The sequence below is a fragment of the Streptosporangium sp. OZ121 genome, from assembly GCF_051918885.1.
Lineage (GTDB): Bacteria > Actinomycetota > Actinomycetes > Streptosporangiales > Streptosporangiaceae > Streptosporangium.
This window is the reverse complement of the sequence record NZ_JBPXMC010000012.1, coordinates 172,368-221,404: the sequence shown is the minus strand read 5'-3', so window position 1 is coordinate 221,404 and position 49,037 is coordinate 172,368. Positions and strand designations below refer to the sequence as shown.

The 49,037-nt window shown below is 69.5% G+C and carries 51 protein-coding genes, 3 tRNA genes and 2 pseudogenes (1 of these 56 only partly in view); 26 read left to right on the top strand and 30 right to left on the bottom strand.

From position 1 onward, the window contains the following. Positions 1-155: 155 nt before the first annotated feature. From ACTOQ1_RS22845 to ACTOQ1_RS22830, 4 genes are all read right to left on the bottom strand, one after another. A complete protein-coding gene (locus ACTOQ1_RS22845; RefSeq protein WP_350967358.1) occupies positions 156-353 on the bottom strand; it encodes a hypothetical protein in 198 nt (65 codons plus the stop codon). 2 nt (positions 354-355) lie between these two features. Continuing rightward, entirely contained in the window at positions 356-1,198 is an 843-nt protein-coding gene (locus ACTOQ1_RS22840) for a hypothetical protein (protein ID WP_440070047.1), read from the bottom strand. Positions 1,199-1,204: 6 nt separating this feature from the next. Then, positions 1,205-1,912: a hypothetical protein gene (locus ACTOQ1_RS22835; RefSeq protein ID WP_440070046.1), complete on the bottom strand. Its 708-nt coding sequence runs from the start codon at positions 1,910-1,912 to the stop codon at positions 1,205-1,207. A 179-nt stretch (positions 1,913-2,091) separates the two neighbouring features. After that, positions 2,092-2,553: a hypothetical protein gene (locus ACTOQ1_RS22830; RefSeq protein WP_440070045.1), complete on the bottom strand. Its 462-nt coding sequence runs from the start codon at positions 2,551-2,553 to the stop codon at positions 2,092-2,094. A gap of 110 nt (positions 2,554-2,663) precedes the next feature. Here ACTOQ1_RS22830 and ACTOQ1_RS22825 point away from each other — a divergent pair. Beyond that, positions 2,664-2,740 (top strand) — tRNA-Pro (locus ACTOQ1_RS22825). A 4-nt stretch (positions 2,741-2,744) separates the two neighbouring features. Here the strand turns inward: ACTOQ1_RS22825 and ACTOQ1_RS22820 are convergent. The 6 genes and pseudogenes from ACTOQ1_RS22820 to ACTOQ1_RS22795 all read right to left on the bottom strand — a co-directional run bounded on the left by ACTOQ1_RS22820 (position 2,745) and on the right by ACTOQ1_RS22795 (position 7,799). Further along, complete coding sequence (locus tag ACTOQ1_RS22820; protein ID WP_440070044.1) at positions 2,745-3,041, bottom strand: hypothetical protein; 297 nt, start codon at positions 3,039-3,041, stop codon at positions 2,745-2,747. Further along, positions 3,038-4,175, bottom strand: a pseudogene (locus ACTOQ1_RS22815) (IS3 family transposase). Before ACTOQ1_RS22815 ends, ACTOQ1_RS22820 begins: the two are co-directional and overlap by 4 nt. Before the next feature lie 293 nt (positions 4,176-4,468). Beyond that, positions 4,469-5,713, bottom strand: a complete 1,245-nt coding sequence (locus ACTOQ1_RS22810; RefSeq protein WP_440070043.1) for a mannosyltransferase family protein — start codon at positions 5,711-5,713, stop codon at positions 4,469-4,471. Continuing rightward, positions 5,710-6,507 (bottom strand): multicopper oxidase domain-containing protein, encoded by a 798-nt coding sequence (locus tag ACTOQ1_RS22805; RefSeq protein ID WP_440070042.1) that lies wholly within the window; start codon positions 6,505-6,507, stop codon positions 5,710-5,712. The genes ACTOQ1_RS22810 and ACTOQ1_RS22805 overlap by 4 nt, the downstream gene beginning before the upstream one ends. Positions 6,508-6,536: 29 nt before the next feature. Further along, positions 6,537-7,208 (bottom strand): multicopper oxidase domain-containing protein, encoded by a 672-nt coding sequence (locus ACTOQ1_RS22800; RefSeq protein WP_440070041.1) that lies wholly within the window; start codon positions 7,206-7,208, stop codon positions 6,537-6,539. 201 nt (positions 7,209-7,409) lie between these two features. Further along, positions 7,410-7,799: a hypothetical protein gene (locus tag ACTOQ1_RS22795; protein WP_440070040.1), complete on the bottom strand. Its 390-nt coding sequence runs from the start codon at positions 7,797-7,799 to the stop codon at positions 7,410-7,412. On the opposite strand from ACTOQ1_RS22795, the gene ACTOQ1_RS22790 reads away from it, so the two are divergent. Next, positions 7,786-7,947, top strand: a complete 162-nt coding sequence (locus ACTOQ1_RS22790) for a hypothetical protein (RefSeq protein WP_440070039.1) — start codon at positions 7,786-7,788, stop codon at positions 7,945-7,947. The genes ACTOQ1_RS22795 and ACTOQ1_RS22790 overlap by 14 nt on opposite strands. Positions 7,948-7,955: 8 nt before the next feature. On the opposite strand, the gene ACTOQ1_RS22785 is transcribed toward ACTOQ1_RS22790, so the two are convergent. Next, positions 7,956-8,741, bottom strand: a complete 786-nt coding sequence (locus ACTOQ1_RS22785) for a hypothetical protein (RefSeq protein WP_440070038.1) — start codon at positions 8,739-8,741, stop codon at positions 7,956-7,958. A 438-nt stretch (positions 8,742-9,179) separates the two neighbouring features. Here ACTOQ1_RS22785 and ACTOQ1_RS22780 point away from each other — a divergent pair, with 438 nt between their 5' ends. The 4 genes and pseudogenes from ACTOQ1_RS22780 to ACTOQ1_RS22765 all read left to right on the top strand — a co-directional run. After that, positions 9,180-9,851 carry a hypothetical protein gene (locus tag ACTOQ1_RS22780; RefSeq protein ID WP_440070037.1) on the top strand — a complete coding sequence of 224 codons (672 nt, stop codon included), beginning with the start codon at positions 9,180-9,182 and terminating at the stop codon, positions 9,849-9,851. Between the two features lie 323 nt (positions 9,852-10,174). Then, complete coding sequence (locus ACTOQ1_RS22775) at positions 10,175-10,471, top strand: hypothetical protein (protein WP_440070036.1); 297 nt, start codon at positions 10,175-10,177, stop codon at positions 10,469-10,471. Positions 10,472-10,691: 220 nt separating this feature from the next. Continuing rightward, the gene (locus tag ACTOQ1_RS22770; protein ID WP_440070035.1) at positions 10,692-11,057 is read left to right on the top strand and encodes a tyrosine-type recombinase/integrase; all 366 of its coding nucleotides are present in this window, start codon (positions 10,692-10,694) and stop codon (positions 11,055-11,057) included. Beyond that, positions 11,056-11,163: pseudogene (locus tag ACTOQ1_RS22765) on the top strand (IS5-like element ISFal3A family transposase); the annotation flags it as partial. The gene ACTOQ1_RS22770 and the pseudogene ACTOQ1_RS22765, both read left to right, overlap by 2 nt. Before the next feature lie 79 nt (positions 11,164-11,242). Here the strand turns inward: ACTOQ1_RS22765 and ACTOQ1_RS22760 are convergent. Beyond that, on the bottom strand, positions 11,243-11,827 hold the full coding sequence (locus tag ACTOQ1_RS22760; protein WP_440070034.1) for a hypothetical protein: 585 nt from the start codon (positions 11,825-11,827) through the stop codon (positions 11,243-11,245). 395 nt (positions 11,828-12,222) lie between these two features. Between ACTOQ1_RS22760 and ACTOQ1_RS22755 the strand changes: the two genes are divergently transcribed. Beyond that, positions 12,223-12,444 carry a hypothetical protein gene (locus tag ACTOQ1_RS22755; protein ID WP_440070033.1) on the top strand — a complete coding sequence of 74 codons (222 nt, stop codon included), beginning with the start codon at positions 12,223-12,225 and terminating at the stop codon, positions 12,442-12,444. A 69-nt stretch (positions 12,445-12,513) separates the two neighbouring features. Here ACTOQ1_RS22755 and ACTOQ1_RS22750 read toward each other — a convergent pair whose 3' ends face one another. Further along, positions 12,514-13,107, bottom strand: coding sequence for an ATP-binding protein (locus ACTOQ1_RS22750; RefSeq protein ID WP_440070032.1), 594 nt, complete (start codon positions 13,105-13,107; stop codon positions 12,514-12,516). On the opposite strand from ACTOQ1_RS22750, the gene ACTOQ1_RS22745 reads away from it, so the two are divergent. From ACTOQ1_RS22745 to ACTOQ1_RS22715, 7 genes are all read left to right on the top strand, one after another. Next, positions 13,088-13,432: an ATP-binding cassette domain-containing protein gene (locus ACTOQ1_RS22745; RefSeq protein ID WP_440070031.1), complete on the top strand. Its 345-nt coding sequence runs from the start codon at positions 13,088-13,090 to the stop codon at positions 13,430-13,432. The two genes, ACTOQ1_RS22750 and ACTOQ1_RS22745, sit on opposite strands and share 20 nt — an antisense overlap. A 14-nt stretch (positions 13,433-13,446) precedes the next feature. After that, complete coding sequence (locus tag ACTOQ1_RS22740; protein WP_440070030.1) at positions 13,447-15,195, top strand: alpha/beta hydrolase; 1,749 nt, start codon at positions 13,447-13,449, stop codon at positions 15,193-15,195. A gap of 139 nt (positions 15,196-15,334) precedes the next feature. Beyond that, the gene (locus ACTOQ1_RS22735; RefSeq protein WP_440070029.1) at positions 15,335-16,060 is read left to right on the top strand and encodes a flavodoxin family protein; all 726 of its coding nucleotides are present in this window, start codon (positions 15,335-15,337) and stop codon (positions 16,058-16,060) included. Positions 16,061-16,108: 48 nt separating this feature from the next. Further along, positions 16,109-17,050 (top strand): DUF5996 family protein, encoded by a 942-nt coding sequence (locus tag ACTOQ1_RS22730; RefSeq protein WP_440070028.1) that lies wholly within the window; start codon positions 16,109-16,111, stop codon positions 17,048-17,050. Positions 17,051-17,175: 125 nt separating this feature from the next. Then, the gene (locus ACTOQ1_RS22725; RefSeq protein ID WP_440070027.1) at positions 17,176-17,625 is read left to right on the top strand and encodes a GNAT family N-acetyltransferase; all 450 of its coding nucleotides are present in this window, start codon (positions 17,176-17,178) and stop codon (positions 17,623-17,625) included. A 62-nt stretch (positions 17,626-17,687) separates the two neighbouring features. Further along, positions 17,688-17,999, top strand: coding sequence for a MoaF-related domain-containing protein (locus ACTOQ1_RS22720; protein ID WP_440070026.1), 312 nt, complete (start codon positions 17,688-17,690; stop codon positions 17,997-17,999). Positions 18,000-18,001: 2 nt separating this feature from the next. Next, on the top strand, positions 18,002-18,391 hold the full coding sequence (locus ACTOQ1_RS22715; protein WP_440070025.1) for a nuclear transport factor 2 family protein: 390 nt from the start codon (positions 18,002-18,004) through the stop codon (positions 18,389-18,391). A 607-nt stretch (positions 18,392-18,998) separates the two neighbouring features. Here ACTOQ1_RS22715 and ACTOQ1_RS22710 read toward each other — a convergent pair. Further along, positions 18,999-19,427: an SRPBCC family protein gene (locus ACTOQ1_RS22710; RefSeq protein WP_440070024.1), complete on the bottom strand. Its 429-nt coding sequence runs from the start codon at positions 19,425-19,427 to the stop codon at positions 18,999-19,001. Positions 19,428-19,749: 322 nt separating this feature from the next. Next, entirely contained in the window at positions 19,750-22,518 is a 2,769-nt protein-coding gene (locus ACTOQ1_RS22705; RefSeq protein ID WP_440070023.1) for an AAA family ATPase, read from the bottom strand. 478 nt (positions 22,519-22,996) lie between these two features. On the opposite strand from ACTOQ1_RS22705, the gene ACTOQ1_RS22700 reads away from it, so the two are divergent. From ACTOQ1_RS22700 to ACTOQ1_RS22685, 4 genes are all read left to right on the top strand, one after another. Then, positions 22,997-24,553, top strand: a complete 1,557-nt coding sequence (locus ACTOQ1_RS22700; protein ID WP_440070022.1) for an MFS transporter — start codon at positions 22,997-22,999, stop codon at positions 24,551-24,553. Between the two features lie 142 nt (positions 24,554-24,695). Then, positions 24,696-25,229: a TetR/AcrR family transcriptional regulator gene (locus ACTOQ1_RS22695; protein WP_440070021.1), complete on the top strand. Its 534-nt coding sequence runs from the start codon at positions 24,696-24,698 to the stop codon at positions 25,227-25,229. 311 nt (positions 25,230-25,540) lie between these two features. After that, positions 25,541-26,617 (top strand): extracellular catalytic domain type 1 short-chain-length polyhydroxyalkanoate depolymerase, encoded by a 1,077-nt coding sequence (locus ACTOQ1_RS22690; RefSeq protein ID WP_440070020.1) that lies wholly within the window; start codon positions 25,541-25,543, stop codon positions 26,615-26,617. Between the two features lie 84 nt (positions 26,618-26,701). Continuing rightward, positions 26,702-27,220: a hypothetical protein gene (locus tag ACTOQ1_RS22685; RefSeq protein WP_440070019.1), complete on the top strand. Its 519-nt coding sequence runs from the start codon at positions 26,702-26,704 to the stop codon at positions 27,218-27,220. A gap of 581 nt (positions 27,221-27,801) precedes the next feature. Here the strand turns inward: ACTOQ1_RS22685 and ACTOQ1_RS22680 are convergent. The 12 genes from ACTOQ1_RS22680 to ACTOQ1_RS22625 all read right to left on the bottom strand — a co-directional run bounded on the left by ACTOQ1_RS22680 (position 27,802) and on the right by ACTOQ1_RS22625 (position 39,771). After that, complete coding sequence (locus tag ACTOQ1_RS22680) at positions 27,802-28,842, bottom strand: thiopeptide maturation pyridine synthase (RefSeq protein WP_440070018.1); 1,041 nt, start codon at positions 28,840-28,842, stop codon at positions 27,802-27,804. Between the two features lie 5 nt (positions 28,843-28,847). Next, positions 28,848-29,678 carry a lantibiotic dehydratase C-terminal domain-containing protein gene (locus ACTOQ1_RS22675; protein ID WP_440070017.1) on the bottom strand — a complete coding sequence of 277 codons (831 nt, stop codon included), beginning with the start codon at positions 29,676-29,678 and terminating at the stop codon, positions 28,848-28,850. Beyond that, a complete protein-coding gene (locus ACTOQ1_RS22670; RefSeq protein WP_440070016.1) occupies positions 29,675-31,861 on the bottom strand; it encodes a hypothetical protein in 2,187 nt (728 codons plus the stop codon). The genes ACTOQ1_RS22675 and ACTOQ1_RS22670 overlap by 4 nt, the downstream gene beginning before the upstream one ends. Positions 31,862-31,930: 69 nt before the next feature. Then, positions 31,931-32,104, bottom strand: coding sequence for a hypothetical protein (locus tag ACTOQ1_RS22665; RefSeq protein WP_156046007.1), 174 nt, complete (start codon positions 32,102-32,104; stop codon positions 31,931-31,933). A gap of 18 nt (positions 32,105-32,122) precedes the next feature. Further along, positions 32,123-33,451 (bottom strand): hypothetical protein, encoded by a 1,329-nt coding sequence (locus ACTOQ1_RS22660; RefSeq protein WP_440070015.1) that lies wholly within the window; start codon positions 33,449-33,451, stop codon positions 32,123-32,125. An 8-nt stretch (positions 33,452-33,459) separates the two neighbouring features. Continuing rightward, positions 33,460-35,280, bottom strand: a complete 1,821-nt coding sequence (locus tag ACTOQ1_RS22655; protein WP_440070014.1) for a TOMM precursor leader peptide-binding protein — start codon at positions 35,278-35,280, stop codon at positions 33,460-33,462. Further along, positions 35,277-36,812: a hypothetical protein gene (locus ACTOQ1_RS22650; RefSeq protein WP_440070013.1), complete on the bottom strand. Its 1,536-nt coding sequence runs from the start codon at positions 36,810-36,812 to the stop codon at positions 35,277-35,279. Before ACTOQ1_RS22650 ends, ACTOQ1_RS22655 begins: the two co-directional genes overlap by 4 nt. Before the next feature lie 82 nt (positions 36,813-36,894). Continuing rightward, the gene (locus ACTOQ1_RS22645; RefSeq protein WP_440070053.1) at positions 36,895-37,077 is read right to left on the bottom strand and encodes a sulfotransferase; all 183 of its coding nucleotides are present in this window, start codon (positions 37,075-37,077) and stop codon (positions 36,895-36,897) included. Positions 37,078-37,241: 164 nt separating this feature from the next. Next, complete coding sequence (locus ACTOQ1_RS22640; protein ID WP_440070012.1) at positions 37,242-38,027, bottom strand: DUF6461 domain-containing protein; 786 nt, start codon at positions 38,025-38,027, stop codon at positions 37,242-37,244. A 98-nt stretch (positions 38,028-38,125) separates the two neighbouring features. Then, a complete protein-coding gene (locus ACTOQ1_RS22635) occupies positions 38,126-38,347 on the bottom strand; it encodes a hypothetical protein (RefSeq protein WP_440070011.1) in 222 nt (73 codons plus the stop codon). A gap of 238 nt (positions 38,348-38,585) precedes the next feature. Further along, the gene (locus ACTOQ1_RS22630) at positions 38,586-39,158 is read right to left on the bottom strand and encodes a hypothetical protein (protein WP_440070010.1); all 573 of its coding nucleotides are present in this window, start codon (positions 39,156-39,158) and stop codon (positions 38,586-38,588) included. Between the two features lie 208 nt (positions 39,159-39,366). Then, positions 39,367-39,771, bottom strand: coding sequence for a DJ-1/PfpI family protein (locus tag ACTOQ1_RS22625; RefSeq protein WP_440070009.1), 405 nt, complete (start codon positions 39,769-39,771; stop codon positions 39,367-39,369). A gap of 484 nt (positions 39,772-40,255) precedes the next feature. Between ACTOQ1_RS22625 and ACTOQ1_RS22620 the strand changes: the two genes are divergently transcribed. The 5 genes from ACTOQ1_RS22620 (at position 40,256) to ACTOQ1_RS22600 (ending at position 43,722) form a co-directional block, all read left to right on the top strand. Beyond that, positions 40,256-40,675 (top strand): hypothetical protein, encoded by a 420-nt coding sequence (locus tag ACTOQ1_RS22620; protein WP_440070008.1) that lies wholly within the window; start codon positions 40,256-40,258, stop codon positions 40,673-40,675. Positions 40,676-41,048: 373 nt separating this feature from the next. Then, the gene (locus tag ACTOQ1_RS22615) at positions 41,049-41,789 is read left to right on the top strand and encodes a hypothetical protein (protein WP_440070007.1); all 741 of its coding nucleotides are present in this window, start codon (positions 41,049-41,051) and stop codon (positions 41,787-41,789) included. Next, positions 41,696-42,577, top strand: coding sequence for an NACHT domain-containing protein (locus ACTOQ1_RS22610; RefSeq protein ID WP_440070006.1), 882 nt, complete (start codon positions 41,696-41,698; stop codon positions 42,575-42,577). Before ACTOQ1_RS22615 ends, ACTOQ1_RS22610 begins: the two co-directional genes overlap by 94 nt. A gap of 468 nt (positions 42,578-43,045) precedes the next feature. Next, complete coding sequence (locus ACTOQ1_RS22605) at positions 43,046-43,339, top strand: ArsR/SmtB family transcription factor (protein ID WP_440070005.1); 294 nt, start codon at positions 43,046-43,048, stop codon at positions 43,337-43,339. Continuing rightward, positions 43,336-43,722, top strand: a complete 387-nt coding sequence (locus tag ACTOQ1_RS22600; RefSeq protein WP_440070003.1) for a VOC family protein — start codon at positions 43,336-43,338, stop codon at positions 43,720-43,722. The genes ACTOQ1_RS22605 and ACTOQ1_RS22600 overlap by 4 nt, the downstream gene beginning before the upstream one ends. 118 nt (positions 43,723-43,840) lie before the next feature. On the opposite strand, the gene ACTOQ1_RS22595 is transcribed toward ACTOQ1_RS22600, so the two are convergent. Next, positions 43,841-43,914 (bottom strand) — tRNA-Glu (locus ACTOQ1_RS22595). Between the two features lie 2 nt (positions 43,915-43,916). After that, a tRNA-Tyr gene (locus ACTOQ1_RS22590) sits at positions 43,917-43,997 on the bottom strand. A 356-nt stretch (positions 43,998-44,353) separates the two neighbouring features. On the opposite strand from ACTOQ1_RS22590, the gene ACTOQ1_RS22585 reads away from it, so the two are divergent. The 3 genes from ACTOQ1_RS22585 (at position 44,354) to ACTOQ1_RS22575 (ending at position 47,564) form a co-directional block, all read left to right on the top strand. Next, positions 44,354-45,577, top strand: coding sequence for an alpha/beta hydrolase family protein (locus tag ACTOQ1_RS22585; protein WP_440070001.1), 1,224 nt, complete (start codon positions 44,354-44,356; stop codon positions 45,575-45,577). 219 nt (positions 45,578-45,796) lie between these two features. Continuing rightward, positions 45,797-46,885 carry a sensor histidine kinase gene (locus tag ACTOQ1_RS22580; protein WP_440069999.1) on the top strand — a complete coding sequence of 363 codons (1,089 nt, stop codon included), beginning with the start codon at positions 45,797-45,799 and terminating at the stop codon, positions 46,883-46,885. A 61-nt stretch (positions 46,886-46,946) separates the two neighbouring features. Continuing rightward, positions 46,947-47,564 carry a response regulator gene (locus ACTOQ1_RS22575; RefSeq protein ID WP_440069997.1) on the top strand — a complete coding sequence of 206 codons (618 nt, stop codon included), beginning with the start codon at positions 46,947-46,949 and terminating at the stop codon, positions 47,562-47,564. 102 nt (positions 47,565-47,666) lie between these two features. Here ACTOQ1_RS22575 and ACTOQ1_RS22570 read toward each other — a convergent pair whose 3' ends face one another. Further along, positions 47,667-49,037 carry the 3' portion of a PQQ-dependent sugar dehydrogenase gene (locus tag ACTOQ1_RS22570; RefSeq protein ID WP_440069996.1) on the bottom strand. The gene runs 315 nt beyond the window's last position, so the window shows 1,371 of its 1,686 coding nt (coding positions 316-1,686); its start codon lies beyond the right edge, outside the window; it ends in the stop codon at positions 47,667-47,669.

Genomic DNA, 49,037 nt, shown 5'->3' with positions numbered 1-49,037 from the left:
CGCACCCGAACCTCACCCTTCGCAGCCCTCCGCCCCGTTGGATGAGATCCAACGGGGCGGAATTAACCAACAGCGTCCGTGTGGACGGAGCCCTTCCCGTTTCGACGACCATCCCCGAGGCGGAACTCCCCGGTGCGGGGCCGCCTCCGGAAGGCCTAGCGCCTACGGCGCCAGCCGCCCCCGCCACCGGTGGTGGTCCGCGGGCCGGCCGAGCCGATCCCGGCCTGGTGCAGTGCGAGCAGCAGAAGTCCGAGCAGCAGGAAGCCGGTCCCGGTGAGCGGGCCGAGCCTGGTGTTGATCAGGTCAAGCAGGAATCCAAGGCCGAACACGACGGCGGCGGCGATTGCGAGCATGGTTACCTCGTTCCAGCGGAGATGTTCAGGAGCTGTTCCAGAGTCGCCCGGTAGTCGCGCAGAGCGGTCCGGAGGTCTTCGGTGTCGTTCTTCTCGGTGTTCTTCCAGCGCCCCTGGAGCTCGGTTGCCCGGGTCTCCAGCGCGTTCCGCAGGGAACTCGTGACCTCGTCGAGCAGGGAGTCGGCCCGTTCCACCGCGTCACGCGGGTCGTCCACGAAACCGGCCTGGACCTCCTGCCAGCGCCGCCGTACGTCGTCGGCGTCCTGATCGAACAGGGCGCCGGCAGTGGCGGGCGCGGTGGCGGCGGGCGTCTGCCCGGTCTCCGTGGGGGTGAAGCCCGTGTCCTCGTCGAGCACGTCGTCCGGCCGATCCGCGGTGTTCTCGGGGAAACCGGGGGTCACCGGGGAGCCCGTGCCGGGCACCGTGGCGTCGTGCGCGGCGGTGCCGGCCACCGGCGTGCCCGGGGTCGCGGCGGAGGGCTGGGCGTGGGCGAACGGGCTGTCGTTCCTGCCGTCGTCGTTGAGATCACCCGGCACGCCGCGCCGGTCGTCGTCGAGTGGGGCGTCCGAACCGGTGGTGACGCGCCGGTCGTCGCTCGATTCGACGACGAGGACGTCGTCGCGGTCACCGATCAGCGGGTCGCGTGTACCGGTGTCCGGGTCGACGGGCGCGGTGTCCGTGCGGTCGGCGTCACCGCGGCGCGGCTCCTGGAACTCGGGGGTCACGTCCTGACCGTGCCGCGGCGCGTTCAGATCGTCCTCGTCGAACTTGCGGGCCGCCCGGTCGTCGTTCTCGTCCGCCTTGTGGACCAGCTGGTCCTTATCGGGGTTCAATCGGTCGTTCATCTCGGTTCACCGTCCTTGGGTGTCGCGTCGGGAGGCTCGCCCGGCGTCGTCGGTGGTCTCGGGCTCGGGGGAATTAGCCTCCGGGACGTCCCGATCGGTGGAAACCGTGGAACCCGTCCGCCCGGAGTCCCCGTCGACGGCCTCGGCCCGCCGGGAACCCCGGCCGCCGTCGGCCGAGCTGCCGGGGGCATCGAGCAGTTCCTCGAACAGGGCGCGGTAGTGAACCATGGCCTGCCGGAGTTCCTCGGTGGAGGCCTCCTTGTGGGCGGCCCGGGTGCTGATCTCGTGAGCCTGCCGGTAGTGGTCGAGAGTGCGGCCGTGCGCGACCGACAGGTCGGAGAGCCGCTGCTCGAAGTCCTCGGTCGGGTAGCCGCGCTCCGCCATCACGGAGGTGACCAGGTGGTCGGCCTCCGTCACCGCGAAGCCGGGAGCGTCCACGAAACGCTCCTGGACCTCCATCCACTTCTTCGTGTAGATCTCGCGCGTCCCGGCGTCCAGGGCGCGGATGTCGAGGGAGCTGAAGCGCTGCTCGCGAGCGATGAGTTCCTGCTCGGCGTCGCGCCTGTTCTCGCGCTCCTGAACGATACGTTCGTATTCGGGGCCGAAGCGGTCGCGAAGCCGGTGCCGGCGCTGCTGCTGCAGCACGAAATAGCCGACTGCGACGATCGCCACCACCGCGACCACGACGACGGCCACCCAGATCACGGTGGACATGTCTGCCTCCGGTTGTGTAGGCGCTTGTACCCGTGCGCTGCCCTAGGGTCAAGGCTCGAAACCGGTTACCGACATCTGCGGCGTGCCACTACTCGGTCTGGATTTAATGTTTTACCGAGATTTTTCGGGTAGCTACTGATCTTTTGTTGAGCCTTCGATCACGGTCCCCGCGCTCGCGCTCACTCCTTCACGTGATCCTCGACGCCGCCGGAGCCTCCGGCGGCGTCGATCGCCTTCCGGGCCTCGTTCACCATCCTTTCGACCAGCCACTCCCCGGGAGAGGCGGGAACCTCGAGGAACCCCCTGCCGGCCTCGTACGAGATGTCCATGCCGGAGGCGACCAGCCGCCCGGCCCAGCGCAGCGCCGTGTTCAGCTTCTCGGCGGGAATCGCCCGCCCCTGCGCCACGGACGAGAGATTGCGCAGGTTCGTCGCGGGCCCGGACTGGTTGTGCGCCCGGTCCAGCTTCCACGGGATGGCCCGCGAGTGATCGAGCATCGGCTTCGAGAGCCCGGCCGCCCGCTTCGCCTGCAAGATCCCGGACTCGCTCACCCCGAACCGCGCGGCCAGCTCCGCGTTCGACAGCCCCTGCCCGGCCAGTCGCCGCAGCTCCTCCTGGTCGATCAACGCCTTACGCCCCACGTGCCCTCGCCTTTCGCGCGATCGCCTGCCCTCGCGGGCGTCGCCGTGTGCGAAGCCCCCTCGATCTGCGCTAAGGTTATGACGTCCCGCCCGAGAGGGCGCCGGACAACCGGGACGTAGCGCAGCTTGGTAGCGCACTTGACTGGGGGTCAAGGGGTCGCAGGTTCAAATCCTGTCGTCCCGACCAGGTTTTAGCTGGTCGGCAAGGGTGTCACCCGAAAGGGAGGCACCCTTTCTTCGTTCTGGGTGGCTAACTGAGTGACTATGGCTCCCGTCACGTGAAGATCCGGTCCATCGCCTCCGCCCCGCCGAGCAGGACCGGGCGGATCCGCTTCCGGTAGACCGGCCCCCGTCACGGCGGTCCCGCGGTGGCCGACGAGCCGCGCGATGTCCTCCAGGGGTACGCCGGAGTCGGACAGCAGCGAGACGAAGCTGTGCCGCATCTCCCGAGGTGTCCAGTCCTTGGCGGGCAGTCCGGCGTCCTTCACGATCTTCCGGAACGCCCGCCGTACGTTGTGGGAGTCCAGGGGAGGTATTCGGCGGGGCTGAGCTGGCCGTTGGCGGAGTGGCGACGGCGTGGGTTGTAGAACCCCTCGATGTAGGCGAAGATCGCACGCTCGGCCTCTGACCTGGTGTGGAAGGTCCGCCGGTCGATCAATTCGCATTCCAGCGAGGCGAAGAAGCTCTCGGTGATGGCGTTGTCGAAGCAGGTGCCGGTGCGGTCGGTCGAGGGGCGCACGCCGGCCTGCTCACAGCGTTGGCCGAAGGCGAGCGAGGTATATTGACCGCCCTTGTCGCTGTGATGAATGACCCCGGCATCGGGGCGGCGCTGAGCGATCGCCATCGCCAGGGCGTCGGTGACCAGTTCGGTGCGCATGTGCTCGGCCATCGCCCAGCCGACGATCCGCCGGGAGAAGACGTCCAAGACGACCGCGAGGTAGAGGAAGCCCTGCCAGGTCGGCACGTATGTGATGTCGGCAGTCCACAACCGGTTCGGCTCGTCGGCTTCGAACTTCCGCCTCACCAGGTCCGAGGCCGCGGCTGCCTTCCGATCCGTGATCGTCGTGCGACAGCCCGACGCCGAGATACCCCAGTCAATCCGGCCGCGCGCATCAGCCGGGCCACTCGCTTGCGCCCGATGCCGATGCCGTCGATCTGGCGCAGGTCAGCGTGGATACGCGGCGCCCCGTAAATCTCGTCGGAGGCCTGATGGTGAGCGCGGATCTTCTCGGTCAGCTCCGTGTCGCGACGGGCGCGAGCCGACGGACCACGCCCGGCCCAGGCGTAGTAACCCTGGCGCGACACACCCAGCACCCGGGCCAGCAGGGAGACCTTGTGGTGGTCCTTCTCCGCATCGATCAGCCGAAATCTCGTCTCGGCCGATCCATCCCCCGCGCGAAGAAAACCGCGGCCTTACGCAAGATCTCCTTCTCCTCGCGCAGCAGCTTGACCTCGCGGCGCAGCCGGGCCAGCTCGTCTTTTTCGGCACTGGTCAGGCCGTCGGCGCGACGGCCGTCATCCAGATCGGCCTGGCGCACCCAGGTACGGATCGACTGGGCGGAGGGCTCGAACTCCCGAGCCAGTTCCTCCGGCGACCGTCCGGCACGCACCAGCTCCACCATCTGCCGGCGAAACTCCGGCGGATGGTTGTTCGGCACAGCAGACTCCTTCTTCCGGGAACCAGGGTTCCCCAGAGATCAGGTGTCCACCAAACCGGGCCAACTCCAACTCCACCGACGGTTGGGTTCGAGGAGCTCGTCGCCATGATGGTCGAGGTGGACTTCCGGCTGCTGTCCGACGGTGGCGACCCCGAGCAGGACCCCTCCTGGCCCTGACGGCACCCGCCGCCCCGCTCCCGCCCTGACGCCCGCCGGTGGACCGCCGGACGCGGGCGGAGTGCCGGGCGCGGGCGGTGTCAGCCGATCCACGCGCCGGTGGTGAAGTTCCCGGTGTTGATCGCCATGACCGGGATCATTATGGCCATGCTCACCAGCCACACCCAGGGTCTTCGCACCCCCGCGACGCCGATGGCGATCCACAGGGGGAACCAGGTCAGCGACCCCCGGCCGATCGACATGTAGAACGACGACAGGGTGAGGAAGGACAGCACCTGGGGGGCGATGTACGCGAACTCCGGCCACTTGCGCCGTACCGCGAGGCAGCCGGCCAGCACCAGCAGCACCGCGGCCGAGATGATCTCCTCGTAGTAGGACGTGGTGAGCGAGGCGACGTCGTCGGACATGCTCCAGGTGTTGGCGAGCGCCTCCCACGGCCAGACGGCGTGCCGGCCCCAGAACCGGTCCTGCACCGAGTTGTAGGCCAGCCAGTCGCCGGTGCGGGTCCACTGGTAGACGCTGTACAGCACGAGCGGCACACCGGGGAGCGCGAGCCAGGGCAGCAGGCGCCACCCGCCCGGGCGTTTGCGGCCGTTCTCCGCCACCAGGAACATGACGAGCAGCCCGAAGGCCAGGAACAGGCCGGAGATGCGCACCGTGGCGGCCCCGGTGGCGCACAGCGCGGCGTCCTCCCAGCGGCCGTTCCTGGCGAGCAGCCACGCCGAGACGGCCAGGGCGAGGAACAGCGCCTCCGAGTAGCCGGAGTACAGGAACACGGCGAACGGGCTGAGGAACAGCGCCGCCACCGCGTACCGGCCGCTGCCCGCCGCGTACGTCTCGGCGAGCCGCGACAGCGCCACCGCGAGCACCGCGCTGGCCACCAGCGAGATGATCATCGTGGCCAGCCGGCCGTCCTCGACGACCGGCCGCATCACCTTGATCAGTATCGCCATGCCGGGGAAGAACGCCGGCAGCTTCCCGGCGTCCTGCATGCCCGGGGGGCCGTCGTAGCCGAACTGGGCGATGGCGATGAAGTTCTCGGCGTCCCAGCGGGTGAACCGGTTGAGGAACGGGTCGGTGGTCCGGCCAGGGCCGGCCAGGTAGGCGTAGATCAGCACACCGACGTGCGACAGCGCCCAGAGGAGCAGGGCCAGCCGGTCGCCGGGGTCGGTCAGGAACCTGGGCACCCACCGCTGCCCGGCCACCTCACCGGTTGACTCGCCGGTCGTCTCGCTGGAAGTCTCGCCGGGACGTGCGCCGGGTTCCGCGTCGGCCGGTTCCGGCTCCGTGATCTCCACCGGTCCGGCGGGCGCGCGATCAGTCACGCGAGAATCCTTATATAGGCGCAAAATCCGGGCAACCGGTTGCCCGCGGCATGATCCTTCCGTGCCGGCCCGTCCCCGCTCGTCTCCTGCGAAGACCACCTCCGCCCGGTGGCGGGACGCCCCGCCCCGCCGTGAAACTTCCACGCGGTGCCGGCCGCCGTGCCCGCCGTGGAAGGGGATGTCACGCCCTTGTACCGCAGATGCGGGGCCATCCCCTGGTCGGCGTGCGCGAGGTTGTGGCAGTGGTTCATCCACACGCAGGGATTGGCCGCGCGAAACGCCACCTCCCACACCTCGCCGGGCCGCACGTCGAAGGTGTCCAGCCACAGCGGGCTGCCGGACGGGGCCGTCCCGTCGCGCGCCAGCACCAGGACCGTGTGACCGTGCGGGTGCCAGGGAGGGGTGTCCCGCCCCCGGTTCACGACCGTGACGCGTATGAGGTCGCCCTCCCGGACGAGCTGCGCGGGGATGGCGGGGAAGGCGGGGAAGGCGCGGCCGCCGACCGTCTGAGCGTATGCGGGGACGCCCCCCACCAGGGCCGGCCCCTGGTCGAGCACCATGGTGAAGGCCCGGTCGAAGCGGCTCGCCGCGCCGAAGGCCGTGGCGGCCGGGGCGCCGTACCGCAGCGGGTCGAACTCGGGCCACCCCGACCCGTCCTCGGCGGTCGCGGGCGCCGCGCCGCCCTCGGGGACGAGCCGCAGGCCGCCGTCCCGCCGGTCGTCCACCAGCAGGGCGGCGCCACGCGGGGACATCGCGAACACCACGTCGTAGCGCTCGCCCGCGGGCAGCCGCAACGCGGTCCTGCTCAGCTCGCCCGGCGCGTTCAGGTCCCGGCCGTCGATCGCGGCGACCCGGAACGAGGTGCGGCCAGTGTGAGCCGGTGCGGGGCGTCGTCGATGTTGACCAGCCGGAGCCGCACCGCGGCGCCGGGCGCCACCCGCCGGTCGAACCGCCGGTCCCGCGTGCCGAGGGCGGCGGTGCCGCCGAAGGTGTGCACGGGCAGGGCGAGGTCGGTCTCGGGCGCGTTCCCGGGGGACCGCGGGCTCACCACCAGCATCCCGTACAGCCCAATCTTCACGCCGCGATCGGACACCTCGGGGGTGTGGTACCAGTACCTCCCGGTCTGCAGGGCGCGGAACCGGTAGGTGAACTCGTGGCCGGGGAGCATGGCGTCCTGGGTCAGCCCGGGTACGCCGTCGTCGCCCGACGGCACGTCGTAGCCGTGCCAGTGCAGGGTCACGCCGGGGCCGATGTCGGCGTTGCGCAGCCGGACCTCGACCAGGTCGCCCTCGGTGGCGGTGACCGCGGGCCCGGGCACCTGGCCGTCGAACGTCCACGCGGCGACGCGGCGTCCCGATGACAGGGTGACGGCCGCGGTACGCGCGGTCAGCGTGAACCGGCGCACGGCCCCGCCCGCCGCGGGCGTGGCCGGCCCGCGTAACGCGGTCACCGGCCCGACCACGGCGGCGTACCCGGTGCCGAGCAGCGGGACCACGACCGCCGGGCCGAAGGCGGCGCGCCTGCCACCGCCGGGCGGGGGTACCGATCTCCTGGACGGACGGGGTGGTGCCGGGGTCCTGACCGGGCGCTGTGGTGCCGGCGCGGACGGCGCGGGCGAGCCGGGGGCGGACAGGACGCAGGCGGCCAGCGTGCCGAGCAGCAGCAGCGGCAGGGTCAGCTTCTCCTGGACGAACCATCACCCGGAGGAGACCAGGGCGAGGGTCAGCGCCGTCTCCGCGAGCGACGCGGCCACCGCGACGCCCAAGACCGCGAGCGCCGGACCCGCCCGCCGGGCGGCCGCCGCCGCCCCGCGCCGATCCACGCCATCGTGGCGACTGAAGTGGGCGTCGGGGTGGGAGAGAAGCTGCCAGACGATGGTGAGGATGGAGCGGCCGACGGCGACGACGGCTCGTTGCTTGCCGCGTCGCCGGGCGATGCGTCGGTAACGTTCCCCGAGGAAGGTTGGGGTCTTGCTGGCGCCGACGGCGGCTTCGCCCAACACGCGGGCCAGGTAGCGGTTGCCGTGGCCGGCGGAGCCTGAGCCTTTCTTCTTCCCGGCCGACTCCTTGGAGATGACCGAGGTCAAGGCCGACGCCGAACGCTTCGAGACCGTCTACGCCCGCGAGAATCTCACCAGCGTGCCCGAGGGATTCGACCCCGACATCCACGATCCCGAACAGCTCCAGGACAAGCCCGATCCCGAACCGACCGGCCGCATCCTGTTCCTGCTGTGATTTAGCCGTCAAGCTTCAGTTGACGGTTGCCAGAGGCAGATCTCTTCGGGGCGGACGCGCCGCCCACATAGTTCGCACCAGTCGTGTTCCATGGTGGACAGCCCGGTGGCGGCACGTCTGGATGTTGCCAGGATCTCGTTGAGCGGTTCGGGATGCTTGGCGAAGCACCGCAGCACCCACGTGTCATGATCTTCCCACCAGGAGTTGAGCTGCAGATGTACCGCCGTTTCGCCGTCGTACCACCAGAGATCGGCCGGTCCGGTGGCTTCCGGCACGACCGGCGGGAGCTCATCCGACGCGATCACAGGGATCTCGCTCGTATCGACTGTCATCCCAAAGGCACGATGCGGCCACGATCGCGCGACAGCGAGCAGTGCGTGGCTCTCAAGGCGCTGTTCAACTGACCGGTTGATGATCTGGTACCGAATAGGTGGGGACAGCGCCATGGCGACCCGCCCGTCTTCTAGGACATCGACCTCCCACGTCCAATCGCCGTCGATGATCGCGGGGAACGCCCAGCCGTAGAGAGTTTCGCGAGCCTTCGTCTCACCCTCAAGGCCGTGGTTCATGCCGTTCTCTCCAGGCATGCCGTAGAAGAGACCGCCGTATCGCTCTTCGAAGCCGACCATTGCCTTGACCACGCTTGGCGGTATCGGGACCGGGGTTCCGGTTTGGTCAACCGCACAGCCAAGGGTTTTGATCTGCTCCGTCGGGATGGCAGTGAGCCGCTTGCCGTACGTCAGGAGCAGGTTCCGCACTCGTGGCGAGACCGATGGATCGTCGAAGATGTGCACTTCGCCAACCTACGTAATGCATGATCACTCGTGTCGATGCCCAGTCGATGATCGTCGGGTTGGCTGTTGTGACCGACTGTCAGGGCTGACGATCTGTCACGCAGACCATGAGCCCTGACACCCGAGCTGGTCTCGTCGGCGTATGTTCAGGTCGATGATCCGTCCGAGGTCCGTGATCGGGACCGGGACCGGGACACCGAACTCGTACACCACTTCCATGGACGCAACCCGCCCATGACGCGGTCCCGCGCAACTGCGAGCAGGAGATCTGGGCATGAGCCCGCCTCACCGGAGAAGCACCCCAACCTGGCGATACACCTGAACTCGAACCAGACAGCAAACGGGGGATCAAACCCTCATCAAGGGAACAACGGGGGCCGCGCACGCGTACCTTCGTGCTGACCGTTTGACACAAACACGCGCGAAGGAGCCCGTCAGGTGACCAGCACTCTGACCTTGCAAGCACTGCGGCGACTGAGGACCGCCCCTGGCGGGCAGTTCGACTGCCGGATCAGCTTCTCCGACGGACCGGGAACTTCGCGGCCGGTCGCTTACGTGGAACGCGAGGTGCTGCCCAACGGCATATCCGCCTACCTCGCGGCCCGGAAGAGCGGAGCCCGCTCCTTCGTCCTGTGGGCGGACGAGCATCGCCAGGCGCGGGTCGCCACCCTGGTCACCGTCTCCACGGGCAGCGGGCGGGCACAGTTCAAGGTGCTTGGCCCGCACGGCGAACCGCTCGGTATGTTCACGCGCGACAAGGCGTTCAGCCAGGGACTGCGCACACGCTGGACGGTGAGCCGCGCCGGCAGCCCCGACGCGGTGGGATACAAGGGCTGGCTGTTCTGGTGGTGCGTGTGGTGGCTCTGCTCGCCCCTGCTGCCGCTCATCGTCGTGGCCGCCCTGTTCGGCGGCGGCGGCGACTTCCCGCGCGGCCCACGCCGCATCAAGTGGCGCTCCGGCGGACAGGTCCCGCTTGAGTTCAAGTCGTCCGGGGACACGGTACGTCTGTACGCACCGGAGCTGGACTGGCGGCTCGGAGCCGCCCTCGTGGCCCTGATCCCCTCCTTCGACGGCTGGATCGGCGACCCCTGGGACAGCAGGAAGGACTGACGGGCAGGCGGCGCGCCCGTGATGCGGCGGGAGGCGCGGACGGTGGTTTCGGAGCGCGGAGGCCGCGTGAGCAGGATCTCGGCGAAGGGCCGGCCCGGGAATCGTGTGCCGGTGGAGGGTATCCTGCACCACGGAATACTCGCCGCCCCCGTGTGCATGTGCTTCGTCAGGATGTCGGCGATCTCCTCGCCGGGGTGGCGGCTGTCGAGAAGGTCGCGGATGTCCTCCCGCGTGAACACCTTCTCCTCCTTGCTGCCTGGATCGCCACACGCCGAACCTCTACACGCCACGGCGGGGCCCACGCGGGCTGGTACAAATGCGGCATGAGCGAACTCGCCGGCTATCCCCCACAGCCGAACGTGCCGTCGGCCCGGCGTGTCCACAGCCGGAGGTACCGCGTGTGGGCCCGCGCCCTCCTGTGGACGCCGATCGCGCTCACGGTGGCCGGTGTCGTCCTCGGCCTGGGGCTGTTCGCGGCGGCTGACGCCGACCCGGCGTACGGTTCGTCCGCGCTCGGCTATCTCGGAATCTTCGTGTGGGGCGGCCTCGCGGTCCTGTCGCCGGCCCTGCTCGGGTCGTTCATTGCCGGGCTGGTCATGCTGATCCGCGCGCGCGGCTGAGATCGCGGCGGGACGCGGCCCGCCGCGACATGCTCCAGGCCGGCCGCCTGGACGATGTAGTGGCCACGTCGACGGTCACCGTCTCGGCGGAAATACTGAACCGATACTTCACCAGCTCGAAGAGCCCATCGGTGAAGGCGGGCAGGTCATCCTGCCCTGAGGTCCGGCCGTGGCCGGCCGTTGTGACGCAGCCGGAGCCGACGGCGCCGACGACCCGTGCGTGGTTACGAAGGCGCACGTCGAGGTGTTCCAGGCGTGGATGGTGGAAACCCGGTCGGCGTCCACGGCGCTGAACAAGTACAAGTGTCTGCAGCAGTTCTTCCGCTGGTTGCAGGGCGACGAGCAGTTCACCGACCGGAATCCGATGGACCGGGTGCGGCCGCCGAAGACGCCGACCAAGCTGGTGCCGGTGCTGGGGGAGGCGGACACGGCGAAGGTGCTGCAGGCGTGTCGGGGCAAGGGGTTCGTCGGCCTGCGCGACGAGGCGCTGGTCCGGTTGTACGCCAACACCGGCGCCCGCCTGTCCGAGGTCGGCATGCTGTTGGTCACCGACGTGGACATGACACTCCCGAAAGCCTCGAGATAACGGCCGGAAGCGGTTCGTGGTGACCGACACGATGGGGCTGCTGGTGACGGTGTGGGTCCTCGCGGCGTCGTGGCAGGACCGCGATGGTGGTCGGGGTGCGCTGGTCGCGGCGGTGGCGGCGGTGCCGTCGATGCGACCGCCCTCAACCCGCTCGACTATCAGATCCGTCGCGGAGACTACGCGGATCACGTGCCGCTCCCGGGCAGCGCTCGTGAGCGAGCTGCCAACCCGAGTGCCCACTGGGTGCCGCTGGCGCGGGCTCGCGATCCGAGTAGCTCCATCGCCGTGGCGGCGTGCTCGGGCTGGCCTGAGCGAACGGCTGCCTCGATGAGCTCGGGCAGGGCGATACTGCTGAATGTCAACTCGTCATACTCGACCGGCGGCGTTGCGGCGGCAAGCGCTTCGTCGTAGTTGCCCAGACCGTTGTACAGCGTTGCCAGAGCGACCTGGGCCAGGCCGATCGTTGCGTCCTCACCCCGTCCCGTCGCCTCTTTGACCATGGCCTCGTACAGCTCCGAGGTTTCGGTCTGCTGGCCGCGCCAGGAAGCCAGGGTGAGTCTGGCGTTGGGCAGCGGTGGGCCCCCCGTCACCTGCGTGATCGCCTGCTCCTCCGCAGTCAACTCGGTGGCGCGGGCGGTCTCGCCGGTTAGCACAAGCACAGAGGCAAGGGCGTTGAGCGCGGCCGGAAGCGTGGCCAGCGCGCCGGTTTCGCGGGCGAGCCTCACATCGCGGCTGGCAAGGACGTAGATCGCCTCGTCGTCCCACAGCATTGCCGCGATGTGGCAGGCTAACCAGAGCCAGCTGCGGTTGTCGTTGTCGGCGGGGGAGTCGTGGTTGCATAACGACTCCAGGGCCTGCTGCAGGGTAGCAACACTTGCCTCGAAACCCTGTGTGAACCTGGTGGCCGGTCCGTACAGCAGGAGATCGACTGGCCGGGGTGGCGTCGGCGGTGCGGGCGCGGCTTGGGCGGCCTCGGCCGCTTCCTGCAGCCATCGCCCACGGCCGAGGCGGCCGGGCGTGGAAGGATGCCTGCAACGCCGGTCTGGGTCGGTCTGCGGGTCGGTGGCGGCGGCCAGGGCGCCGTGGGCGCGGCGCCGGCCAGCAACTGCCGCGCGTCGGTCTCGCCGAGCCCGTCGAGGCGCAGTTCGGGCAATCCGGAGAACGGGTGAACATCGCTCGCGTTGGCGTCGCGCAGCGCGAACACCAGCGTCATCCGCTCGGCTGCCACCCGACGCGCCACGAACGCCAGCAGCTGCGCGGAAGCTTCGTCCAGCCACTGCGCATCGTCGACGAGGCACAACAGCGGCTTGTCCTCGGCTACCTCGGCCAGCAGGTTGAGGGTGGCCGGCCCGACCAGGAACCGGTCCGGCGCCGCCCCGCCACGTGAACCGAACGCCACGCGCAGGGCAGCCTGCTGCGGCTCGGGCAGCGGATCCGCGTGGTCCAGCAGCGGCCCTCACAGCTGGTGCAGGCCGGCGAAAGCGAACTGCCTTTCAGGCTCCACCCCGACTGAGTACGCCACCCGGAACCCCGACGCGGCCGCGACGTCACGGGTGTACTCCAGGATCGCGGTCTTCCCGATGCCCGCTTCCCCACGCAGCACTACTGCCCCACTGCGTCCGGCCTGTGCCTGGGCGAGCAGGTGTTCGATGGCGACGCGCTCTGCGCGCCGGCCCGGGAGGTCGGTCAGTTTCGCTCCCGCCCAAGGCTGGGATGAGGCCCGACAGGACCGGAGTAGGTAGTTGTCACCGATGGGAATCGCAATTTCTCCTGATCTCGGCCGCCACGGCAAGGCCGTGATCTCCACGCGAAGCGGTTGATGAAACGGATACCGCAGGTCGAGACAAGCCCCGAGCCCGCGGCTGTCATCGCTGGTCAACCGCGTACAGGCCGCCCAAACCGGCTTACTCCACCGACAGCGACCAGCTCGCTTGCGACGCAGTGCGCTGAGGTTGGGAGCTAAGGGGGTTGTACCGACGCGAAGGTGCGGCCAATGACGGAAGTCTTGTGCCGAGACGGAAGGATCCGCGATGCTCGTCAGCCCAGTCATCGAAGTCGCCCAACTGAACGCTGCCTACGGCGAGTTCCACGCCGTCGAGGGGCTCTCGTTTCAGGTCGCGCGCCGGGAGCTCCACTCACTCCTCGCCACCAACGGAGCGGGCAAGACCTCGACTCTCGAGGTCATCGAGGGCCGCCGGACGGCGTCGGCGGGCACGGTGCGCGTCTTCGGCAGAGCCCTACGGATCGGCACGCGCTGCGTCTCAGCGCTGCGTCCCAGGATGGGGATGAGGCCGCAGGAGAGTGGGTTCGCAGCCGACCTCACCGTTGCGGGAGTGTCAGGAAACGGCCGTCAACAGTCGAGGGCAGGGGTATGAAGTTGCGTCGAAGCGTGGCCGTCACCGTCGTCACCGGGATCGCCGCGTCCCTGGCGGCGGCACCGGCGCAGGCCGGTGGTCCGGCGACGCGGGTGGAGTGGGGCGTGTGCCCCGAGGAGGTCGCGGTTGTCTCGCCGACGTTGCAGTGCGCGACGGTGCCGGTGCCGTTGAACTACCGCGATCCAGACGGTGTCAAGATCGACATTGCGGTGTCGCGCATCGCCAGTGCGAAGCCGGCCGAGCGTCGTGGCATCCTCCTGCTCAATCCGGGAGGTCCGGGCGCCTCGGGGCTGACGATGCCGGCGGACCTGGTCGGGTTGGGCCTGCCGAGCAGCGTGTCGGAGCGCTACGACCTGATCGGCATGGACCCTCGTGGGGTCGGGCGTTCGGCGCCGGTGAGCTGCGGCTTCACCGGCGAGCTGGACTATTTCAGCAACGTTCCGCCGTACGCGGTCGACGACGCGGCGGTTATCGAGCGGGCGAGGACCGCGAAGGCGGCTGCCGAATGGTGTGCGGCCAACGACACCGAGGGTCGGCTGCGGCATATCACGACCGCGAACACGGTCCGTGACCTGGACGCGATCCGTGCCGCGCTCGGCGAGGAGAAGGCCAGCTACTTCGGTGCGTCGTACGGGTCGGCCCTGGGTGCCGCGTACGCGTCGATGTTCCCGGACACCACCGACCGCGTCGTGATCGACAGCAACCTCGGCGACACTCGCCTCGACTATGCCGCGATGCGCCGGTTCGGCCTGGGTGTGGAACAGACGTTCCCGGACTTCGCCGCGTGGGCGGCGGCCAGGCACGGCGCCTACGGCCTGGGCCGTACCCCGGCGCAGGTGCGCCGGACCTACTTCCGGCTCGCCGAGCGGCTGGACGAGGCTCCGGTGGGCTTCATCACCGGGGCGGTCTTCCGGTTCACCACCTTCGCGGCGCTCTACGGGAAGGTCAACTATCCGGCACTGGCACAGTACTGGCAGTCGCTGCCCCGCGCCGACGATGCGGCGGTAACCGGGTCGGGCGACCGTGCCGCGACGCCGCCGGAGTTGTTGCCCTGGGATAACTTCTTATCGGCGTACCTCGCCGTGACCTGCAACGACGTCAACTGGTCCGAGGACGTCAACACCTACCGACGCGCGGTCGCCGAGGACCGCAAGAGATACCCGATGTTCGGCGCGGCCAGCGCGAGCATCACCCCCTGTGCGTACTGGGCGCACGAGCCGTCTGAGCCGCCGGTGCGGATCAACGACAAGGGGCCGCGCAATGTGCTGATCGTGCAGAACCTGCGCGACCCGGGCACGCCGCACCGAGGCGGCGAGCTGCTTCGGGAGAAGTTCGCCAAGCGCTCCAGGCTGGTCAGCGTCGACGGCAGCGGGCACGGCGTCTACGTGTACGGCGACAACGCGTGCGCGCTGAACGTGACCACGGCGTACCTGGTTGACGGCACGATGCCGAGGGACACCTTCTGCGGCCCCGCGACCCGGAGGCTCGACGCCGACGCCGCCCAGCGGCGCGCTGACACCCTCGACCGGCTGCGCCGCCGGAACGCCGCCACATTCGGCGGAAACGCGATCAAGGAGTCCGCCCTGCCGGCAACCTTGGGGAAGATGCCGCCTCATGCCCATGCCCTGGCAGCAAGTTCGGGGAAGCCGCTGTCTCGGGTCGCGCGAGTTTCCTCCGGTGGCCGCGGTCATCCCGGCGACGGCCGGGAAACCTCCGGCGGGGTTGTCGTGGGTGGCGTGCCCACCGGAGGTGCCCGGCTGTGACCGCCGGCGAGAGTGTGGAAGCGGTGTCCACGTGCTCGGCGGCCGATCCGGAGATGATGATCTCGAACCCCGGCCCCGGCGACGGTGTCCGGCTCGCGGTCATCGATGTTATTGATCACTTGCGACCAGGAAGGACATCATGACCGCGACGACGATCGAGAAGCCCGACTTCACCGGGCTGCGCGCGCTGTACATCAACTGCACCCTCAACCGTTCCCCCGCCCGGAGCCACACCCAAGGAGTGGTCGATCGGAGTGTGGCGATCATGGAGGCGAACGGGGTCAGCGTGGACCAGATTCGCGCCGTCGACCACGACATCGCCACCGGCGTGCGACCGGACATGACCGAGTACGGGTGGGACACCGACGAATGGCCCGCGTTGCTGACCCGGGTGCTGGCAGCCGACATCCTGGTCATCGCCGGTCCGATCTGGCTCGGCGACAACAGTTCGGTGACCCGTCGGGTGATCGAGCGGCTCTACGGCTACTCCGGTGTACTCAACGAGCAGGGCCAGTACGCCTACTACGGGCGGGTCGGTGGCTGCCTGCTCACCGGCAACGAGGACGGCCTGAAGCACTGCGCGATGAATATCCTCTACAGCCTGCAGCACATCGGCTTCACCGTCCCGCCGCAGGCCGACGCGGGCTGGCTCGGTGAGGTCGGTCCCGGTCCGTCCTACCTCGACGAGGGTTCTGGCGGGCCGGAGAACGACTTCACCAACCGCAATACCGCGTTCATGACCTACAACCTGCTCCACCTCGCGTCGATGATCCGTCGTGCCGGCGGATTCCCGGCCTACGGCAACCAGCGCACTGCCTGGGACGCAGGAGTTCAGCCGGACGCCGCCAACCCCGAGTACCGCTGACCCGACGACCGTCACCCTCTCGTGACAGCGCCAAGGATGTGAGTAGCGATGACGATCCCGGCAACGATGAGCTGGCCGAGCCTGCGGGTCTCGGACTGGACCGCCACCCGCGACACCCTGCACATGTGGACCCAGATCGTGGGCAAGATCCGCATGGCGCACGCCCCGTTGGTCAATCACTGGTGGCAGGTGACCCTGTACGTGAGCCCGCGCGGGTTGACGACGTCCGCCATCCCGTACGGCACGGGAGCCTTCGAGATCGAGTTCGACTTCATCGGCCATCGGCTCGACGTTCGCACCAGCAACGGCGGCGCGCAGAGCCTCCCGCTCCGGCCGATGCCGGTCGCCGAGTTCTACTCGCGGGTCATGGCCATGCTCGACGAGCTCGGGATCGAGGCACCGATCCGGCCGCACCCCAACGAGGTCGACCCGGCGATCCCGTTCGCCGAGGACCACCACCACGCCTCCTACGACGGCGAGGCGGCCGTCCTGTTCTGGCGACAGCTGCTGCAGGCGAACCGGGTGATCGGCGAGTTCCGGTCGCACTTCGTGGGCAAGGTCAGTCCGGTGCACTTCTTCTGGGGCGGGATGGACCTCGCCTGCACCCGCTTCTCCGGCCGGTCGGCCCCGCCGCACCCCGGGGGCGTGCCCAACTGCGGGGACTGGGTCATGGTCGAGGGCTACTCCCGCGAGCTGTCCAGCTGCGGGTTCTGGCCCGGCGGCGGTGAGGAAGGCGCCTTCTACTCGTACGCCTACCCCGAACCCGACGGGTTCGCCGAGCAGCAGGTCAGCCCCGAAGGCGCGTACTTCAGCACCGAGTACCAGCAGTTCCTGCTGCCCTACGAGGCCGCCCGCGCCGCACCGGACCCCGACCGCGCGGTCGCCGAGTTCCTCCGCACCACCTACGAAGCCGCCGCGGACCTCGGGCACTGGGACCGCTCCGCGCTGGAGGACAACCCACGCCGGTGGCACCGCACCCCGGCGGTCTAGCTGAGCCGCAGCTCTCCCCCGAAGTCGATCCTGGCCAACTCGGCAGGAGAGGTGATGCCCAGCGTGGGATAGACGCTGGTCAGGTGGTGGCCGACCGTACGGGGGCTGATCAACCCGTATCGGAGATGAAATCTGATGGAGGACACATGGTAGTGAATGTGAAGGGTGTCCCCGAAGCCAAACAGTACGAAGCTCGGGTCGAGGGAGAGTCCGAGGTTGCGGGTATCGCGCAGTACATCCGCACCACGGAACTCATCGCGTTCGTACACACCGAGGTCTCGCCGGAGTACGAGGGCAGGGGAGTTGGGGCGGCCCTTGCCCGCGCCGGTCTCGACGAGGCCCGCGCCGCGCGCCTGCTGGTCCTGCCCATTCTTCGCGGGGTGGATCGCCCGGCACCCCTAGTACCAGGACCTGGTGTACCAGTCTCGCAGCAGAGTCAGCGACTGAACCGCAAGGTACGGCAGCGATGGAGAGTCGGTATGAGCAGCAGTACGAACTCGTGGACGGCGCGGCGGGGCCTTGCGGTCAGACACCGTTCGGCTGACCCGACACCCGGCCTGTCGATCCCAGAATGAGGCAAGGGGCGAGCAGGTGGTCCGCATAGTGCACCCAGACCGGCTGAAGAAGGAAGGACGTCATGACTGAGCAGGTGATCGGCAGAAGCTACCGGTTCAACCTGGGTGAACTGAAGGTCCGGTTCACCTTCGATTCGCAGACACAGGGCAGCTTCGTCGTCGAGAGCGGCGGTGGGCTTGCGCCCGACGGTCACGCGGAGACCGTGAAGCTCGACCTGAGGAAGATCCGCGACGGCGTCTACTTGAATTCGTGGACGGAGGCCAGCGGTGCCACCGTCACCCACGTCGAGGACTTCGCCAACGCGACGCTGTATTCCAACGTGACTGTCGGCGGCACTCTCTACAACTTTGTCGGGACTATCGAGGAGGCATGACCATGGACGCGAACACGGCGACTGACCAGGCTCAACGCAACACCGAAATCGTACTGACCGCCATGCGAGAACTCTTCGCCGAGAAGGACGTCACGGCGCTCGACCGGTACTGGTCTGAGCCTTACGTCCAGCACAGTCCTCAGATGGCCAACGGTCTGGACACGCTGCGCGCCGTCGTGCCGGGTCTGGAGGGCTTCCCATGGGAGCCGAAGCGGATCGCCGCACAGGGCGACCTCGTGTTCACCCACAGCATCGTCCATGGCTGGGCACCGAACCCAGTCGTCATCGTTGACATCTTCCGGCTCGACAATGGCCGTATCGTCGAACACTGGGATGTTATTCAGGACCTCACCTCCCCCGAGGCGACCGTCACCGGTAACCCGATGATCTGACACCCCGTAGGTGGGAGAGAGGCGGCGTAGGTAAGCCGTGTGCGGTAGAACCGCATGCACGGTTTGACGGGCGGGAGCCGGAAACGGAGCAGATATCGCGCCACGGCCACGGAGAAGAACAACCCCACGGGAAACCGTACGGTCACCAGCGGCTCCATGCCCTACAGCCGATCAACGCCACCGCGCCGGCTCCCGACCCTCCCAACCTGGTGAAGTCGATGTCTTCGCCGCTAGCGGGCTGTTCTGGCGCGGTGTTGGTGCCGACGTCGCCATCGTGACCATCGATGGACCTGGTCGAAGGGGCAGGTAGTGGTGATCAGATGTGCCAGGAGACGGCGGACCTCGCCGAGGGTGAGGGGAATGCGGCCGTCATCGGATCCGCTGCCCCCTTCTCGCCTGCGCGACGGTGACGGCGGAATAGGCGTGGCCGCACCGAAGGAGAGTCGCGTCCGGGTAGCAGGCATCGTATCGGCGGACCTGGTGGCGTTCCGGGTCGACCTCGGTCTGGGCGGTCTGGAAGCACTCCTCGATCAGCCTCGCGGGGCCGATCGAGGTCGGCGAGCCACTGCCTGGAGCCACTCCGGACGCTGGGCCGCGTACACGGCCGTCATGCCTCTGCCCGCGCGGCGAGGGCCGTATTCATTGCCGCGAAGCCTGACTCGGTCGAGCGCAACACGCCGCGCAGCATCATCACGAGCAACCCGGAGAAGCGTTCGGACTGGGCGAACCGGGTCGATTCGGGAGCGAGCGGTTCGATGTCGAAGGAGTGCGCGCCGTCGAAGATGCCCGGGATGAGCAAACGGCCGAGCCACACGAGCCGCCGCTCGGGCTCGACGGCGGTGACGGTGGGAGTGAAGCGGCGCGGCTTAGCCCCGGGAAGAGCGATGGTCACCGCCAGCCGGGATCCCCGGGTCAGGCTGCCGTCAAGCTTCGTGATGAATGGGTGCCATTCCGGGTACGCAGCAGTGTCGGCGAGGATCGCCCACACGCGATCCGCGGGCGCGGCGATGCCGATCGTGTGGCTGGTGGTAGGCATGGTCGTCCTCTCCTGGTCTGGCCCAAGGGCGACTCAGTGACCAAATCGGTTGTGCGACATGGTGTCGCATAGTTCCAGGTCATTTCGGGATGAGGTCGTGCGATCCGAATCGCCGTCGGTCATCGTCGTGTCACCAGGCTCGCACCCGTGGCGACGGTCCGCGTCGGTGGAAGCTACGGAGATCCCGACCGATCGCACCGTCCTGGCAAGTCGTATGAGCCCGGCCGACGCTGTCAAAGCAGCCTAATGCGGCTGGTAGATCGAGCACCGACGCCTGGCTGCCCGGCCTTCCCGGGCTTCTGGCCGTGGTGTGCCCGGCCGGTCAGCGCAGCGGCAGTTCCTTGAGCTGCCTGCGGGAGGTGATGCCGAGCTTACGGAAGATGCTGCGCAGGTGGGCTTCGATCGTGCGCGGGCTCAGGAACAACTGTGCGCCGATCTCCCGGGAGGTTGCCCCGGTGGCGACCAATCGGGCGATGTGCAGCTCGTGGGTGGTGAGGGCGTGGGCCGGCTGGGTGGTGCGTTTGCGCGGGTGCTCACCGGTGGCGCGCAGCTCGCGGGCGGCTCGCTCGGCGAACGCTTCTGCACCCATGTCCGACAGCAGTTGGTGGGCGGTGCGGAGGCTCTTGCGCGCGTCCTGGCGGCGGCCTTCGCGGCGCAGCCACTCGCCGTAGACGAGGTGAGCACGAGCCGTGTCGCCGGCCATCCGGGACTTATCGAGCCGTTCGATCGCCTCGCGGTAGTGCTTCTCGGCATCAGGCCCCGTGCTGGTCAGCGCTCGTGAGCGCGCGGCCAGGCCGAGCGCCCATGAGGTGCCGCACGCATCCGCGCGTGAGCTGAACTGCTCCAGCGCGAGCGCCGCTCGTGCCGGTTCGCCGGCACGGACGGAAGCCTCGATGAGCTCGGGCAGGCCCGTGCTGCTGATCGACAGTTCGGCGGACCTGCACGCTCTCTCCGCCGCTTCCTGCGCGACCGAATAGTTGCCCAACCCGTTGTGAAGTACTGCCACCGCGTACTGGGCCAAGGCGACATCCGTACCCCCGTCGGGGTAGCTGTCCTCCTGGGCAATGATGGTGTTGAGCGCGGTGGTCTCGGCCTGGTCACCACGCCAGGCGTGCAGAATGACGTGAGCGTGGCACAACGGCACGCCCCCGGTCGCCTGTGTGATCACTGTGGCCTCGGCGGCCAGCTCGCTTGCGTGGGCGAGATCGCCCAGCAGGACCGACGTGATGGACAGGAAGTTCAGTGCGGCGGGGAGCGCGGCCAGCGCGCCGACTTCACGAGCGAGCTGGACGTTGCGGCTGGCCAGCACGTAGAGCAGTTCGTCGTCGAGGACCGCCACGGCGTTACGGCCGGCCAGCCACAGCCAACGGTCGCTCTGGCTGGATTGCCCAGATTCCACGTGCGGGCCGTCGCGGAACGCTGCCAGCGCGAGCCGCAGCCCGGGCGCTCCTGCCGAATATCCCCTTGTCAGGGTCGTCGCCAGCCCATCGAGGAGCAGGTCTACCGGTCGCGGCGGCACCTCGGGTGCGGGGGCGGCCAGGGCCGCCTCGGCGGTGCGCACCGCGTCGCCCCCACCGTTGATGATGGCCGCATCCAGCGCATGTAGGTAGGTTTCGCGGGACAGCGCGGCGTCCAACGGGGCGAGTGCCTTGGCGGCATCCATCAGCATGCCCGGCACCTCGGTGCCACGGGTCAGGTGGAACGCGATCTGGGCTCGCAGCAAGTCGAGCCGCGCACGTTGCAGGGGAACCAGCGACCCGACCGGTGCCGCCATGAGCAGTTCCAGCGCGCCTTCTGACGCACCGGCTTCGTGCATGACGTACGCGGCTTTCAGTGCCCGGCCCGCACGGACGGCGGGCTCAGGAGTCAGCTCGGTGGCCCGCTGTAGGAACGCGGCTGCGGCGGCCAGCCCGCCGCGGGCCCGCGCCCGGTCGGCTGATTGTTCAAGTTCGGCAGCAGCGTCCTCGTCGGTGCCCAAGACCGATTGTGCGCGGTGCCAGGCGCGCCGGTCCGGGTCGGTCTGCGGGTCGGTGGCGGCGGCCAGCGCGCCGTGGACGCGGCGGTGGTCGGGTGTCGTGGCGGCCCGGTAGACCGCCGAACGCGCCAACGGATGACAGAACCGCACTCGGAGTTCGATCTCGAGTAGTCCGGTGGCTTCTGCGGGTGCGGCCGCCTCGCGGGCGATGCCCAGCTGCTCGGCGGCGCGCCACAGCAGCGCCACGTCGCCGGTTGGCTCGGCGGCGGCGACCAGCAGTAGCAGCTGGGTCTCGGGGGGCAGGCTGCCGGAGCGGCGCCGGAATTCGTCCTCGACGCGGTGCGGGACACTGAGGGTGTCGGGCAGCTCGAACCCGCCGGCCAGCTGTGTCGGCGGCGCGCTGCGGGGGAGCTCCAGCAGCGCCAGCGGGTTGCCGCGTGCCTCGGCGACGATCCGGTTACGGACCTCGTCGTCCAGCGGGGTGCGGACCGCGGTCGCCAGCAGCGCTTCGGCATCGGTGCCGCCGAGCCCGTCCAGGCGCATTTCCGGCAGTCCGGCGAACACGTCGACGGGGCCATCGCCAGCGTCACGTAGCGCGAAGAGTAGGGCGATCCGTTCGGCCGCGACCCGGCGTGCCACGAACGCCAGGACTTGCGCGGAGACCTCGTCCAGCCATTGGGCGTCGTCGACGAGGCACAGCAGCGGCTGTTCCTCGGCGATCTCGGCCAGCAGGTTGAGGGTGGCCAGCCCGACCAGGAACCGGTCCGGTGCAGGTTCGGCGCGTAAGCCGAACGCTACGCCGAGGGCAGCCTGCTGTGGTTCGGGTAGCGCAGTCGTGTGGTCAAGCAGTGGCGCGCACAGCTGATGCAGACCGGCGAATGCGAACTGGGTCTCGGACTCCGCTCCGACCGAGTGCTCGACCCGGAACCCCAAGGGAGCCGCGGTCTCGCGGGCATGCTCCAGGATCGCGGTCTTTCCGATGCCCGCTTCCCCGCGCACCACGAATGCCCCGCTGCGTCCGGTCTGTGCCTGGGCGAGTAGGTGTTCGACGGCGACGCGCTCTGCGCGCCGGCCCAGAAGGTTCGCCAGTTCGTTCTCACCTGAGTCCGTCGGCACCGCAGAAAGACTTATAGCTTAGGTAATTATCGCCGATGCGAACCACAGCCGCCAGAGCTGGTTCTCAAAGGAACATATAACTTAGGCAATTATCGCCGATGCGGACTGCATTCGCGTGGCGTAAGCGCGTAGGCGCGCCGGTGGTCGATCGCTGATCCGGCTTGTGTCGGGCGGCGATGGTCCAGATCGCGGCACCGTGGCGACCGGCGAAGGACTCAGGGGCTTCCGCCGACGCCAAGGCGCCGTCACTGCTGCGAGCCTGACAACACGACAACGACCGGCGACGAGGGGTGCCGAGGTGATCGGCGTGGGGTAGCCCCAGCGTGGACCCGCGGCCATGTGATGGGACGCGTCAGGCAACCACACCTCAGCTATTCGAACGATCAGACGGTACAACCATATGGACGTGTTGTGCAACCGACCAACTGGACTGTAAGCTGCGGCGGCAGCCCACCCGACCTCCTGATCAGGAACTTTCATGAATGACGCAGCCCCCAAGGCGACCGCCAGGAGCTGGATCGGTCTTGCCGTACTGGTCCTGCCCCTGCTGTTGATTACGATCGATGGCACCGTCCTGATCCTGGGTCTGCCCGCGATCTCCGCTGAGTTGAGCCCCACAGGTGTCGAGCAACTGTGGATGATCGACATCTATTCACTCGTGCTCGCCGGTCTGCTCGTGGCGATGAGCACCGTGGGCGATCGCTTCGGTCGGCGCCGCAACCTGCTCATCGGCGCGGTCGTCTTCGCGACCGCGTCCGTGGCCGGCGCGCTGGCGACATCGCCGTGGATGCTGATCGGCGCCCGTGCGCTTCTGGGCGTGGGCGGTGCGATCATGATGCCCTCGACGCTGTCACTGGTGCGCAACATGTTCCTCGACCGTCAGCAGCGCCGCTACGCGATGGCCGCGTGGGCGGCGATGGCTTCGGTCGGCGCGGCGGTCGGGCCGATTGTCGGCGGCTGGGTCATTGAGACATTCAGCTGGCAGGTCGCGTTCTTGATGAACATCCCCGTCATGCTGCTGCTGCTCGTCCTTGGCCCGTTGCTGCTGCCGGAGAGTCGCAACCCCGAGCTGCACAAGATCGACATCCTCAGTGTCGTGCTCTCTTTCGTGGGCATGATCGGCGTGGTCTACGCCATCAAGACCCTCACCGGCGGCAAGGAAATCGCTCTCGGGGTCGCTGCTCTCGTCGTCGGCTTGACCGCAATCACCCTGTTCGTCCACCGGCAACTGATGCTTCCCGCTCCGCTCCTCGATGTCAGGCTGTTCAAGGTGCGCTACTTCCGAGGCGCCGTCATCGCGGATCTGCTGTCGATCTTCGCGATGGTCGGCGCGCTGGTAGCGCTCATCCAGTACCTCCAGCTTGTACTCGGCCTCAACCCGATCCAGGCGTCCATCTGGCTCATTCCCCAGGCGATCTTCGCCGCTACCGCCGCATTCGTCGCGGCAGTGGTGGTCAAGCGCCTCCTCCCCGCCTACGTCATCACCGCCGGACTCCTGATCGCCGCTATTGGCTTCGGGCTGATCAACTTCCTGTCGCCGACATCGAGCCCCGCCTTGATCGCAGCGTCTCTCGCCCTGGTCTCGCTGGGCGCGGGCATGGGACTTGCCTTGAGCAACGACATCATCATGAGCTCCGTCAAGCCTGAGCGTGCAGGACAGGCCGCCGCGACCTCGGAGACCGCTTACGAGATCGGCACGACATTGGGGACAGCCGTACTGGGCGGGATACTCGTCGCCTGGTACACCAGGGTGGTCACCGCCGGAACCGATGCGCTCGATCTACCCAGGTCGATTGCCGAACGGGCGTCCTCGACGATGGCAGAGGCACTGCTGGTAGCGGCCGAGGTCGGTGGCGATGACGGGTCGTCCATCCTCGAGATCGCCGAGTTCGCCTTCACCGAAGCGATCATCGTCACCGGCATAGCCGGCGCCGGGATCATGGTCCTCACAGCGATCTGGGCCCTTGTCACGCTCCGAGGTGCGGCTGCGAACAAGGATCTCGCCGCAGAACACGAGCACGAACTCGTACCTTGATTCGGAGCTCCCCGCCACCATGGGGCCGTACGCTCGTGCCGTACTGTAGAACGCTCGGTCAGTAATGATGTCGATGTGCGGCGGGTGGTCTGGTGTGGCTGAGGGGCGACGGACGCGGAACACTGAGCGCACGCGGCGGGCCGTGCTCGATGCGGCCACTCAGGTGATTCTGGCGAAAGGTGCCGCTGTCACGCTGGATCAGGTTGCCTCGGTCGCCGGTGTGTCGAAGAGCGGCTTGATTCACCACTTCGGTAGTCGGGACCAGCTTGTGATCGCCGTGGTGCAAGACGTTCAGGAACATTTCAGGCAGACGGTCCTCAGCCACCTCGACCTGTCAGAGAACCACCCCGGCAAGATGCTCCGTGCCTACGTTCGCGCACTCTGCGCGGGACGTTCGGATGCCGGAACTGCGCACGACTTCACGTCAGCGGCGATCTGGGGTGGTCTGCACGCGATTCCCGGCGTTGCGGCGGTCACGGAAGAACACAGTGCGTGGTGGAGCGAGCAGTTCGCCGTCGATGGGTTGAGCCTCGAGCGCATCCAGATCGTGCGCCGAGCCGCCGAGGGCGTCGTCGTTGCCGCCGTGTACGGGGAAGAGAACGACGCGAGCATCGCCACCGCTCGTCGCCTGCTGCTTGAGCTCGCCACTGACGGCACCTTTCACACGCCCATCTGACGCGCTGGCGACCCGCCGAACCTCAGAACACCCCGCTGCGTCCGGCCTCTGCCGGGGCGAGCAGGTGCTCGACGGCGAGAGTCTGTCGGTGTCGGAGTAGGCAGATGTGCCGGCGCGGATCGTCTCTATTCCTGATACCCCTCCGCAATGCCCCGTTCTCCATGTGAACGGACTGATGATCCGGATGCCCGCGGGTCGAGACCGGCTTCGAGCAGGCGGCAGCGCGCTGACTGTGACAGCTAAGGGGCTCATACCGACGCGAAGGTGCCGGCGGTGGCGGGAGCCTGGTGTCAAGACGAAAGGAGCACTCAATGACTGCACTGGGCCAGGCGCTCGAGTCCGATCAGCTGCGGTCCGACCGGCTTCGGCGGCGGCGATGGCCCTGGATCGCCTCCTGCGTCGTGCTGGTGCTCGTGGTCGTGGTCGGTGTCGGTGCTGCGGTCTTCCAGTTTGGCCTGCCATGGTGGATGGGGGAGGGAGACCGCAATCACAAGTACGAAAGCGACGTCGGCTCTCAGCGTTACCAGGTCCACCTACCGCCACAGTACGACGGCACCACCCGGTTGCCGGTGATCATGGCGATTCACGGGTGCGGGATGTCCGGGTACGGCTGGAACTCGATGAAGTTCACGACGCAGTTCGACGACCTGGCCGACCGCGAGGGCTTCATCGTTGTCTATCCGACGCAGCGCATGTTCCGCAGCGCGATCAACTGCTGGAACTCGGCTGATCCGCGGGAACAGCACCGTTACGACGGAGAACCCGCGCTGCTCGCAGGCGTGGCTCGGCAGGTGGTCGAGGAGTACAACGCGGATCCGGACCACGTGCACGTCGCCGGCGCGTCGTCCGGTGCGGGGGCCGCCGTCATCCTCGCGGCGACCTACCCCGACGTCTTCGCGACCGCGACGTCGGTCGCCGGTGGCGAGTATGGGCTGAACCAGGTGGACCCGAACGACCCCGGCGCCACACCGCCGGACTACACCGCACGTCAGGCGTGGTCCCAGATGGGCGACCGGGCGCGGCAGGTGCCGCTGCTCGTCATCCAGGGCGAGGAGGATGACGTCGTCCCACCAATCGTCGCCACTCGCCTCGTCGAGCACTGGACCGCGGTGGGTGACCTCATTGACGATGGTCTGCCCAACGAGAGTTTGGACCTGGTCGAAGAGACGACGACGGTGCCTGCGGAACCGGGCAGGAATGCGTACACGCACACCACCATCATCACGCCGGACGGCACGTCTGTCGTCGAGTCGTACCTCGTCCACGATATGGGGCACGTCTGGCCGGGCCCTGCCGGCGACGGCCTCTTCACCGATCGCGCCGGCCCGGACGCCAGCGCCATCGTCTGGGACTTCGCCCGACGCCACCCGAGAGGATCACCGGCGTAAGTCCCATGACCTGCCAACCGCCGCCGCGTCGGCTGCGGAAGCGGCGCGGAGCGCTGACGTGATCTTCGGCCTTGTGATGGCGGTGTGAAGTACGCGCGCGAGCACGCCGTGATGCGGCCGGCCTGTGGCGATCTGGAGCGTGCGGGCCGGTCGCGGCAGGTTTGGCCTCGGCTGCAGCGCACGTTTCTGAGTAAGGTCGTTGGCCCGCACTTCGAGACGATCTGCCGCGACTGGGCTCGCTGGGAAGCCGAGCCGGACGTTCTTGGTGGTTTTCCGACCCGGGTCGCGGCCGGGGTTGTCAACGACTCCGCCGCGCGTACTCAGCACGAGGTGGACGTGGCGGTCTTCGGCCGCGACGAGCAGGGCCGCGAGGAACTCCTCGCGATCTGCGAGGCCAAGTGGCACGATACGGTCGGGACCGGCCACCTGCGACGCTTGGCGCATGTCCGTAGCCTGTCGCGTGTCCGGGACGGTGTCCGGGCCGACCGATGCCGGCTGCTGCTGTTCAGCGGCGGCGGCTTCGCCGACGACCTTCGGTCCGTGGCGGCCACGGACCTCGGCGTCCGGCTCGTCGACTTGGATCGTTTGTACGCGGCGGACTGACCCTGAGCGGCGGCCCGCACTGAGCACCCAGGTAAGACCGCCGGCACGACTCCTGAACTCGGCTGACTTATGCTGGTCGCGACCTGGACAAACGTGCGTGAGCATGCCGCTGGGCCACCGGGCTACTGGGGGTCAAGGGGTCGCAGGTTCAAATCCTGTCGTCCCGACCAGGTTTTAGCTGGTCGGCAAGTGTGTCACCCGAAAGGGAGGCGCCCTTTCTTGGTTCTGGGTGTGCCTACGGCTCCCGTCACGTGAAGATCCGGTCCATCGCCTCCGCCCCGCCGAGGAGCATCGGGCGGATCTGCTTCCGGTAGACCGCCTCCGTCACGGCGGTTCCACTGTGGTCGACGAGGCGCGCGATGTTCTCCAGGGGACGCCGGAGTCGGACAGCAGCGAGACGAGGCTGTGCCGCATTCCCAAGGTGTCCAGAAGATCTTGTCTATGGCCTGGATGCCCGTGGTGAGGGCGGGCCTGACAAGGGCGGCCGGGGCCGGGTGATGCGCACCCTGGCCACCGACATCGTCACGGGGCGGCGGATCGAGGCCAGCCGCACGAAGGCAGCTGACTGGTGATCCCTCCCACTAGCCGGAGGCGTAGCGGCGCATCGACTCCAGGCCGGAGACGCCGTAGACCTCCTCGACCGCGTTCGCGAGCAGGTGGCAGGTGCGGAAGCGGTCGAGCGGGGTCAGTCCGAGCCTCGTCAGGTGCAGGTAGGTGTAGTTGAGCACCACCCGGTAGCGCAGGAAGTCGGGGCGGGTGAACATGTCGCGGCGGTAGCCGGGGGTGCCGAACATCAGGGTGTGCAGTTCGCCCCTCGTCTCGGCCGGGGTGTCGTCCATGGTCGGCAGCAGGTGCACCACGCGGTCGGCCCTCGCGCGGTAGGTCTCCACGAGCGCCGCCCACTCCCGGACGAACGGGCTGTTTCCGTCCGCGTCGATGGTGTCCACGACCTGCCTGACCCGTTGGGTGAGCAGGGCGCGGCGGGAGCCGTACACCTCGTCGAAGGAGCGCCGGGCGGCCCCGGGGTCCTTGGACCACGTGAGGTAGCCCTCGGCGTGCACCCGGAACGACAGGTAGCTGCGCTCGATCGGGTGGGAGGTGTGCGCGACCGTCAGGAGCAGGGCCATGGCCAGGTCCGACTTGGTGTCGCGGCCGTCGCGGCAGTGGTCGAGCATCGCGAACAGGAGCGGCGTGCTGTCGCTGTAGAACGCGGTGAGCAGGTCGACGCCCTCGTCGCCGCCCAGGACGTGGCGGCGGTCGTCGAACGGGAACTCGACGATCGAGTTGTCGGCGGGCCACGGGGTGAGCGGGCCGTGTTCCTGCTCGCGCGCGGCCATGAGGCGGTGCCGCGCCAGGCTCTCGGCCTGGTCCACCACGTACGTCGACGGGTGGTCGCGCAACCATCCGCCGACGACCGCGTCGACGCGGGGGCGCACCACCTCCTCCCACGTCCGCCGGTCGGTCTTCACGTTGATGCGCAGGTGGGGGCCCTGCCGCCAGTGGCGCACCACGTACGCCGCCTCGACGTGGTCGTGGATGTCGGCCAGCAGGGGCCGGACGGCGTCGAGGAGCAGAGGGTCCTTGTCCGGCTCGTGGTAGAAGACGTGGACGCTGTGCCACATGACGGTCACCTCCGCAGCGCGGCCAGCGCGCGGGCCGCGAGAGTCGAGATGTGCGATTCCGGGCCGGGGCGCAGGCCGATCCGGTTGTGGAACAGGTGGGCGCAGCGCAGCAGCACGCGGGCCCGTTGCGCGTCGTCGCCGATGACGGCCAGGTGGGCGTGGGCTGAGCCCGCGTCGCCGGTCGTCGCCGGGATGCTCGCGGCCAGGTCGTTGATCGAGGCGGCCCAGGTGCCGAGCAGGCCGGGGCCGTCCTTCAGGCGCCAGAGATGTTCGGTCTGGGTGACCAGCGCGGCCGGGAGGTCGCCGGGGTCGTGCGGGGGCAGGCGGCGGGCCGCTTCGGCGAGGTCGGGCTGGCAGGCGGCCATCGTCAGCGTGAGCACGGCGAGACCGACGGCGGTCCTGCGTTCCATCGCGGGCGCGCCGTGGAGGACGTCGAGCGCGAGGGAGCTGGAGATGCCGAAATGTCGTTCGACGGCGGGCATGTTTCCATAGACGCGCTCTTCCGGCTCATACGGGATGAACACCACGCTGCCGGCCGGGTGGAGGACCGGGTCGTAACTCTCGCGGCGTTCCCCTTTCGCGAGCACGGCCGCCAGCCGCCGGTAGGCCGGGGCGTCGACGGCGGGCGACGGGTGGTCGGCGAACCACCGGGCGGCCCGGGCACTGATCTCGTCGCGGGGTACCCCTTTCAGGCGCAGCCGCACGTGGGGGCCCGACTCCCAGTAGCGCAGGTAGAAGCAGGCCGTCGCCGACCGGGCCAGCGGGGTGACGACGTCGCGGATCAGGTCGTCGAGGTCGCCGGTGTGGAACAGGTGGGCGCTCTGCCAGGGGGTCACGGGGCGCTCACCTGGATGACGTACTCGGTGACGCGCGGGCCGCCGGGGTAGACGGGGGCGTCCTCGGGGGTGGGCAGGGTCTCCTCGACGACCATCAGGGCGTCGGGGTTCCCGGCCGCGTGGCGCAGGCCGGCGAGCAGGAAGGGGTCGGTGACGTCGACGTACATGGGCTTGCGGTGTTTGCCGAGCAGGCCCGCGAGCAGGCCGTCGCGCAGGTCCAGGACCCGGGCGAAGAAACGCCGCGGCATGCCGTGGTCGCGCAACCACGACGCCAGCGCGGGCGGGCCGCCCGAGGGGAAGTCGGCGGCGCGCAGCCGCCAGCACTCGCGGGCCAGCGTGACCATGCCCAGGTCGAGGCGGGGCAGGTGGTCGATCCGGCCGCGCGGCGGCACCGGGCCGGGGCGCGACACCCAGCCGGGCACCATCGCGACCGACGGTTCGCCGAAGACCCTGACCAGGAACTGCAACCACGGCGGCAACCAGTGCTGGGCGGTCATGCCCAGGTGCATCGGGCGCACCTTCCCGCCGTCGGCCCACAACGCCAGCCGGGAACCGTCGAGCCGCACCGTCAACGCCGAGGGGTGCAGACCTCCACCCGTGGTGTACGGGTAGTCGATCGTCACATCGGCCGTGGTGGTGCGGAGGTTCAGGCCGCTGCCGAGGGCGCCCGCGACCTCGGCGATCCTGGTGTCGCGTTGCGGGGCCCGCAGCGCCGACGCGTCCGGGGCGTGGCCGATCCGGCGCAGCTGGTGGTGGAGACGGGACAGCCCCTTCCCGTAACCGGCGGTGACGGTGTTGACGACCAGGCGGCCCTCCGGGAGCGCCTGGGCGTAGACGCAGATCGAACCCGGGGCGCGGAACCGGTCGTCGTCGGGGGGCTCGCCGGTCCGCAGGAAACGTTCGCGCAGGTCCGCGTGGCCGGGACCGGTCGCGAAGGGATCGCGGACCAGGTCGCGCAGCGGGCCCGGGGCACTGTGGACGGCGCGGTAGAAGCTCATGACGGGGACGGCGGCGCCGGGGCCGTACCGGCGCAGGAAGAAGTCGGCGGCGGCCAGTTTCACCGGGAGGTCGCCGTCGAACAGGGCCAGCCCCTTCCGCAGCCGGTTCAGGTCGTCGAGCGCCGGGCGCCACGCCTCCCGGCCGCACCGGCCCGCGTCGCCGGGGATGACGGCGTTGTGCCAGAACAGGTTCCGCTCCGGGATCTCCCTCGGGGCGAGCAGGTCGCGGATCACCTTCGCGTCCTCCTCGACGCCCAGCTTGGTCAGCGGGTCGTCGTCGTGTTCGCCGTACGGCGGCACGAGCTCCACCAGCCCGATGTCGGCCAGCGCCCTGGCCGGTTCCGCGAGCGCCGCTTTCACCGGCTCGGTCGCGGGCACGCTGAGCAGCGGTTCCGTCGCGGTCGGGCCGAGGAACCAGATGCGGCCGTCCTCCTCGAACGCGGTCGGGTTCACCCGCGTCTCCGCGGCCTCCGCGTGCCGCGACAACGTCACCCAGAGCGGGCGCAACACGGCGCGGTCGAGGTCGACGACCTCCCGCCACGTCAGGTCGGCGGGCGGGGCGGCCATGGGGCCGTCGTCGGTCCAGGTGCCGAAACCGCTCCACGCGAACGTCGCGTAGGGGCTGGTCTTCATGGTGGCGCGGGCCAGGTAGCGGGCCAGTTTGACCGCCTCCTGGCGCGACGGGGACGTGCGCGCGGCCAGGATCGGGCTGCCGAGCTGGAGCCCCCGGCGGAAGGTCGCGTCCTCGGCCAGCACGCGCAGGAGCTCGGCCTTCTCCCGCCGTTCGGCCTCGTAGACGGCGGGCAGGCCGGCTGCCAGCGTGTCGTGGTGGTCCTTGAGGGCGATCCAGGCGAGGACCCGTACCCGCAGCTCCTCGGGGAGGGCGGCGAGCACCTGCGGCGCGGTCGCCCGCCGGTCCGGGCGGCGGCCCCGGAAGAGGTCGCGGCGCAGCGCCACCAGGACCGGCTTGAACACACCCGCGCCGATCACCTCGTGCAGGGGGCCGGACATCGCCCGGCCCTCGTCCGCCAGCGTGCGGGCGACCTCGAGCAGCTCGTCGACGAGCCTCCACGTGCGCTCGCACCGCAACTGCCGCAACCCGTCGGCGGGCAGCCCGGCCACCCGGATGGCGAAGATGGGCGCCACGACGTAATCTCGGTCGGCGGGCTGAGCTGTTCGCGACAAGGACACTCCTTCATCCCGTGGCCGAGGGCGCCCGTGCCGTGGGCGCCCTCGGCGTTTGGCGGGGACCTGCTACGCCTCCGGCGCCCAGCAGCTGTTCGCCTGCATGTACGACGAGCAGTAGCCCATCGCCGACGAGGCGCCCGTCTCGATGGCGCCGTGGCCCTCCATCACGATCGAGTCGGCCGACAGGACGTCGATCGCCTCGACCTCCAGGCCGGACAGGTCAAGGGGGAGCTTGTCCATGACGTTTCTCCTTCTCTTTCACTGATCGGTGTGTTGCGGACGTGCCTTCGGACCTCCTTCCTGCGGATCGGGGAACCGGAGGACCAGGTCTGGCCCCCGGGACCTGGGGACGCCGACGAGCAGGGACGACAGGCTCCGCGCCGGGCCCGTCAGGCCCAGGACGCGGTCCGTCGCCTCGCCGGCGCCGTCGGAGTGGATGCGGGAGGTGAGACCCAGCGCGGCGGCGGCCAGCGTCGCCCGCTGCAGCGACGCGCCGGTCTCCACGAGCTGGTCACGGTGGTCGCGCGCGGTGCCCGCCAGGGGGTCGCCCACGGGGACGATCACTGCGGCGGCCGTCTTCAGGGCCTCCCGGGTGTTCGCCACGAGGGGGGCCGAGCCCAGTTCCTCCAGCGGTGCGGCGCGGACCCGTCGGAGGTCGCCGTCGTAGTGGTAGGCGGCCCTCGGGAGGCCGTCGACGCGCAGGGCCAGCAGGTAGAGGTCCAGGTCGGGGCAGACGGCGAGGCCGGCTATCGCGGCGATTTTCGTCAGCGGGACGGGCGCCGGGCGGAAACCGTCGACGGGGGAGTGGCGTGCGCGCAGACCGTCGCGGAGGTCCACCACTTCGGCCGGAATCCGGATGCCCCGTGCCGGTGGGCTCGGACGCCTCGCCCGCGAGGTGGCGTCCGCGGCCCGGTGCAGGTCGCGGGCCGCGCCCGGAGGAAACGGCAGGGGGAGAGGCCGGGCCTCCCGCGGCAGGTCGCCGGAGTTCCGCGGGGCATCGGCGGGCTCCGGCGGAAGGACCCGTTCGTACGGCTCCAGGTGCAGGACGGCCAGAGGGGATTCGCGGGATTCGTCCAGACCGAGGAGGGCGTGGTCGGCGTCGCCGGGGGTGACGGTCAGGCCCAGGGTGGCGGCGACCACCTCCGCCTGGGTGCGCAGGACGCCGATCTCCTGGCAGATCAGGCGGTAGGCGTAGTCGCCGTACTTGAACATGGAACGCCAGAAGACCGCCGTCAGGCAGATCCGCGCCGGGCCGTGGTCACCCGTGCGCAGCACCTCCAGGACCTCGTGGACCGGGTCGTAGTGGAACAGCCCGTCCGGGCAGGCGACATAGGCCTCGATGGGGTACAGCCCTCCCCCGGAGGGCGCCGGACGGCCCGGGATCGCCATCGGGCCCGCGTCCGTGTGCCGCCAGATCACGCGGGTGATGCCGAGCATGCCCCGGAGCAGCGCGCCCAGCGGGTGCCGTGGTTCGACCCATTCGGCCGACGGATAGCGTTTGTGCCGGAGCGGTGCCAGGTCCCACCGGATGTCGAGCGGCCCGCGATCCGCCATCGCCGCCACGTAACGTGCTGCCGCGTCCGTCATCGCGCGCCTCACGGGAACGGGTGCGGATAGGGGCTGAGATCGTCCACCGCGAGGTCGCGGTCGAGGTAGCCGATCGCGCGGCCCCGCGTCAGCAGCCGGGGGAGGCCGTGCACCCGCCGGTGGTGGTGGCCGAACGTCATCGGCACCGCCCCCGGCACGATCACCTTCGCGCAGGCGAATCCGCCCGCCGCCGCCTCGGGCGAGGTGGTGTCGACGGCGATCACGTCCATGCCGCTGGCCAGGAACCGGGCCACCAGGTCACGCAGGTCGTCGGCCAGGTCGTCGTGGGCCGGCCACTCCGGCAGCTCGCCGACCGTCAGCTCGGCGCCGCCCGACAGGAATTCCAGCCGCTCGTACGCCTTCGGGTGCCCGTACACCATCGGGTGGTGCTCCAGCAGGCGCACCTCGCCGGAGTCGGCCACCAGCCGGGCCGCCTCGCTCTCGTCATAACGGGCGACGTGATTGGCGAGCATCGGGCCCAGCTCGTCCAGGGCCCGGCGCAGGGCCCGTTCGGGGTCGAGGTGGGCGGCGCCGCCGCACATCGCCTTCGGCCGGTCCGACCGCCCCGACCGGTCGACGGCGGTGACCCAGAAGACCGGCAATCCCTGTTCGAGGGTGACCACGTGGGCGTGGACGTCGTAGCCGAGCCGGTCGCCGATCCGCTGGGCGGTCATCGGGACGCGCCGGTCGCGCGCCGAACGCAGGTCGACCCGGGGGAGCGGGAGGCGGGCGTACCAGGTGGTCAGGAAGGCGTCCCGTTCGGCGACCTCCAGCAGGCCGTAGAGGATCGCCTCCGCGAGCGACCCGCCGAGGGCGCAGCCGTTGGAACACTCGTAGGCGAAGCCCCGGTCGGGCCGGGGACCGAAGTAGGCGAACGTCTCCGGCACCAGCACCGGCCCGCCCCGCTGGAACGAGTGGCCCCAGACCCAGGCGGTCTCCCGCGCCGGGTCGAACCGGGTGAACCAGAAACCAGGCCGGTCGTACCAGTCGTCGGGATACAACCCCAGGCGGCGCGGGTCGAGCGCCTGGTCGGCGATGTCGTCGAACGCGGCCCTGACGGTGGTCCTGCGCCCGCGCGGCGAGAACCCGGCCAGCCGTTCGAGCGCCTCGGCGACGGCGGTCGCCTTCGCGGCGGGCACGTCCTCGCACCGCCCGAACCCGTGGTGGCTCTCGTGGGCGGCCCGCGCGGGGTTCAGCCGCGCCACGGCGACCGCGCCGTCCCGCGCGTCGGCGGCCAACGAGCGCACGACGCCCGTCTCCGGGTCGACGTAGCGGCGTTCCAGGTCGGCGAGGTCGAGGGTGGCGACCCGGAAACCCGACACCTTCGGCTGCGGCGTGAGGACGAACGGGCGCGGCCCGTCGGGCGGCCGGTCGCCGCAGACCTCGCAGAACGGGTCGGGCAGGAACGGGTGGCGTTCCAGCGCGCCGGTCCGGACCGGCATCCGGAGCATCGCGCCGCTCGTCAGCGCGGCCGACGGGTCGGCCAGCAGGTTCTCTACCTCTTCGGCCACCAGTTCGCCGACCGTCCCGGCCACGAGGGAGGTGAGGAGGGCGGGGCGGTCGCGCAGACGTACCTGGAAGTGCTCCCGGTTCCCGGCGCGCCGCCGCTCCACACAGGTGGGACAGCCCGGCTTGCCGGGGAAGGCGGTGGGACCGATCACGACATGTCCTGCTTCGGTGTGCACGGGCAACCACGGCACCCCGTAACGCCGCCGCCCGATGTCGTCGGCGTCGCTGGCGACCACGACGACCCCGGTGACCCCGCCCGGCCGCACCCGCGCCCTGATCGCCTCGAAGAGCCGCCCCGACCCCACCACGTCGGCGATCACGACGTCACCCGCGCCACGAACGCCGGCCCGTCAACGGGCAACGAGACGGCGGTTCCGCCGATCGGATGTCCCTCGCTCGCCCACCGCACGGGCGGTTCGAGGCCGGTCTGCGCCCGCAGCAACACCCGCTCCAGTCCGTCGCGCAACCCGAGCGACACGATCGGCGGGCGGTCCGGCACCTCGAACCGCAACACCGCCGACCCCGGGATCTCCCGCACGACCGGCACCTCACCGGACGCCACGACCTGCCGCCAGAGCGGCCCGTCCCGCGGCACGGGTACCTCGCCCCCCGCCCCCACCAGCGCCGCCCCGGCTTCGAGCCGCTGCCGGTGGGCCGCGGAGACGGCGTCCTCCCAGGTCAGCCCCGCACCGACGAAGCCGTCGCCGGAGTCCGCCGCGAACACCGCCAGCAGACACCGCAACCGCGCCGTGTCGTGATCCGTGCCCCACCCGACGACCTCGCGGTCACCGACCAGCGCCCGCACGACGGAGAGCGGCCCCTGCGGATAGGCACCCTCGTCGAGAACCGCGATCACCCCCATCCGGGGATCCACCAGATCACGACAGAGCGCGAAAAATCGGTCCCGAGCGCCCGCATCGCTCGAAGCATCGTGCCCGCCGAACCCCGCCGTACCCGGAAGCACCGGGCTCCCATCGCCGGCGTCGCGCTCCCCGCCGCTCGCCGGCATCCGCGACGGGTGGGTGGCTCCGGACACCTCCGCCGGGTCCCGGCGCGGCCCCGCGAAACGGTGGATCGTGCCTTCCAAGCTGCGCAGATCAACGCGTGTGAACGCGCGCCGCGCCTTCGTGAGCCCCGTCACCGCCGAGAAGACCCCCAGGGCCACCTGGGACGCCAGCACGCGGGGAACCGCGCCGCGCAACCAGTCGCCCCGCGTCCCCTCGCGGAGGGACAACCGCCCCCACCCGGTGGCCGCGTCGGTCTCCCCGGGCGGTCCCGCGGAGGTCAGCCAGGCCTCGTCGTCGCAGATCAGCACCTGCGCGAGCACCACGTCGGCGGGGCAGGCGAGCGCATCGGCCAGTAGTTCCTCCCGAGAGGTGCTGACCTGCACCAGAACGTCCCCGCCCGAGGTCACCACCTCGCGCCAGCCCACCGACCGGAGACACTTGACCAGCGCCGGGACCAGCACCCCGGTCCCCGTCACGCGCAGCGCCGAGTTCCGCACCCGGGCGAACCGCCCCGGGTGCCCGGCGAACGCGATCTCGGCCGCGTAGGTCTCCAGCTCCTCGGCGGACAACCCGTGAGCCGGAGCCCCGGTGTCGTCGACGACGAACCACAGGTCGGCCAGCCGTCCGACCAGGCCGGTGACCAGGTCGCGCTGGGCCTCGGGCAGGCCCGAGGTCAGCTCGCCCAGGGTCAGAGCCCCGTCGAGGCGTGGAGCCAGCCGTTCCAGCAGGGCCAGCGCGTGGGGTCCGCGCAGTGTAGCCGCCCCGTAATCCCCGTGAACATGAACCCCCCCGGGGAACTCGACCCACCGTACGTCAGCGCGCAGTCGGGGCCGAAACGTCTCCACATTTAGTGGGAGCGCTCCCATGCGCTCATAATACCGTCGACCGATTTACCTCGCAAGATCCATGTTTCAGGCATGTGACATCTCATCGACCCTGGACGATTGGCTTCGACTGCCGATGTGGTCTTTTCCGGTGGAACGCGGCCCGTTCACTCATCTGAGGAAATGGCATATCCGGAATCGGCGCGCCCAGGTATTGACAAAGCGGCTCCCACCCGTCCTCGCCCCTGAACACGAGCAGCTTTTCCGCCGGAATGGCCGCCCGCACTTTCCCGACGCGGGCGCGGAACACCTCACCATGCCGGGGCCGTGCCGCTCCAGGGTGGTGCGGATCGCGGTCTCGCGACGCTTCCACGGACCGTACCTGCCCCACACGTTCCAGGTGACGAGCCTGAACGTCGTGGTGATCAGCGGCCCGTGGGGACCTGCCGCTCAGTCTTCCAGGGGTTCCGCGCCGAGGAAGCGCAACTCCAACATCTCCGGAGAGAAGGGAAGGGCGGTGATCCTGCTCGCCAGGGCGAACGAGCGCTCCATCGGGGAGTCGATGTGGGAACCGTCGCCGTCGATGTCGTAGTCGGGGTCCAGGCCGACTTCGCGCATCTCCTTGATGAAGCGGTCTGGATCGTTGCCTGACCGCGCGTCCGGAAGCATCGGGTCGAACCAGACGACCGGCTGTCCGTCGACGATGTGGGCGAAGGTGTCCGAGGCGTAGTCATGACGGCAGACCGACACGACCTCGGTTCCCCGCGAGACCCGAGCCATGATCTCGGAGTCGACGGCGAGCTTCCATCCTCCGGGTTCGATGACCAGGGTCCAGTCACCGACCTTCACGGCGCCGATGTAACCGGCCGCGTCGTCCATCAAGCTCTCCGCCGAGCGTTCGTCCAGTTCGTCGAACGTGACCTCCTCCATGGTGCTCTCGTCCACGCCGAACCGACGGAGGACCTCCTCCGGGGAAAGATCGCGAACGAAGGACACGCAGTAGATTTCATCCAGTACCTCATGTTCGGAGAGCCAGGGAAATTCTTCGGGGGTCTCTGTCATCGCCACTCCTTTGATCAAGTGAGCGGCATGATCGCAGTAGTCGCCGACAAAAAGGTTCGCTCCCGGCCGGCGAAAGAACGCCGAGTGATGTTCCCGAGTGACGACGACCCTGGACAGTGGACGCCGGTGGATCACTATGAACTGTATGCACAGGTGAAATCGGGTATCGGGCATGGTCCCGCCCCCTCCCGGTTCGCCTGAGGGTCAAGGGACCGCAGTTTCAAATCCTGTCGTCGCGACCAGGTTCTAGCTGGTCGGCAGGGGTTTCGGAGTCATCTCCGGAGCCCCTTTTCCGACTGTCGGGAGCCGATAAGCGGATGGTCGGTCAAGTGTGTCGGCCCACGAAGACGCTGGACCGGGATATCCCAGCTGAGCGCCTCACCGAGCCAGGGGTCCCAGTCGCCCATGGGCCGCGTCACGACGGCGGTGCCGTGGTTGGCTATCAGCTGGATGCCGGCGAGCAGGATCTCGCACAGCGTGAACCCGCGCAGCACGCCGAGCGCGATGATTCGGGGCCCCGATCCGGGGAGGCGGTGGCGGGTCCGTCGTGCGCGAGATGGTGGCGGGGATGGCCGGCCGGACTCTTGGGGCGCGGTTCCCGGGGGAGATTTTCGCGTGGCATGGGGCCCCCGCAGACGGCACCGGTCGAAAACAGGGTGCACGGCGTCCCAGAGCGTACTTTCGGTCGGTTTCATCGGGTGAGGGCGGGCGCCTGGTCTCTATGTATACCGGCTAGGAGCTGATGGCCGGAGGGCTTGCCGGCTTTTCCCCCTGGCTCTGATCGGGCGCTTCTACGGTGGCGTTTGTGGCCGAGCGCCATCCTTCCGATCGGGTGGTAACCATGAAATCTTCTCCGCCGTAGAGCGACTCATAGCGGATCTCTAGATCGAATCGCTGTTCGATCAGTTCTCTGAACTGGGTGTGTTCGTCCTTGTCGTAGGCGTCCACGCCCAACAGGTAATCGATTTGGCCACTTGGCAGGACGCTGCCGTCGACCAGCGTCGATGCTCTGGGACGAGGAGTGATGGGATATCGGATCTTGCGTGCCGTCGTCCTGTGCCACGAACCCATCATTTCATCGTCGAGCCAAACTTTAGTATTTTTGATGATGGCCGGTCCGAGACCGGCATTGATCAGCGCGAGCCCTGCCGGACGTCCGCCGGAAAGTAGAATTTTCAGCTGGAGGAGTGGCCGGAGTGTGTGACGATTGTGTAGCCGAGTCGCTCTTAACTGATAGATCGAGACGATGAGCGACACGGTGGCGATAACGGTGGCGCTGATTGCCGCTATCGTTCCGGAGTCCACAGCTCCTCCTTCGTCGAGTCTCGCTGTGAAACCAATACCCTCTGCGAATCGCAGAAGTTCTACTACCAGAACGATGGTGACTGAGCTTCAGTTCCAGGCTGGGACTGCTCCGATGCGAAATGAAACTCGACGACAGGGCGCATCGTGGGCATGACCGCATCGGCGGATGCCGGCAGACCGTATCAAACGATGACAGTGTTTTCGCGGCTCAGGAGGCAGGCTGTTTGTCTGGGCACAGGTCATGGGGGACAGGGTCGGAGTCCGGCCCGCAAGCCGAGTCGGATAGTTGTTCGATCCACGTCGTTGAGGGGAGTGCCTGGGTCGGAGCCACAGTCGTGTGCGTTACCGCACAATCGGCACGTCTCCGAACGTCATCCGTAACCACCTTGAGAACCGTTGAGCTGTTAAAACGCCTCCCCCGTGTCCCGGGGGCCAAGGGGGCCAAGGGGGCCAATGATGATCGACAGTCGCGTAGCAGGCCAAACGCGGCCGGCACCTGCGGGCCGTGGCAGATCGTGCCCACCGGCAGGCCGCGCTCGAAGCAGTAGGGCACGATACGGGCGACGTCGGGATCGGCGCGGATGTACTCCGGCGCGCGGCCGCCCGGGATCACCAGCGCCTGGTAGCCCTCGGGCGCACGTCGGCGAACGCGAGATCCACCGGCAGCTGATGGCCGGGCCTCTCGGCGTAGGCGTCCCAGCCGGGCTCGAAGTCGTGGACCACCAGCTTTACCGCACGCGGGGCGGGGCCGCCACGATCGCCTCATGACCCCCTTCACGGAGCCGGAAGACGGGATACATGGAATCCAGCTCTTCCGCCGCATCGCCAGTCAGAACAAGCACTCGGGTCATGACTCACTCCTGTTTTCCCACGGAGGGTCTTAATCCGCGTAGCACCGCACGTCGATCGATCGGTCATGAGCAAGGCGTTGGCATCTTGGATCGAGGCTCATATGTACTGCCAGGTGATTGGGAGGTTAATCGTCAAGACGTTGACATTCGCGATCTTCTCGGAGACCGTCGTGACAGGCAGGTCGTCGGAACGCGCCGAATCGAAGACGCCGGTTCCTGGACGACCTTGAATTCACGGGGAGATCGATGAGACGCATCGCACGGACCGTCTTGAGCATGGTCCTGCTGCTCGCCATGTCCAGCCTGGCCCTGCCCGCTCAGGCCGCAGGAACGTTCATCGGAGGCGGGTGCCGGGAGGCGTTCAACCAGAAAGGTTTCAAGAACACCTATCCCTGCGTATCGGTGTCGGGCGGCTATTTCAGGGGTGACGCGTACACCGCCGGCCTGCCTGCCGCCTGCGATTACTACGAGGTGCGCATCGTGGAGCTCAGGCCGACGGGCGGGAAGGAGGTCGCCTGGACGGATCCCCAGCCCTGCAACAGGAGGCACTCGGATGTGGTCCTGTACGCAGACCGCGACGAGCTGTACACGTACGTGGCACGGATGGTGGTCTACAGCGGCGATGCGAGGATCGGGTCCCTGGAGAGCCCGAGGGTCTGGACCTAGGAATCACCGCTGATCTCCCGCGATTCGCGGAGAACGCCTGATCTCGTCACCGATCCCCGGTGACCGTCACGCCGCGGATTTTGGACAAAAGTCGTGAATTAACCCAATCATGGAAACTTTGTGTCCTCCACGTGATCAAAGGGCCTGACGGCCAACGGGACAGGCAAGGGAAACGCTCGTCCCGGCAAACTTCCCCGCCTATCATCGCCCTATGCCCGCGCCCCTCGAGTGGCTGGATCTGGCGGACAAGTCCGCCTCGGTGCTGGGGGCCTTGCTGGGTACGGCCTCGCTCGTCCTCAGTCTCCGGACGAGTCGGCGAGAGAGCCGGGGGCAGTCCGGTGCGAAGGGCGGGGCCTGGCGTGTGATGTCCGTCGTGTCCGCACTCCTCTCCACGGGCCTGGGCGCCGTCGGGCTGCTGGGGCTGACGGTGACGTGGCGGGCCGGATGGCTGGCGGCCGTGGCGGGCTGCGTGACGGTCACCCTGGCCGGCCTGGGGATGCACGCCAGGGAACGCAGGCGGCCATGGTTGCCCTCGCACGACCGGCTCCGCGCGCTGCTGGATCTGCACATCGAGCAGGCGGAGTCGCACCGGTACGGATTCGCCGAGTTACACGCCCCGGCGCTCGGGCGAATCTATGTCGAGCAGCGTACCGATCCCCTGAGAGCTCACGGAGGCGAGTTCGAGGAGCAGGGCGCGCTGCTGGGACTGTCGGAGATGCTCGCCCGGCGCCGACACGTGGTCGTCATCGGTGGCCCGGGGTCCGGGAAGTCGACGCTGGTCGCCAAGCTGGCGGGTGACGCCGCGATCTGGTGGTCCTCGGCCAGACGGCTCGACCAGCCCAGGGACGCTCCCCTCGGGGCGGTGTTCCCGGTGCGCCTGCCGGCCGCCGAGCTGGCGAATGACCGGGCCCTGCCCCAGGTTCTGGCCGAGAGCCATGCGCGGCACGGGCTGGAACTGGACCGCTCCCTCTTCGACGGCCCCCGCTGCCGGGCGTCGACTGGCTGGTCATGGTGGACGGTATGGACGAGATCACGAACACCCGCCAGCGGTCCGACGTCCTGCACCGGCTGGCCGCCTTCCTGGCGGAGTCGGGCAGGCCTCACCGATTCGTGATCACGAGCCGCCCGCTGCCGGAGGCGGAACTCGCCGAGTTCCGCTCCCGCGAGACCGGGCTCTTCGTTCTGCGGCCCTTCAGCTCCGACGACCTCTACAACTTCGCCGTCAAGTGGTACCGAGCCCGCACTCCCGACGACGACCCCGAGACGCAGGAGGTGGCCGCGCTGCGGCTGACCTCCCGCATGCACGCCTCGGGCCTGACCTCGATGGTCCGAATTCCGTTGATCGCGACGATGGCCGCGCTTCTTTACACCGCTGATCCGGACGCGGAGTTGCCGGGTTCGCGTGCCGAGCTGTACCGCTCCTTCGTCGACCTGCTGCGCAGCGGGCGCGCCGACGAGAAGGGGAGTTCGCCGCAGGCCGCCTGGCTGTCCGGTGTCCAGGAGCGGCTCATCGAAGCCCTCGCCGGCCGGTACATGGAGGACGCCGACGCCAATCTCGTCGAGGCCGCGAACCGGTGGGCCGAGGAGCACGCGCCGCGTAGCCTCAGCAGGCCGGTGGGCGGCTGGAGCGGTCGCGTACGTGACCGGCTCATCCGTAGCGGCCTGTTCGGCAGCGCCGCCGGCGAGGTCGTCTTCCTGCACCGCAGTCTCGCCGAGTACGTGGCCGCGGGGCCGGCGTCGTATCGGCAGGAGAGCTGGCGGGCCGATGTACGGCCAGGCGGTCGTCGCCGTCCGGCGGGTCCACGTGTCAGGCGCTCGGCCTTGCCGATGACTGTCCCTCGCCGCACCCGGCATGGCCGACGGCAGGTGCCGTATCCGCGCGGGCACGGTCAGTGCTGGTGACGCCGGGAAACGCGATGTTGGGCTGGGTGCCGCAGCTGCCTGGTCAGATGCCCGGTTCGGCTCATCGGTGAGAGTCCGCGGGGCTGCCGTGGCAGCCTCGCGGAGATCGCTCCGCTCCTGGACTCTGACTCGCGGGCGGCGACGCGGTGTTGCCGTTCGCGGAGCGGACGACCAGAGCGGCGGCGGCGAGAAGCAGGAAGACCAGCAGAATGTCCAAGGGGTTCACCATGCGCGCCTCTCTGCCCCGTGGTCGCGGGACTATCCGTCCCGGCGCGCGGATATCTGCCCACGGCGAGGAACGGCATCCGGATCCGGCCGGCTGGGTCCGGGCCGGCCTTCGGATTCGCCGCACGGCGCCCATCGGGTGGAGGCCGTCTCTTCGACCGGTGGTACGAGAATGCTCGATACGACAGGCAAGTTGCTGCTTGCCTCTTGATAGGCAAGCCCACACTTGCCTATGCTGGGGGTGTGGCGGAGGATGTCTTCAAGGCACTGTCCGACCCCACCCGCCGGCGCATCCTCGATGAGCTGGTGGAACGGGACGGCCAGACCCTGTTCGAGATTTGCTCGCGGCTGGTGGCCAAGCATGGTCTGGGAATGTCCCGCCAGGCGGTCAGCCAGCATTTGGCCGTCCTGGAATCCGCGGGTCTGGTCCGTTCGCGGCGCCAGGGCCGCTACAAGTTCCACGATCTGAACACCGAACCGCTTGAGCACATCGTGACCCGGTGGCTCAGGCCAGAAAAACCAGAGGGCACCCCATGAAGATCCACCTGTCCAGCGTCTTCGTCGATGATCAGGACAAGGCCCTGCGCTTCTACACCGACGTGCTGGGATTCGTGAAGAAGACCGAGATCCCGCTGGGCGAGCACCGGTGGCTGACCGTCGTCTCGCCGGACGATCTCGACGGGACCGAACTGCTGCTGGAGCCCGACGAGCATCCGGCGGTGAAGCCGTACAAGACGGCGCTGGTGGAGGACGGCATCCCGGCCACCGCCTTCGCCGTGGACGACGTGCATGCGGAGTTCGACCGGCTGCGCGGGCTCGGGGTGCGCTTCACCCAGGAGCCGCTGGAGATGGGGCCGGTCACCACCGCGGTCCTGGACGACACCTGCGGCAACCTGATCCAGATCGTGCACCACAAGTAGGACCTGCTTCCGCGGCCGCCTTGCCGGCGCCGGCGTCGTCCGGCGGGGGCCGCGGTCCGGCCGGGCCGAGCCGGGGGAGGCGCGTCTTGTTCGTGCTCGAACCGGGTGGGTCCGCCGGTGCTCTCGGCCGGATTCGAACCGGCGCCCGCCGCCTCGAAAGGCGTGTGTCCTCGGCCGCTGGACGACGAGAGCGGTGCAGGGGGACGGAGTCGAACCGCCACAGCCGAAGCGTCCGGGTTACAACCGGGTGAGCTCACCACGTGCTCAGCCCCTGCGTGTCGAGATGAGACTACCGAGGGAGCCCCGGCGGTCTCACCTCGTTTTCGCGCGCGGGCCCGGTCCCGGAAGGCGGGCCTCATCCGCGCCGCCCATGAGATTTGTCATCGGCCGGCGAGGAGGGACGCACCCGAGCCGGTGAGGACCGGCACTACTGCACGGCCGGGCGGCGCCGGAGGCTGGGATCATGACGATGCCCGATCGACTCTCCCCGATCCTCCGGCCCCGACCGGCCGATGCGGCTCCCCGACCGGCCGATGCGGCTCCACGACCGGCCGATACGGCTCCACGACAGGCCGGCTCGCCCCGGCGAGGAGTCGCGACGCTCTGCCGCGCCGCACTGGGGGTGGCGCTCGTGGCCGGCCCCGCGTTCGCCGGCCCCGGTGTCACCCGCCCCGCACTCGCCGGAACGACGCCACTCGCTGGAACGACGTCGGCCGAGGTCGGCTCCGGCCTCGGTGCCGGCCGGGTGGCGCCTGTCCGGCTCACGCTGCCGGAACCCACCGGCCCGCTGCGGGTCGGGACCGTGTCGCTCCACCTGGTCGACCGTTCACGGCCCGACCCGTGGGTGCCCGCCACTCCGTCCCGGGAGCTCATGGTCCAGCTGTGGTATCCGGCGCGGAAGGCGGCGGCGTATCCCCGGGCGCCATGGCTCACGCCCCGGCCGGCAGAGGCCGTCCTGGCGGGTGTTCCGGCGGGAACCGTACGCCTGCCGGTCACGCACGGGCGAGTGGGGGCGCCGGTGCATCGAGGGCGAGGGCCGCTGCCGGTGGTGCTCTTCTCGCACGGCTTCGGCGCCGACCGTGCCTCCAGCACCGCCCTGGTGGAGGATCTCGCCAGCCACGGTTACGTGGTCGCCGCCATCGACCACACCCACGATGCCGGAGCGGTGGAGTTCCCGGACGGGCAGGTGAAGATCCACGCGGCGAGCTCACCGCCACCGAACTTCGACGACCCCGATGATCCCGTCGCCACCAAGGCGGTGGCCGTTCGCCTCGCCGACACCCGTTTCGTCATGGACCGGTTGACCGCGCTCAATCGCGGACGCGCCGTCGACGCCGAGCGCCGGCCTGTGCCCAAGGGGATGCGCGGTGTGCTTGACCTGTCCCGTATCGGGATGTTCGGGCATTCGCTGGGTGGTGCCACCGCCGCCGCGACCATGCATGCGGACTCGCGGATCAGGGCAGGCGTCAACCTGGACGGCGCGATGTTCGGGCCGGTTCTGCGGGAAGGGCTGGACCGGCCGTTCCTGCAGGTCGGCAGCTCGGAGCACGGCCGGGGCAACGACCCGAGCTGGGCGGCGCTGTGGACCCGCCTGCGAGGCTGGCGGCTGGAGCTACGGCTGGACGGTGCGGGCCACACCTCGTTCACCGACCTTCAGGTGCTGCTCCGGCAGCATTCGCTGGGACTGCCGCCGGATCAGGTCACCGGGATGATCGGCGAGATCGACGGCCCTCGTTCGGTGCTCATCCAGCGCGTCCACCTCCGCGCGTTCTTCGACCGCCATCTGCTGGGACGGCCGGGCGCGTTGCTCGCCGGGCCGTCCACGCGCTGGCCGGAGATGCGGTTCGTGCCGTAGCGGGCCGTAGGAGCGTCCCGCGAGAACGGGTGCGATCATGACGGGGTGGGTGGGATGGGAAGCGGGCTCACGGACCGGTCGCGGCGGTGGCGGCGGCGTGGTCAGGCGGAACGCTGGGACCTGTGGACCCGCGTCTCGCTCTCCGGAGCGTATGTCCTCGAACCGGTGTGGGCCGCCGTCATGATCGGTCCAGCGGTGGGGCCAGTCGCACGGTGGGTGATGACGGCCTGTGTCGCCCTGCACGCCGTCACCTGCGCGCTGCTCGTCCACGCGGGCCTGGACCACTATCTGGGGCGTCGGTCCCGGCCGGTGCGGCCGATCGCTCTGGCCACCGGGCTCACGGTCGTGGGCGTGGTGGCCGGGGTTGTGGCCTACCCCGACGCGCAGCCCGGTCACCCCGACGGCCCGGCGTCTGGCCTGGTGGTCGTCCTCGCGACCGCGTTCGTCGTCGCCGTGTCATCGGCGGTGCCGCTCCCCGTCACCGCCGGCGTGCTGGCGGCGGCCGTGGCGACGAAGCTCGCGGTGTCCCGGATGGAGGGTGCTCCCATGCCGATCGCCGTCCCGGCCGCGATCGGCCTGGGCAGCCTCGTGCTCGCCTGGCTGCTCACCTACCGCGTCTCGATGTGGGGGCTGAAGGGCGTCTGGGAACTGGATCACTCCAGGAAGGCGCACGCTCGGCTGGCGGTGGCCGAGGAGCGGCTGCGCTTCGCCCGCGATCTGCACGACGTGATCGGCCGCAACCTGTCGGTGGTGGCCCTCAAGAGTGAGCTCGCGGCGCGGTTGGTCGAGCGTGGCCGGTCCGGGGCGGTGGACGAGATGCGCGAAGTGAGCAGGATCGCGCACGAATCGCTGGCCGAGATGCGTGCGGTGGTACGCGGATACCGTACCGCCGACCTGGACACGGAACTGGCCGGTGCCAGGTCGGTGCTCGCCTCGGCCGGGGTGCGCTGCCAGGTGGTCGGCGACGCGCGCGGCCTGTCCGCCGAGGTGCAGAGCACGCTCGGCTGGGTGGTGCGAGAGGGGACGACGAACGTGCTGCGGCACAGCGAGGCGCGGACGTGCACGGTTTCCCTGCACCGGTCGACGACCGGCGGCACCGATCGGCTTACGCTGAGCATGGAGAACGACGGGGTGACGGGCCCGGAGTCTCCCGATGGCCGGCGGCCGACCGGTAACGGTTTTCCCGGCGTGGCGGAACGCCTCGCGGCGCTCGGCGGGAGTGTCGTCACCACGCGGGAGCCGCCCGACCGGTTCCGCCTCATCGCCGAGCTGCCCTTGCCCATGGCCACTCAGGAGGAGACCCGGTGACCGCTGTGGTGCCGCCGCACCTGGACACCGGGCGGTTCCCGGGCCGGTGGAAGGACGTCCGGTGAGCGGCGCGCCGATCCGGATCCTGCTCGCCGAGGACGAGCACCTCATCCGGGGTGCCCTGGTGGCGCTGCTCGCCCTCGAAGAGGATCTGAGCGTGGTGGCCCAGGCGGCCACCGGCGCCGACACGCTCGCCATGGCCCGCGTCTTCCGGCCGGACGTGGCGATGCTCGACCTGCAGCTGCCCGATCTGGACGGCGTGACCGTGGCCCGCATGATCCACGAGGAGGTGCCGGGGTGCCACACCATGATCGTTACAAGCCATGGCCGCCCCGGGCACCTGAAGCGGGCGCTTTCCGCCGGCGTACGGGGTTTCCTGCCGAAGACCGTCTCCGCCGCCGTGCTGGTCGACGTCGTGCGCACGATTCACGGCGGGGGCCGCTACGTCGATCCGCAGCTCGCCGCCGAGGCGATCGGCGCGGGCGACAGCCCGCTCACTCCACGCGAGGCCGACGTGCTGGAACTGGCCGCCGGGGGAGCGCCGGTGGACGAGATAGCCCGCAGGGCGGCGCTGTCGCCCGGCACCGTGCGGAACTACCTTTCCTCCGCGGCCGGGAAGATCGGCGCCGCGAACCGTCACGAGGCCGCGCGCATCGCACGCCGGTACGGCTGGATCTGAGCACGGCCCCGGACTCTCGGGGGACTCTCGGGGCGGCCGCCGGCGTGGTGGGGCTCCCCGCGACCAGGAGCCCGCGGCCGAACCGGGCCGCGCGGCCGGGGCTCAGGAGCTCGTGCACCGGTAGCCGGACGGCGTCTGGGCGTCGCCGTTCGGACGGCTCGCATGGAAGCCGAAGGCGGTGCTCTGGCCGGGGCCGAGCGCGCCGTTGTGCCCGGAGCTCCTCGCCGTGACGGTCTGCCCGATGACGGACAGTGCGACGTTCCACGAGCCGGTGACGGCGTGGCCGGCCGGCAGCGTGAAGGTCACCGTCCAGCCGTTGATCGCGGACGTGCCGGTGTTGGTGACCGTGACCGGCTGGACCACGTACCCGTTCCCCCACTGCGTCTGGACGGTCGCCGTCGCCGAGCATCCGCCGGGGCCCCCGCCGCCCGGGGTGGTGACCGTCGCCGTGTTCGACACCGGCGAGAGGTTGCCCGCCGCGTCGCGGGCCCGGACCTGGTAGCGGTACGTGGTGTTCGCGGTGAGCCCGGTCTCGGCGAACGAGGTGGTGGCCGAGGTCCCCACCTGGGTGAAGGCGCCGCCGGACGCGCCCGGCGCGCGCAGGACGTCATAGCCGCTCACGCCCACGTCGTCGGTGGAGGCGGTCCAGGCCAGGGTGGTGCCGGTGGAGGTCGTCCCCGACGCGGCGAGGCCGGCCGGTGCGGTCGGCGGGGTGGTGTCGCCCCCGGTGGTGGCCGGCGGGACGCGGACGATGCGGTCGTCCTGCGCCACCGGGGTGCCGCGGCCGTCCCGGTTGCTGGTCGCCACCCAGAGCCAGCCGTCCGGCCCGACCGCGACCGTGCGGAGCCGCCCGTAGGCGGACTGGAACTCGGCCAGCGGCGTGCCGGGCGTGCCGGCGCCGGTCAGCGGCACCGTCCAGAGCCGCTGGCCGCGCAGCGCGGCGACGAAGAGCGTGTTGTTGGCCCAGGCCAGCCCGCTCGGCGACGCCTCGGCGGTGGTCCACGTGACGATAGGGTTGCGGAAGGAGGGGTTGGTGCAGGTGCCCTCGCACGTCGGCCAGCCGTAGTTGGCTCCCGCGACGATCTGGTTGATCTCGTCCCGGGTGTTCTGCCCCAGTTCGGCGGCGTACATCCTGCCCTGGGAATCCCAGGTCAGGCCCTGGACGTTGCGGTGGCCGTAGGTCCAGACGCGGGAGCCCGCGATCGGATTGTCCGCGGGCACGCCGCCGGTGGGCGTCATGCGCAGGATCTTCCCGGCGAGGCTGTTGAGGTTCTGCGCGTTGGCGGTGTTGCCGGCGTCGCCGGTCGCCACGTAGAGCATGCCGTCCGGCCCGAAGGCGATGCGACCGCCGTCGTGGAAGGTGCTGCTCGGCACCCCGGAGAAGACCACCGTCTGCGTCTGGGGCGCGGTCAGTTGCAGCCTGACCAGGCGGTTGTCCCCGGCGGTGCTGGTGAAGTACGCGTACACCCAGCC

What these genes read in the sequence shown, in the direction of transcription:
- ACTOQ1_RS22640 (WP_440070012.1), bottom strand. Translation starts at nt 38,027, where the DNA reads ATGCCCGATACCCGATTTCACCTGTGCATACAGTTCATAGTGATCCAC.
- ACTOQ1_RS22720 (WP_440070026.1), top strand. Translation starts at nt 17,688, where the DNA reads ATGACTGAGCAGGTGATCGGCAGAAGCTACCGGTTCAACCTGGGTGAA.
- ACTOQ1_RS22580 (WP_440069999.1), top strand. Translation starts at nt 45,797, where the DNA reads ATGACGGCCTGTGTCGCCCTGCACGCCGTCACCTGCGCGCTGCTCGTC.
- ACTOQ1_RS22730 (WP_440070028.1), top strand. Translation starts at nt 16,109, where the DNA reads ATGACGATCCCGGCAACGATGAGCTGGCCGAGCCTGCGGGTCTCGGAC.
- ACTOQ1_RS22735 (WP_440070029.1), top strand. Translation starts at nt 15,335, where the DNA reads ATGACCGCGACGACGATCGAGAAGCCCGACTTCACCGGGCTGCGCGCG.
- ACTOQ1_RS22660 (WP_440070015.1), bottom strand. Translation starts at nt 33,451, where the DNA reads ATGACGGACGCGGCAGCACGTTACGTGGCGGCGATGGCGGATCGCGGG.
- ACTOQ1_RS22680 (WP_440070018.1), bottom strand. Translation starts at nt 28,842, where the DNA reads ATGTGGCACAGCGTCCACGTCTTCTACCACGAGCCGGACAAGGACCCT.
- ACTOQ1_RS22845 (WP_350967358.1), bottom strand. Translation starts at nt 353, where the DNA reads ATGCTCGCAATCGCCGCCGCCGTCGTGTTCGGCCTTGGATTCCTGCTT.
- ACTOQ1_RS22745 (WP_440070031.1), top strand. Translation starts at nt 13,088, where the DNA reads ATGCTCGTCAGCCCAGTCATCGAAGTCGCCCAACTGAACGCTGCCTAC.
- ACTOQ1_RS22690 (WP_440070020.1), top strand. Translation starts at nt 25,541, where the DNA reads ATGACTGCACTGGGCCAGGCGCTCGAGTCCGATCAGCTGCGGTCCGAC.
- ACTOQ1_RS22840 (WP_440070047.1), bottom strand. Translation starts at nt 1,198, where the DNA reads ATGAACGACCGATTGAACCCCGATAAGGACCAGCTGGTCCACAAGGCG.
- ACTOQ1_RS22600 (WP_440070003.1), top strand. Translation starts at nt 43,336, where the DNA reads ATGAAGATCCACCTGTCCAGCGTCTTCGTCGATGATCAGGACAAGGCC.
- ACTOQ1_RS22790 (WP_440070039.1), top strand. Translation starts at nt 7,786, where the DNA reads ATGACCGAGGTCAAGGCCGACGCCGAACGCTTCGAGACCGTCTACGCC.
- ACTOQ1_RS22665 (WP_156046007.1), bottom strand. Translation starts at nt 32,104, where the DNA reads ATGGACAAGCTCCCCCTTGACCTGTCCGGCCTGGAGGTCGAGGCGATC.
- ACTOQ1_RS22775 (WP_440070036.1), top strand. Translation starts at nt 10,175, where the DNA reads ATGAGCGAACTCGCCGGCTATCCCCCACAGCCGAACGTGCCGTCGGCC.
- ACTOQ1_RS22750 (WP_440070032.1), bottom strand. Translation starts at nt 13,107, where the DNA reads ATGACTGGGCTGACGAGCATCGCGGATCCTTCCGTCTCGGCACAAGAC.
- ACTOQ1_RS22725 (WP_440070027.1), top strand. Translation starts at nt 17,176, where the DNA reads ATGAAATCTGATGGAGGACACATGGTAGTGAATGTGAAGGGTGTCCCC.
- ACTOQ1_RS22710 (WP_440070024.1), bottom strand. Translation starts at nt 19,427, where the DNA reads ATGCCTACCACCAGCCACACGATCGGCATCGCCGCGCCCGCGGATCGC.
- ACTOQ1_RS22610 (WP_440070006.1), top strand. Translation starts at nt 41,696, where the DNA reads ATGGACGAGATCACGAACACCCGCCAGCGGTCCGACGTCCTGCACCGG.
- ACTOQ1_RS22700 (WP_440070022.1), top strand. Translation starts at nt 22,997, where the DNA reads ATGAATGACGCAGCCCCCAAGGCGACCGCCAGGAGCTGGATCGGTCTT.
- ACTOQ1_RS22760 (WP_440070034.1), bottom strand. Translation starts at nt 11,827, where the DNA reads ATGCTGTGGGACGACGAGGCGATCTACGTCCTTGCCAGCCGCGATGTG.
- ACTOQ1_RS22620 (WP_440070008.1), top strand. Translation starts at nt 40,256, where the DNA reads ATGAGACGCATCGCACGGACCGTCTTGAGCATGGTCCTGCTGCTCGCC.
- ACTOQ1_RS22715 (WP_440070025.1), top strand. Translation starts at nt 18,002, where the DNA reads ATGGACGCGAACACGGCGACTGACCAGGCTCAACGCAACACCGAAATC.
- ACTOQ1_RS22835 (WP_440070046.1), bottom strand. Translation starts at nt 1,912, where the DNA reads ATGTCCACCGTGATCTGGGTGGCCGTCGTCGTGGTCGCGGTGGTGGCG.